The following is a 57,671-nucleotide window of genomic DNA, read 5'->3' on the forward strand; positions in this document are numbered from 1 at the left end:
CCACTTGGCGCATTGATGCTGTTGATGTCTGTGTTCGCTGTGGTTGGTTTGATTCGTGTTTACAGTAAACATGATCCATCAAATGAAATGCCATTGGCTGTTTAATAAACTGTAATGAAGAAAAAGCAGACAGGTCACCGCCTCTCTGCTTTTTTTATTTTAGACGTAATGCTGAATTCGACAATTCAATACAGTCCCATCAAAGTCAGTCAATCTTCATCCATCCTTCCGGTGCGCTTAACCCCCAACGAGACATTTCTCCCTGATGGTAAATAGCACGCCCTTGCTGGCCGATTTGGATAGGAATGCGGCTTGCATCTTCATTATTATTTAAAATGCGTAACACCGTTTTGCCCGCCATTTCGCCTTGATCACGACCCGCTAACACAACACCCCCAGCCGCTTTGCCCGCACCGATCGAAAAATCCCAAAAACCAAATAAAGGAACCTCTGTATGTTGGTTTGTCCACGTTAATACAGTATCCGCTGGCACATTATTTTCGCTCTCATCGACCAAGGTTTGGTAAAGCCCCACGACTATGGCGCCAAATCCTTGCTCTTTAGCTGTGCTTATTCTTGTCTGCCATTCTTTCTCTATCGCCACTGAAGCTATCTCTGTCGCAATGCCTAAATTCTTTTCAATCATACTCGCTTGGGTTTGCATAAATTCCAACGCAATACTCGCCGTACTACCCGAATCAAATAACACCAATACTTTACGCTTATCTTTATCGAGCATCCGGCCAATTTCTCCCATGGTTTTCACATAGAGGGGGCGCTCTAAAATACCGGTCACTTTGGCTTGCCCTTGGTATTGAGCCATGAATTTTCGTGGGTTTGAATTAATCCCCAGAAACACGATTGAGATTGGCTCGTTGTAGAGTTTCGGCAGCATATAAACCAACGCATTGTCGTCACCTAAAACCACCACCTGTGGTTTCAGTTGCTGATATTGGCTAAAGGCTTGTTCGGCGATTTGTGAATAACGGCTCGCTGGTACCCGTTTGGTGTCCATCTCAAAGATATGCAGTTCATGCGCAGGCGTTAACGACTGCTTAAGGGCGGATACATAGCTAGCGTCCCATTCATAACCTTGCTCGTAGCTCTCTATTAAGAGTACTTTTCCCGCCATCACGGGCGCACTTATCACACACAATATCCATATCCAACGCATGAACTCCCTCCAATGTTTTGGCTATTTTTTTATAGTGTAGTCAATAAGATGTTATCCACACTTCCCATGTGACATCTATACTCAAATTATCACTCAAAAAAATGAGAAGCAGGATGAACAAAAGCCGAACATTTAATGAAAGCATTGATAACCCACTATCGAGTCGTATTGGTCGCAGGATCATTTTTTTCCTTGTCATTTTAAGTGGTGCTGTCACCCTGATGACAACGTTAGCACAAACATATTTCGACTATGACAGAGAGTTCGATGATGTGGCTCAGCGTCATCACGAAATAGAATTCGTTCATGCCGAACTGCTTGCCGCTTCTTTATGGAATTATGATCTCGTGACGCTTCAACAGCGCTTAGATGGCTTAGTGAACTTACCTAAAATTGATTATTTGGAAATCACGTCTGGCGGTTATCAATTCAGTGCCGGAGAAAAAGTGATGGAGCAATTAGTCGCACACCGTTATCCCATGCTTTATATCAACCCAAAAACGGAAGCCAAAGAGCAGATTGGTGAGATCTACGTTGAGTCTAATGCTCAAGAAATCTACAACTACTTAATCAAGCAGTTTCTACTGATATTGGTCGTGAACGCGATTAAGACTGCCTTTATTTGTTACGCTATTTTGATGATTTTCCATGAGAGTGTAAACCGACGTGTCTTCGCTATTGCTCAATACTTACGCAAATACAACCCTCGCCATCCCCCAAAACCACTAAGACTTCCTCATAAGAAATGGATTATGGGGCATAACGATGAACTCACTTGGCTGGCCGATGAGACCAATAAAATTACCGGAAATGTAACTACGTTGTACAGTAATATAAAACTTGAACAAGAACGATTAGCCGATTTTACGGACGTCTCATCCGACTGGTTATGGGAGACGGATAGTACTGACAGGTTGATTTACACTTCCGAACCCATGCGTCAAGCTTTAGAGATCAGTGAAAATAGCAAGCCACTACTTTCAGAGATTGACTCACTGCGAGATATGAAAAAATTACTCCAATCCATTACTAAACACTGCTCGTTTTCAATGTGTGAAGAGACAATTATCATCAATGATTGTAAGCACTATTTGATGTTTCAAGCAGTAGCACGATATGAGAAGGATATGTTTCTCGGGTTACGGGGCACAGCCATTAATATTACCGAGCTAAAACTGGCGCAGCTTGAACTACAAAAACTCAACCAAAACTTAGAGCGTCAAGTCGCCAAGCGAACCTGCGATCTGGAAAACAGTATTGAGCAACTAAAAGCCACGCAAACACAGTTGATTGAATCTGAGAAATTAGCGGCTTTAGGTGGTTTAGTTGCAGGGGTGGCGCATGAAGTCAACACGCCATTAGGTATCGCGGTGACCGCAAGTTCGGTAATCATTGAGGTAACACAAGAGCTAAATAGCGCCTTCGCCAACCAAACGCTCACAAGTCAGCAGTTTTCTGAATTGATGCAGAGAATGAATGAAACCAATACGATGCTTGAAAGCAACTTAAATCGTGCTGCCAAACTGATCCGAGACTTTAAACAAACAGCGGTCGATCAGGTATCTGAGAGTCGTAGTCAATTCTCAATCCACCAAGTATTAAGCGCGCTTATCGCTAGTCTTCATCCCGAGACCAGGAAAATCCCTGTTATACCCGTACTAGAGGGCGATGAAGGACTAACCATGAACAGCTTACCTGGAGTATTGACTCAAATAGTCTCTAATCTAGTGATGAATAGCGTCAACCACGCTTTTAGTGATGAGCAAAACCCCATCATAACCATTGCGTTCAAACAGGAAGGAGAAAATATCCTCTTAGAATATAAAGATAATGGCTGTGGCGTCGAACCAAAACTGCACCATAAAATCTTTGAACCCTTTTTTACCAGCAAAAGAGGCCGTGGCGGATCAGGGCTTGGCTTGAATCTTGTCTTTAATCTAGCGACTCAAAAATTACAAGGAAAACTAGATTTTAGTTCTAATGTTGGCCAAGGTGTTCATTACGTTTTTACTCTCCCTAAGGCCCTTGAACTTGTTAATGATGATGCTGCAATAAATGATGCAGTAATAATAAACAGAAAGTAATAATAGATAGAAAGTAAGAGGGTCAAGGTTGCCAATCATCGTAAGGACGGTGAATAGCATCATAGAGTATTTTCAACTCTCCACTTTCCTCTAGTTGAGAGAGTATTCGCGTTAAGTATTGATCAACCTCATCGCCTTTAGAGCCGTGAGCAATGACAAATACATCCTTGAAATCGGCAAAGTGTTGGCGTGAAACATTCTCTAAACCTAAACTTTTCAGCGCAATATCCGCTTCTTCTTGTGCCCAGACAAATCCATCAATACGTCCAGCGGCTACTTTAAGTAGTGAAGCATTGATGCTATTTGAGCGCGCAACTTCAAAAGGTATATAGCTAGGAACGGCCTCAACGTAGTATTTATCAGGCTGGCTCCAAAGCTGTTCTGACGTGATTCGATTGGCTTTATTTGTATAAAGAACATGTGCCACTAAACCGAACGACTTCGTACTAAAACGAAATGGTAACTTTCCTTCAGGATCATCAACATAAATCGCGGGTAAGGCAAAGTCAGCTTGCTTATTAACGACCCCATGTACAGCTCGATGCAAAGGGAAAACTTCAATATGGATCTCTGTATCAAGGTCGACCTTATCCATGTACCTCACTAATTCGACAAATGGCCCCGAACCATCCGCATTAATCAGTCCAGGGAGTTCACCAAGGTGTGCGACCATTTGTTTAGGTTCATTAAGTTTGGGATTTGAAGGATCAATTTGTGCTTGTACAAAAGGAATCTGAACGATGGCTAAGCTAGACGTACACAAGCCAACAATCGTCTTTAATTGGTTGCTTTTCACTCTATCCTACTCCCTGAAAACGGATTTATTTTTCGGTTCCAAAAAAGATTCTAGTCTGGAAACTGTTCACGAATAGTGATGAAATCATCCCAATGCGCCAGCATCAGATCGACCAACATCGGATCAAAATGTTTTCCTTTTTGCGCGACAATTTCTTGTTTGATTGTCTCTTCCGGCCAAGCATCTTTATAACTGCGTTTAGAACCAAGAGCATCAAACACATCAGCTAATGCTGTGATTCTGCCACTGATAGGAATGCCTTCACCGGCTAATTGGTTTGGGTAACCGCTTCCATCCCATTTTTCATGGTGAGAACCGGCAATCTCTTTCGCTTTGATAATTAAACTGCGTTTTGAACGACTTAAGATATCAACACCGTATTCAACGTGTTTTTGCATGATCGCCCATTCTTGAGCGTCCAATTTCCCTGGTTTATGAAGAATACTGTCAGGGATCGCCACTTTACCTACATCATGTAGGGGTGACGCATTTTTAATCATATAAATATCCTGCTCAGGTAAGGTCATTAATGTGGCTAATTTTTCACAGATCAGAGAAACCCGCTGTACGTGAGCCCCTGTTTCTTTGCTTCTGGCTTCGACGGCATTGGCTAAGTTATAAACAAGCTCCCTCGATGTTTCGCGTAAATCAAGCTGTAAATTTAAGTTTTCAAAAGTTAACCCTATGTTATACATATAGATTTCAAGCAAACGTTCGTCATTTTCAGATAAGCGCTCAAGCAAATTAATATAGAGTAAATTTTCTACACCACGACTGTCTGTCATATAAAGTACAGAGGCATCATCGTAGCTATGAGACATTTTGCTTTGCAGTGCAAGCTGGCAGCGCTTAGCCACTTCCGAAGGTAAGCGCGAAAAATCACAGTCAGAATAAAAATCGACAAATCCTCCAATAGCCGCCAACGTTAAAGCACACGAACCTTCGCCTTCAGATTTAGGCTGAACGATACAATAAAATGCCGATGCATGGAGTTTAAGTAAAGAAGTGAGCTGGCTCAGTACCGATTCAGCATAGGTTTGTAAGGTTGTGGTATTTTGTACCTTCGCTGAGGCTTCAATCACGCGTTTAAGCCCCTCTTTTTGCTCTTCTATCAAACAGAGATCCCGATAAGATCGCAACATCGAATAGAGCAGGGTTCTGAGTTTTTGTGTGGTAAGTTCTGTTTTCTCTTTATAGTCATCGATTTCATACTCTTGGATGACCGTATCTTCAGGGGCTTGTCCTGCTTGACCCGTGCGCAGCACTAAACGAATAATTTTATTCCTACACTCTTCACGAATATATTTTACCAATTCCAAGCCTGCATTTTCGGTCTCCATGACAACATCGACTAATGCCAACGCAATATCTTGCTTTGTTCTGATGAGCTCTTTGGCTTCAATGCCAGACATGGCGGACAAGAGCTCTAGCGGTCGTCCTTGAAATGAAAAACCTCTTAGTGCTAAACGAGTGATCTGGTGCATCTGCTCATCATCATCCACCAGCAGTACTCGCCATGGCTTATTTTCAACACTAAGTTCATGACTATCCTCACTCTTTGGTTGAGCCTCTTGTCGAAAATCCGCAAACAGATCCATCGCTTATCTCTCTATATTGACAATATTCCTACTCTTATAGGTTTAGCACATAACCGTTTTGTTGGTGGTTAGAATCTAATTAATGTGATGAATAAATTGATTTTTACAAACCATATCCTCAATGATATTGATATTTCAATCACCTTCATAAGCCGTGCTCGAGGTGCAATAATTTCATCGTGTTTAGTAGATAAGAAAGTTTATGAATGAAGAGTGCCATTTACCAATGCCGTGGAATTAATCATTTCGTTTTTTACGAAATTCTCGTGGTGTGCAATGGCTCCATACCTTAAAACGAGTACTAAAGTTTGCTGGGTTAGGATAGCCGACAATGTCACCGACATGTTGGATTGGCCAGTCGGTAGAAACAAGCAAACGAGCGGCGTACTCCATACGCATTCGCGTTAAGTGGGCTTTAGGACTGTGGCCAAAGTGCTGCTGACATAAACGATGTAAATGAGCTTGCGAGCAAGGAAATAATGCGGCGAGATTTTCTATTGTCCAATCTTTATGCAGCTGGCTCTGGACACGCTGAAAGACGCGATTTAAACGCAACAAAGTACGCGAGAGCGGCAGTTCAATCGGTGCTCGGAGCATGATTTCTATCTGTTCAACAATGCGTTGCCCGACCTGCTCACCAAGCTCAGCAGGCAATGTTAAGGTTCGCAGCAGCGCTTGAATACTCGCATACATGACCGCAGCGATAGGCGTTAATGTGTAATGTATTTCTTCTTTTACTGTGTTTTTCCAATGACGCTGTGGTGCAAGAAAGATCCACACCACTTGCCACTCTTCTTCTTCAATTCCAAAACCATTTTCGACACCCGCTGGTACCACAATTAATGAGCTCGGTTCCAGTAAGTAACGGTCAATTCCACTCGTTAGCCAACCTTTGCCCTTCACTGTGTACAACAGCATATGCACGCTCTGATTTTTCCGATAAACAGAAAACATTTCGCGGCAGGTTGCAATTCCGCATTGCACAATGCCGCTTTGCTCCAATGCTAAAACGCGACTTTGGTCAATAAATTCTTGATGTGTTTTATCTGAGATGGAATATCGTTCTTGCTTGTCTGACATATGAGAGTTTGGCAAAAGTTATAGAGGTATTGAGAGAATACAAAAATTACGATTCGATTTACACTTGCCGCATATCAAAATGAGGTAATGCACCATGTTAATGACTCCCTTTCATCAGCTAGACCGTCAATTTTGGCGCAAATTGATCGATATTGGTGTACCAGTATCCCTCCAGTCAATGCTGTTTTCACTGTTAGGTGTAGTGGATATTTTTATGGTCAGCCAATTAGGTGAATCCGCTACGGCGGCCGTTGGTGTTGGCAACCGAATATTTTTCTTTAATCTCATCGTTATTGTTGGCGCTAGCGGTGCAGTAAGCGTGTTAGCTTCGCAATATTTTGGTGCAGGTAACATCGAGGGTATAAAACGGACATTGGCTCAGTCTTGGATAGTGGCTCTGCTGTTTACGCTCCCCTTTATGCTGCTCTATTTGTGGATACCTCAGTCTGTTGTTTCTTTAGTGGCCAATGATGCTCAATACGTCACACTAGCCACGGATTATTTATGGATCACAGCACTTAGCTTATTTTGTACCGCATTAGTAGTGCCACTAGAGAGCGCTCTACGTTCTGTCGGCGTGGCAAAGTTGCCAACTCAAGTAAGCATTCTGGCCATCATTATTAACGCTGTCTTAAACGCTTTACTCATTTTTGGCCTGTTCGGCTTTCCAGAATTAGGGGTTGTGGGTGCAGCGATTGGCACAAGCATCTCACGCGGCTGTCAAACCATGCTGCTTTTTTGGCAAGTAAAGCGGCATTACGCTCATCTATTGCCCAATCGCGAAAACTGGCAGCAAGCAAAAATGAAACACCATAGACAGCGCTATTTTAAAGTTGCAAGGCCAATGATTATTCACGATTCAGCATGGGCGGCTGGCATTTTGATTTACAACGTTATTGTCGGCCAGTTGGGCGTTTCTGAACTTGCGATTATCTCACTGCTTTCCCCCATTGAAAGTGTACTCATTTCCGCCTTTCTTGGATTTGCCGTGGCCGCCTCTATCTTGCTTGGACATGAAATTGGTGCACAGCGTTACGAACGTGCCGCGCAGACTTCTTGGTGGTATGTACTTACTAGCTGCGGGCTGGCGTTGCTGCTGGCATTGTTCTGCTTTTTGGCTGAACCTTGGATTTACGCTTTGATCGAAAAAAGTCCACTGCATGATATACAAATGGCCGTGAATGTTTGCTTAGTAATGGCGTTTGGGATGGTACTACGGGTATTTAATATGGTCGGTATCGGTGGCGTGTTAAAAAGTGGCGGCGATATTAACTACAGTATCTTCATTGACTTATTTGGCCAATGGGCGATTGGCATTCCGTTGGCTTATTACACAGGGTTGGTTCTTGGCTGGCCTTTGCATTGGGTTATGATGGTTATTATGCTTGAAGAGGCCGTCAAAATTATCCTTACAACACAACGGATCCATTCCAAACGTTGGATCAAGAACTTGGTCAACGAGACAGAGCCTTCAACGCTCCAAGCATAGTTAAACTGAGTATAACTCTATGCTTGGAGCGAACGTAACCAACACAGTTGCTGATTAAGTAGGAAATGTCTTAGCGTTACGCCTTATATTTGAACTGAGCAATCTCACTATTTAGTGTCTCTGCTTGCCCAGAAAGGTCGGTAAGCACCCCATCAACATCATTCACCTGCCCAGAAACCGACAGTGAAGCATCGGCAATCGAAGTAATACTGCTGCTGATTTCATCCGTTACTGATTTTTGCTCTTCTGTCGCGGCAGCAATTTGCACATTCATGTCATTCAGTTCGGTTAACATTGACATGATTTGAGCAAGCATATCCGTATTCAAATGGCAGGTTTCAACCCCTTTCACCACGGTTTTATTGGCCTTTTCAATTCCCTGCGACACACTGTTTATTTCATGTTGTAGCGAATCGATTTTTTTACGGATCTCTTCAGTAGAAGTCTGCGTGCGCCCTGCTAATGATCGCACTTCATCGGCAACGACCGCAAAACCACGCCCCTGCTCACCAGCACGTGCTGCTTCAATCGCCGCATTAAGGGCCAGTAAGTTGGTCTGCTCGGCGATACCTTGGATAACATCAAGCACTTCAGCAATAGAATTACTTTCACTATGGAGCCGCTCAATAGCTTCCACCGCCATCCTCATCTCATCGCTCAACAAACTGATTTCATTTCCCAACGCTTCCCCGACGTCGACACTTTGTGACCCTGTATCATTAGCTGATTTCACATAATCGGCAGCTCGGCTAGCAAACTGCGCTACCTCGCCAATTGAAGCACTCATTTGATTTACCGCCGCCGCGACCGATTCTGTTCTCATACTCTGCTCGGCAACGGCGCCTCGCGTACTCTCCATATTGGAAGACATACGATGAGTGCTGCCGTTGAGTGACTCCGTCGCCCGCGCAAACTGCTCAATGGTTTTCTGTAAGCTGCTAAATAGCTGGTTAAAGGCGACCGCAACTTCCGCCATTTCATCCTTACCCTTTTCACTTAAACGCGAGGTTAAATCATTCTCCTGATTAATCCGATGTAGCTCTAACGACGCACTGCGGATAGGTTTGGATATACCACTTCCTACGATGTAAGAAATAAAGAGTGAAAGCACCACAAGAACAGCAATACTAATAAACACCGTCTGCAATACTGAACGCTCTAAAGTCGAGACATCTCGTAACGCCTCAGATTGATCGATTTCAGTTAATATGGCCCATTTTTGTCCCAAAACATCCAGAGGTGCGTAGGCCGAAAGTACTTCAACATTGCGATAGTCTTTGATGGTTTCTAGGCCTTGTCCACCCGCCAATGCCTGTCGTACCGCGTCGGTCTTGATGCGTGATAACGCCGGTGAGCTTCATCATAGCTGCTGCCCAATGAATCAAAATCCAAGTGATGTTTGGATCCAAGCTCGTTAGGGTTTACGCCGATGTAGCGAGCCTGCAGTGCTTTTCCCTGCTCTGAAAGCTGTGCAAACGCACCAAGTTCATTTGGCTGACTGCCACTGTTTTCCTGACGGTAAGTACGACCAAACTGATCACGATAATACCGTCCTAGCGCATCCATATCTTGGGGCGTTATACGGTGGGCAGGATAACGAGAGAACGAACGAGTAAAAGAATCCATTGCTTCTTGAGTCGATACCTCGGAAGACAAGGTCTCAATTTGCAGACGGATCTGTTTGAAATAGTTAGTTATTTCACTCTTTTTGATTTCGCGTACGGAGGTAAGTTGATTTGCGGCTCGGTCATAAAGTGCTTGGCTTGAGAGCTCTGATGCTCGCCACCCAACAAAACCACCGCTGATTACCACGCCAACTGAACACAAGATAGTACATGCCGCAATGATTTTCGTTGATATTTTCATAGTCAAACCCTACGCATAGAAATGAACAACTTTTTGTAAAGCCATCGTCGCCCCCAGCCACTGGGTTTATATGAAATTTGTATTATGAGCTTTTCAAAGTGTAGGTCACGGTTTGGCTTTTGCGTAGAAAAACGACCGGATACATCCAAACAACTTGTTGAAGTTACAGGTAGGCGGTAAGTGAGCTCATCCCCATGAGCACAAGTAAACTCTATGCTGGGGTGAGCAAACGTAGCCAGCACTGCTGCAACTTCAAGTGCACAACGACGGGAAAATAACCATCAGGTCGAGATCTAAAACTAAAACATTGATAGTATTAGTTTTAATCGATTAATCCATCACATTTTGCGGCGCAGATAAAATCATTTTTGTGCAATCCTTTGATGGAATGGCTCCACCAAGTCACGGTCACTTTGCCCCACTCTAATAACAAACTGGGGTGGTGGAATTCCGCTTCAGCTAATTGAGCAACTTGGTTAGAAAATGCCCACGCCAACTTGAAGTTTTTGAACACATACACTTTTTCCAACTGGGGGATGCCACCACGTACAACAATAGACCACCCTTCAAGTTCAGTGAGCAGTTGCTGCTGCTCGGGGATCGATAATGCTAGCGCATCAAGGCTACAAGCTTCACAACGTAATTCTTCAAGCATGGGTCTCTTCCTTGGGTTGAAATAAGGGGGCCAACAAGCCTGCCTGCATGGCACTTTCTACCTGCTGTACAAGATTTTCTTGGCTCAAATGGTACAGATCTCGTAGATCATCCAACACATAGTAAATGGGTTGCATGATATCAATACGATATGGCGTTCTCAGCACTTGTTGGATGTCAAATTTTTCACGTATGGTCGTTTGATTATCAAGGCTATACACGGTTTCAGCGGGGGAGGATAAAATACCTCCGCCATAAATTTTTACACCGTCACTTTCTTGCACTAAACCAAATTCGACCGTAAACCAATAGAGCCGCGCCAAATAAGCTCTCTGTTTTGGGCTCGCGTTAGCCCCAAGCTTGCCGTAAACCTGAGTAAATGATGCAAAATCAGGATGAGTAAGCATCGCGCAATGACCAAAAATCTCATGAAAAAAATCCGGTTCTTGCAAATAGTCAAACTCTTCACGGCTACGCAAAAACGTGGCAACTGGAAATTTTTTCTCTGCCAATAAGGCGAAAAATCGATCGAAATTAATTAAAGCGGGCACCGGCTCGACTTGCCATCCGGTTTCACGTTGCAAAATACGGTTGATATCGGGCAACTGAGGAACCTGATCTTTAGAGAGTTGCAGCATCGCTAACCCATCCAAATAGGCTTGGCATGCTCGCTGCTCAACGACTGTCTCTTGACGTGCGATCAGATCATACCAAATCCGATCCTCTTCGTTACTCCAGTCAATGAAACCTTTGCTATTTAATGGCTTAGAATGATACTGCGTCATACCACAACCTTTTAACAAACCGATTGCATTAAGCCTATCGCCTCGTGAAAAGTCTGCCAATCTTAGGCTCGACATCTGACGACGCTCACGCGTAACAAATATTTTACATTTATGGTTTTTTTACTTAGATATCAGGGATATGATTATGGCCAACCCGTTTGACTTTACGGCGTTCGCCGACAACACTAAACAGTGCCAACAGATCAGAAAATAAACGGATATATACCCACTTGTAGGGTTGTAGGGAACGCGATTATGTTTGAAGAAAATTTGACGCCGCACACACCGCTTTGGGTCCCTAGCCAAGACCGCATCAAAGCGTCCAATTTAAACCAGTTTATTGAGCACATTAATATGCAAGGTGAGGCGATAGAAAGCTACTCACAACTGCATCTCTGGTCCGTTGCCGAGAGAAAACAATTTTGGTTAGAAGTGTGGCAATTTTGCGATGTGATCGGCTTTCGTGGTAACTGCATTTACGGTGAGGGGATTGCGAGATGGGACGACTTCACCGCCGCCAGAGACACAATTTGGTTTCCCCAAGCACAATTGAACTACGCGGAAAATCTGCTCTCTTATGCGTTTCAACAACCGGAAGGCATTGCCGTTTGGTTTAAAAATGAAAATGGGCAAAACAAGAAGCTAACATGGCAGCAACTCAGTGATCAGGTTTCTATTATCCAGCAGTGGTTAAAACAAAATGGAGTTGAAAAAGGTGATGTTGTCGCCGGTTACTTACCCTATATGACCGAAACTTTAGTGGCTATGTTAGCGACTACTAGCTTAGGAGCCGTTTGGACATCAACCTCTCCTGATTTCGGTGTCGACAGCGTAGTAGAACGTTTCGGCCAAGTACAACCCAAAATTTTATTCTGCTGCAATGGGTATACGTTTAATGGCAAAACCCATCTCATGGAAGAAAAAAACGGTCAGATTGCCGATGCTATTTCGAGCCTACACAACATTTGTCAGATCGAATATTTACAGCAACGCTCACTCACGGCTGATTTTAACGACGCTTTTTCTGATTGGAATGCGATTCTCGCAAGTTACCTTCCACGTGGGCTACGCTATGAACGCATTGGCTTCAATGACCCACTGTTTATCTTGTACTCATCAGGTACGACAGGTAAACCCAAATGCATCGCCCATTCGGTTGGCGGTACGATTTTAAATCATCTCAAAGAGCATCAATTACACTGTGATATTCAACCGGGCGATCGTGTGTTTTATTACACCACTTGTGGGTGGATGATGTGGAACTGGCATGTTTCGGCGCTCGCTAGCGGTGCTACGTTAGTTATTTATGATGGTAGCCCAATGTATCCGCAACCGGGTGTATTGTGGGATTTGGCAGAAGAAGCCAACATCACTTTGTTCGGTACATCGGCCAAATATTTAGAGGCACTGCAAAAAACCGCGTATTCACCGAGCGATTACTACCATCTCTCCTCACTGAAAACATTATGTTCAACAGGTTCGGTTTTGTACCCAAAACAGTTTGATTATGTATACGCCAACATAAAAGCGGACTTACACCTCGCCTCTATCTCGGGTGGAACCGATATTTGTGGCTGCTTCGTGCTTGGCAACCCCATATCGCCGGTGTATCGAGGAGAATGCCAAGGCGCAGGCTTAGGACTTGATGTCGCCGTATTTAACGACCTTGGCCAACCCGTGATACAACAACGGGGAGAGTTAGTCTGCTGCAACAGTTTCCCTAATCAACCCATCGGGTTTTGGCATGACGATGGCCAACGTTATCACAATGCGTATTGGAGCAAGTTCTCTGGTGTATGGCACCACGGTGATGAAGTTGAGTGGACCGACAATGGGGGAATACGTTTTTATGGGCGCAGTGACACCACCTTAAATCCCGGAGGCGTGCGTATCGGCACGGCGGAAATTTATCAGCAAGTGAATAGCTTGCCTGAAATACAAGATTCGGTCGCAGTGGGTCAGAAAATCGATAATGATGAGCAGATCATCCTTTTTGTACAACTGGCTCCACATTGCGAACTCAACACCCTACTGGTGAACACCATCAAACAGCGCCTAAGAGAAAACTGCTCCCCTCGTCATGTTCCTGCGCAGATCCATTCCATCAGTGATGTCCCGCGCACCAAATCAGGAAAACTAGTAGAACTCGCGGTGAAGCAAGTACTGCATGGCGAGACAGTCAAAAACTTAGGTGCAATTGCCAATCCTCATGTATTAGAAGAAATCCACGCGCTGTTTACATAAACATTATTCTTGAAATAAAGGCGATGGAAGTTGATGTAGGCACAGCGGTAAATATTTCGGCAGCCTGTCAAATAACCCGCATCTTTTCGTGTAATTTGTCAGTATGTCAGTGATATGCTTTTGAAAAAGTTTGGAGGAACCGCCTTTATTTATGGATTATATTCACCTTTCAAGAATCAGTTTAAAACACCTAACAGCGCTACACGTCATGCTCAGTACCCGCAGCGTCACGCAAACAGCGGCCCAGCTCTGCATTAGCCCTTCAAGCATCAGTAAAAACTTGTCGCAATTGCGCATTCTCTTGGAAGATGAACTATTTTATCGTGACGGTACACATTTGATACCTACCCCTTTCGCGCTACAAATGGGCCCCACTGTCCATTCAATCCTCTCTAGCATGAATGGATTGCTGCATCACTCAAATTTCGAACCTCAACATTATCAGGGGAAATACCGCCTTGCGATGCGAGAAAGTGCCTTTGAGTTGTTTGCTCCTATTTTGACAAACGTAATAAAAAATCATGCACCGCAAGCTTCCTTTACTATCTACTCGAAAGATCACTATGGCTTCGACGCCCTGCAAAGCGGGCTGATTGATTTCGTCATTTTACCACACGATATCAGCCAGCCCCCAACGCGAGATAAAGAACTCGTGTGGGAAGTGATTGCTCACGATGAAATGGTCTGCTTAATGCGTAGTGATCATGCTTTAGCCAATGAAGTACTCACTATCGATCACTACCTTGCTCAATCGCATATCGGCATTATGGATAAAGAGCTGGCTGAACCTTTTTTTGAACAGAGTTTGGCTCAATCTCATCGAGCTCGTCATGTTCCGGTTGTTGTTGCTGACTTTGGTGCGGCCGCCATCTTATGCAAGCATACTGACTCTCTCTTTACTTGCTCCAAACGCTGGGCGGAACAAGCGATGCAAGCTAGGGAGTTGCTCATCAAACCGTTACCTTTCAATTATGGGAAAGTGGCTTACAGCTTAGTGTGGAACAAGCCCAGTATGAACGACCAAGCTTTGAAATGGTTGTGTGATCAACTCAAAAAACCACACAGATGTTTGTGAATCAACATTGAAAATTTAGCTCAATGCTCAAAATAAAGTAGCTCAATGCTTAAAATAAAGAAGGCCAGCACTATTTTGCGCTGGCCTTCTTTATTTATCTTCTGATGTGCTTTTATTTTTGCTTAACCCTAGCCATGAGTTATCAGTCAACAAACAGAATTATTCGTGATCAATGCCTTATAGTCTTCTAGGGAGTGACTATCATGACACTTATCAACAAGCTAGAGCTTACGCAAGTTGGTCATTATAGAACAGTGAAATAATGTAAATAAGCCATTCTCAATCTGGAAAACCATCGACTTTATGATGTTATTTCCTACCAATGCCCATCACTACTGGCGCTAGACCTTTTGAATTTTTAATCTCAAACGCAACTGCGGTTTCCACTTGGCTAAAACCTGCGCTTTTCAGTTGTGTCTCAATTTGGTTTTGGCTAAGACCATAGTCAGGATCATCTTCTTCAACCAACCAGTCCCAATGAATAAAAACGCCATGCTCATCTAATAGAGAATGAATGATGGTAAATACTTCATTAAGATTCGGCACAAACGCGCACACAGATGACGCCACAACAAGATCGAATTGTTTGCGAAAGGCCGGATGTTGCGCGACTAGACCACGGGTCAGAAAATCCACCACGGGTTCAACGTTGGCCAACTCTTTTTTATCCAACTCTTCAATCATGGCTTCAGAGCCATCGAGCGCGACAATATCTCTGGCATGGCGAGACATCATTTGGCTCAGCAAACCCGTACCACACCCGAAATCAAGAACATGTTTACCTTCGAGAGTGACCCGTTTCTGCAATTGCTGAAACACATTTTGAGCAAAAAGCGTTGTGGATTCGTCCTGCTCCCACTGAGCCGCACACTCATCCCATTCGTTCGCCATCATGGCCTCCGTGTTACTTCTTGTATTGGGGAAATTTTCCCAAGAATAAACCAAAACTGTGTTACGTTCATAGAGTTACAGCTCAATCTTGACTAAGAAATGATGAACTGGCTTTGATTGGCGAGAAAACCGTCAGTTGGTAGAAGAACATCAGATAGGCAGGGGTACTAAAATTGTTTATGATCAACCCATTATTGTGCCTTAGAGAACGTTATGAACCTTTCTCAAATTGAAGCATTTTTCTCTGTCGCGGACACTGGCTCAGTCTCCGAAGCGGCGCGACAATTAGAATGTAACCGAACCAAACTCAGTATGGCGATTAAAGCGTTGGAGAAAGAGCTCGATACCGCTCTTTTTGTGCGCACCGGCAACAACCTGACTTTATCTGAAGCGGGGAAAGCAATTTATAAAGATTGTGAAAGTGTTTTGGTGACCATTGCGCGAATAAAACACACCTGTACGCAAATATCACGGGGCTTCAACGCCGAGATGTGGATTGCCCGTGATGATTCTCTTCCTGATGCCTTGTGGCAAGATTTTGCACACCAGCTGAATAATCGTTTTCCCGCGACCTCGTTTAACCTTGTATTGGCTTCAAGCGGCGACTTAGCCAACTTGATTGCCACTCATCAAGTCGATTTTGCTTTTGGCGTCGATTATGAAAGAATCAACGACCCGCGGATCACTTATCAACCTTTGGGTAAAATCCGGATGATGTCGGTGTGCAAAAGTGACCACCCGCTAACTAAAATTTCGCGAGTCACCGACGAAGAACTGCGCAGAGCAATGCAAGCCGTGATGGTCTATTTAAACGAAAAAGATAACCCCGAATTACAACCTTTCTCTCGTCGCTACATTGGCTTCTCCAGTTTCGATTACATGCTCAATACTATCTTGACTGAGAATGCATGGGGCGTATTGCCAGAACCTTTAATTCGCCACTTCCTACGTGAACAAAAACTAACGGTGATTAAGCACACCTACGGTCTCACTCAAGAAGATTACTGCATGTTTACGGCCACGGGCATGGCCGAACACCCTGGCATGAACTGGTTAGCCGATAAGTTGCGTGACTATTTGTTTGATTTTTAATTTTCGTTGTTTAGTTTCCAAGATGCCCACATTTCAAACAATCTAAAGCGAAGACAGTCAGCGTCAATTATCCTGACAGGAAAATAAACTCATAACCAATTGTTTTAATTAAAAATAAACTTAATTCCCAATATTCAAGCCAACGACCAATGCACTTAGAGATTGTCAAAACCGTGCTTTAAGCCAAAATAACAGCATGTTTTCAACAGGTAGTCTTTTATGTGTGCTCGAACAAGAAATAATGAAAATCGCATTTTGACGATTTCGGCCCTTTTAGCTTCTGGCTTTGCTGGTGGCGGACTTGTGGTTGGTATGCTTGTCGGTTCACTGGTTATCGTGTTTGACGGTGTGTATTCACTGGTTAGTTTGCTGTTAACATTATTGTCGCTGGTGGCGTCACGCTACATTCGTAAACCTTCTGACTCGACTTTTCCCTTTGGACGCGCGGTGCTAGAACCTGCGGTTATTGCTATCAAAGCCAGCGTTATTTTGTTAGTCGTGAGTTATTCGTTGTACTCGGCTGTCATGGCATTGTTTAGCGGTGGTCGAGAAGTGGATGCTTCTATCGCCACTGTTTTTGGCACAGTGAACGTGATTGGTTGTGCGATTGCGTGGTGGTTCATGGTCAACAAGAGTAAACGTTACTCTTCTGGTTTGATTGACGCTGAAGTAAAACAGTGGCAAATGGACACGCTATTAAGCGTCGCGGTAACGGTCGGTTTCATTGCCGCTTGGTTGATGACCTTGTCTCCTTGGGCAAAATATGCCGTCTATGCAGACCCAATCATGATGCTATTAATGTCGTTTTACTTTATCAAAGTGCCTTATGACATGCTTAAATCGGCAACACGTGAATTGTTGATGATGTCACCAAGCAAAGAGATTTGTAAAACCGTGGATCAAGGTGTCATTGCCGTAGGTGAAGAATCAGAGCAAGATATTGAGTTAACTGCGGTGACTAAAGTCGGTCATGAGCTGTGGGTCAATGTCGACATTCGTCCTGATGAGAATGAAATGATTGCACTTGAAGATATCGAAAGTACTCGTCGCTCGCTACATAAGCGTTTATCAAAGCTGCCATTCGTACTGCAATTAACCATGAACGTAGCTCGTTAATCAGTCTCAATTAAACGGAAAAAGCCCTCTCGTTCCCGAGAGGGCTTTTTTTATACATAGCAAAGCTGTTGCGATGTCAGGTCAGGCTATTGGCATTTTCTCTTGCACCGTCGATTGACGTTCTCTGGTCGCCCACCAACAAATTAAAGAACCCATCGTTACCATAATCACACCTTGCCAAAAGCTTAGCCCAAGCGCTACACCTAAGATTAGCGATGAAAGCAAGGTTGAAATCACTGGCGTGAAATAAGAAAGAGTCGCCAATAGAACCATATTGCCACGCAAGATTGCCACATTCCAAAGTGCATAACCGCTGCCCATCACCACACCCGTTAACGCTAAATTCAAGATTGCTGGAACGGTAAACACTAAAGTGCTTTCGCTGCTAAGAAAATACTTAATCCAGAGGGCGATAGCAGTAGCCATAAAGAACAGGATAATGGCATTTTGTCCATTGGCTAATTGTTTGGTGATATTGCAATAAACAGCCCAAATAATCGCCCCGCCAAACGCCATGCTATAGGTTAAGGGATTAGTCGCAATATTGGCTGATATTTGCATCACCGAAAACCCACTATCACCAGTAATGGTCCAAGCAACCCCGACAAATGCGAGCGCAACGCTTGGATACACAAGAATATGGACGGGTTTACGGCTGAGAAATACCGCAAACAACACCGTCAAGGCTGGCCACAAATAATTAATCACCGCCATCTCGAGCGCTTGATGGCGATCATTGGCCATACCTAACGCTAATGCTAAGCAGATTTCGTAGCTCACAAAAAGCGCGCCACCGATCAGAACATAACGCAGAGAAAAGTGTTTGAATTTAGGCACACCCATGACAAGCATCAGAAATACTGAGCTCACAGTGTAAATCAGCGCCGCCCCACCAATTGGGCTAAATTGCTCGGTGACCGTTCTGATTAGCCCCATGAGACAGCTCCACAGCAAGATAGCCGCAACACCAAATAATGTATGTTTATGCTGCTTCAATGATGCCCTTCCTTAACTGAACTATGCAGGTCAGATGTTCCATTCATTTCTTTTAATGAACGGAGCACTCTCGCTGGTGTGCCTCCGACTAGGCTATCAGCTGGCACATCCTGATTGACCACTGAATTTGCCGCGACAACCGAACGGGCACCAATCGTGACTCCTTGATTAATCACAACGTTGCCACCAATCCATACGTCATCTTCAACCGTAATCGGCTTACAAAATGTTTCCCACAAGCGGCGGCTGCGATAATCCAAAGCATGCGCTGGTGTATAAAACTGGGTGTTAGGGCCAATCAAAACATGATTACCAATCGTGATTTTAGCGCCATCAAGCATAGTGACATTCATGTTGATAAAGGTTTCATCACCAATGGAAATTGTTTCACCGAATTCACAATAGAAAGGAGGCTGCACCACACTTTGTTGGCCAATTTGACGATATAGCTGAGTTTGCAATTGATGGCGGGCTGTAGCATCGGCGCATTGGTTGATCTGCAACAGTAAATGTCCTGCTTTGCTACGAATGGCTTCCATTTCTGGGTCTGCACCGTCAAACACCATACCATTCATCATTTTTTCCATTTCGGTCATGAGCCGTTCCTCCTTATGCATCTAGTTTATTTAGACTACTTGGATAAACAAAAGAAAAAAGAGAAAAGCTCACTGTTTCACTTTCCTCTTTAATTTCAACCAACCTGTAACGCACAGGAAAAGGCAAGATCAGAGCATATTGCTTTTTCCTAGTTTTATTGATTGACTGGCTTAAACAATCGCCCAACTGTGAGTCATTGTGACACCATTGCCTAACATTAAGCAGACAGAACAGTACTTTTCTAATGAATCGGTCGTCACTTTTTCAACGACACTAGGGTCAAGATCAACGCCTGATACGTCGAAATGGATATTGACTAGCGTAAAAATCCGCGGTGCGGTTTCACGGCGCTCAGCCGTCAATTTGGCGTTACATGCAGTGACCTGTTGATTGGCCGATTTTAAGCCATCAACCACATCCACAGAGCTACAACCTCCCGCGGCCATAAGAACCATCTCCATCGGGCTAGGCGCGGTTGCACCACCACTGCCATCCATCACCACCGAATGACCAGATTGGGATTGGCCCAAGAACTTGAAATTTTCGACCCACTTTACTTCAGCTTGCATTATTTTTGCTCTCTTCTCTGTGCGATGAAACTACAGGTTATCGGTTGGAAAAATCACGCCCGTTTGGCGGCGTATTTCTGTCAATAATTTGGAAACGGTGAGTGAGCGTAATTTGCATTGCTCATCTATTGTCTTGTTCTGTATCTGATCTGCAAATTTTTGTGCTTCGTAAAACATGCGGTTGGCGTGTTGCTCAATACTCAGATCTTGGGTTTGACCACCACGGTTAATTCTCGTGATGCGGTTGCAGGTAGAGATCATCTCAACGTGCAGTGCGGCCTCTTCACCTTGAATTTCGCTCGGCAAATAGGAGTCACTGGTTTTTGAATGCATTAATAGCACATCAAAACCGTCATATCCTAAGATCACACTGCCGTTACCATCAACCCCCGTCTCCAGTAAATGCGCTTGGGCTTGTACCGATTTAGGCTCACCAAACAGTTCAATGGCTGAGCCCAAACAGTAATAACCAATATCCATGATCGAACCATTGGAGAACTCGGGCAAAAAGGTATTGGGCATCTCACCCTTGAGATATTTAGGGTAACGAGAGGAATACTGGCAGTAGCTGAGCACCGCTTTACGGATAGCGCCAATCTGCGATAGCTCTTGTTTGAGAACGGAAAAATTGGGCAAATGTGGGGTTATAAAGGCCTCGAATAATACTACGCCATGCTGTTTGGCAACTTGATACATCTGCTGTGCTAATGAGAAATCAGAAGCCAGCGGCTTCTCACAGATAACATGTTTGCCCGCTTGCATCATTTGAATCGACTGTGGACCATGCAGTACATTCGGGCTGGCGATGTACACGGCATCCACATTGTCACTCTCACCTAGGCTCTTAAGGTCAGTAAACAAAGCAGGAGCATCGTATTTTTCGGCAAATTGTTTCGCCCTGTCCAGCGAACGGGAATAAACCGCTACTAGCTGAAATTCCCCCGTTTTTAATGCCCCTTCGATAAATTGGTCAGTAATCCAGTTGGTTCCAATAACGGCTAAGCGAATCATCATCATATCCTTTCATTATTTTCACCTATTATCTGGAGTTACTCCGCAGGAAGCAATGTTAACCTCACCACTTATTATTTTCAGGTGGCCATTATTTTTAGGTAACCAAAATAAAGAAAACCCCACTAAGGTCTCACTTAGTGGGGTTCCAGTTCTTACTCGCAGCAATCCAGCTACTGATAAGTGCTCCCTGCATCAATTCCTTGATAGTCTGCTGATTCCCTCAGCGCATTCCCTTTCATCGCCTTCCTAGCGGTGTCCTTAACTCCGTCGTCCCGACAGATTTGTGCACTTTTCCTTTGCACCGTCCATTAACTTTCCTTGATAACCATCCTAGTTATTCAGCATCCAGCTAATGTCCTTCGCTATCCTTGCCGATCATTCTTCCTGAATTATCGAATCTTCGTCCTGAAGATGACCTATCCTTGGGTCTTTCCTGTTCCGTGTCCGCTTCCTGCTGACAACTTCAGATTACGGATTTCACTTTTTTCAGCAATCCCCCACCTGTTGTTTTTTCTCTACCAGAAAGACACAAAATGACAATTATCATTTAAATTCAAATAATTACAAAAATTCAATCTCTTTTTATTGCATAGCAAAACGTTAAAGTCTCACGATACGTGTAAGAGATCTCTCACAAACTTAATCCTATAATGGCCTATCACCTCGGCTAAGATGCTCGCACGAAATGAGATAGAGCTCTCACTCTAATACTGATTGGCACGGCTGAATTCTGTTTAGAAATGAGAATTGCTCTAGACTAAGTGTGAGAAAACTAGGATATTAATGTCGATCTTAATCACATATCTCCCTCGCTACTGAGGAAATGCAAGAAAATCGTCAGAGGAACAACACATGATTTCGAAATGGGCACAGCGCTTTTACCAAATGGCAGAACTTGTTGGCTCTTGGAGTAAAGATCCCTCCACGCAAGTCGGCGCAGTGATCACTAAGCAAAATCGCATCGTTTCGGTTGGATTTAACGGTTACCCACATGGTATTTCAGACAGTGCAGGCACCGATGATCGTGATATGAAATACCTCAAAACACTGCATGCTGAGGAAAATGCTATCCTATTCGCCAAGCGTGATTTGGATGGTTGCGAAATTTATGTGACACATTTTCCTTGCCCAAACTGTGCAGCAAAAATCATTCAAACTGGGATTTCCGCAGTGCACTGCCCAGAGCAAACAGAAGACTTCTTATCCCGTTGGGGTGATAAGATCAAAGTCAGCCAAGATATGTTTTTACAAGCGGGTGTTAAAGTAAACTGGCTACCGCTTAGTGATTTGAAATAATTAATCAATGGTCAAAAAAACCGCCCTGCCAAATTGGAAGGGCGGTTTTTTCTTTTAACGAGTTAGCGTGACAACTTTTACTGAAGCTGAATTTTCTTAATCATCCCAGCTTCAGCATGGCCGGGTATATTGCAGGAAAACTCAACATTATTATCACCATGGAAGTGCCATAACAGTTGTTTCGCTTTACCCGGTGCCACGGTGACGGCATTGCCGCCATCGTGTTTATGATTGCCCATTTGGCGCATCATTTCTCGGTGTTTTAGCTGCTCGGCGGCTGAACCAATCGAAAATTCGTGGTCAATTTTGCCCGTGTTCATGACAACAAATTGCACCACGTCATTCGGTTCGATGTTGACCTCTTTTTTGAAGGTGATTTTCATGTCATCCGAGAGTAAAACATGCACCACTTTATCGGGTTTTGCTCCTTTAGCAGGCATGCCGACTTCTGACATGTCATCCATCGCCATGTTCATCGTGTCTGTTTGCTTCATCACCATGCTGCCATGATCCATTTTGCTATGGTCCATTTCAGCCATGACAGAAGAGGTGAATAACGCTAGTGAAAGTGTGATTAGTGTTTTTTTCATTTTGATTTTCCTTAAATTCATCCAGTTACTATTTATTTTCCGATTAGTGCTTAGCTTTTACTTTGCCAGCTGCACGCTATTTGAGTGTTGCGATTTCACGGTTTTTCCATAACTTGAATACCGCAGGTAGAACCAATAATGTGAGCAATAGTGCTGAAGCCATGCCTCCAATCATGGGGGCGGCAATGCGCTGCATTACCTCCGAACCAGTTCCCGTGCCATACATAATCGGGATCAGGCCAATAATAACTGTCAGTACCGTCATCATGACTGGGCGCACGCGCTGTCCTGCTCCTTCGCCAATAGCATTGATGAGATCTTGGCTGTCAATGACCGCACCATTTTCTTGCGCATCAATTTTTTTGTAGTGCCAAGCTTGGTTTAAATAAACGAGCATGATCACGCCAATTTCTACCGCAACACCTGAAAGTGCAATAAAGCCCACCCCCACGGCGATTGAAAAGTTGTAGCCAAGGTAGTGCATCAACCACACGCCACCCACCATCGCCAGCGGCAATGTCGCCATAATGATCAACACTTCTCCGATTCGACGGAAACTGAAATAGAGTAGCAACATGATGATTGCGATCGTGATCGGTGCGACAACACTTAAGCGCGCTTTGGCTCGCTCTATGTATTCATATTGACCAGACCACACGAGAGAATATCCCGCTGGCAGCTGTAATTGCTCCGCTACCGCTTGTTGCGCCTCTGCCACATATGAACCGAGATCGCGTCCATCAATATCGACAAAGACCCAGCCGTTTGGCCGTGCGTTTTCGGTTTTGATCATCGGCGGGCCGTCTTCGTAGCGAATATCAGCCACATCGGCCAAGGCCAAACGTGCACCGTTTTGAGTCACCAAAGGTAAGTTTTGCAGCTTCACTACCGAATCACGGTAATCTTGCGGGTAACGTACATTGATCGGGTAACGCTCTAACCCCTCAATGGTTTCCCCTACATTCATACCCCCCACTGCGGTTGAAACCACTTGTTGCACATCTTTAATGCTTAGCCCATAGCGCGCCGCTTGTAACCGATTGATGTCTATCGTTACATAACGTCCACCAGCCACACGTTCAGCATAAACCGATGCCGTGCCTTGAACGCGGTTAAGGATAGGTTCAAGTTGCGCACCGATGGTTTCAATCTGTTTGAGATCGGGACCCGCTATCTTGATACCAATCGGCGTTTTGATCCCTGTAGCTAACATATCGATGCGTGTTTTGATTGGCATCACCCACGCGTTGGTTAACCCCGGAAATTGCACTAAGCTGTCAAACTCCTTGCGTAGCAATTCTGTGGTTACGCCTTCACGCCATTGATCGCGAGGTTTAAGTTGGATCACCGTTTCAATCATGGTTAAGGGCGCGGGATCGGTTGCGGTTTCTGCACGCCCCATTTTGCCCCACACGGTTTTGACCTCTGGTACGGTTTTGATGAGTTTATTGGTTTGCTGCAATAGCTCACGCGCCTTACCAATCGAGATCCCCGGATAGGTTGTCGGCATGTACATGAGATCGCCTTCATCTAATGGCGGAATAAACTCACTGCCTAATTTGCTCATTGGGTAATAAGCGGAAGCCATTAATGCCAAAGCCAATACAATCATGCTTTTGGGATAACGCAAACTCAGGTTGAGTAGCGGACGATAAAGTGCTACAAGCCCCTTATTAACTGGATTTTTATGCTCGGAAATAATATTGCCACGCACAAAATAGCCCATAAGAACAGGGACGAGCGTGATCGCTAAACCTGCCGCAGCGGCCATGGCATAGGTTTTAGTGAACGCCAATGGCGAGAACATCTTACCTTCTTGGCCTTCGAGTGCGAAGACGGGCACAAAACTTAACGTAATGATAAGTAGTGAGAAAAATAGTGGCGCACCGACTTCTTCAGCGGCTTTGCCAATCACCTGCCAGCGATTTTTGTCGGTCAGTGGGGTGCGTTCAATATGTTTATGCACATTTTCGATCATCACAATCGCCCCGTCGACCATAGCACCGATAGCAATGGCGATCCCCCCAAGTGACATGATGTTGGCATTGATACCTTGCCAGTGCATCACAATAAAAGCCGATAGAATGCCCACGGACAAACTCAAAGCAATCACTAATGATGAGCGGATATGGAATAAAAACAGCGCACACACGACCGCAACGACAATGAACTCTTCTGCTAGCTTATGCCAAAGGTTTTCAACGGCTTGATTGATCAAGGTTGAACGATCATAAGTGGCAACAATTTCGACACCTTCCGGTAAGCTGCGTTGGAGATCAGTCAATTTCGCTTTGACGTCATCAATCACTTGGCTAGCATTTTCGCCAAAACGCATCACGATCACGCCTCCAACCGCTTCTCCTTCACCGTTAAACTCAGAAATACCACGACGTATTTGTGGGCCAAGGTTAATATCCGCCACATCACCTAACAATAATGGCGTTCCTTTGTCGGTCACTTTCAGTGGTAGCGCTTTAATGTCATCAATACTGGTCAGATAGCCACTGGTGCGTACCATGTGTTCGGCTTCCGCAACCTCAATCACTGACGCTCCCGACTCTTGGTTACCATTTTGGATCGCCGCATTGATTTGTTGCAAAGTCAGGTTATAAGCGCGTAGCTTTGCCGGATCAATTTGCACTTGATATTGCTTAACCATGCCACCAACGGTAGCCACTTCGGAGACGCCATTCACCGTTTGCAGCTCGTACTTCAAAAACCAATCTTGCAAACTGCGTAGCTGCGCAAGATCGTGTTGGCCAGTTTTATCTTGCAGTACATAACTGTAGATCCAGCCAACCCCCGTCGCATCCGGCCCCAAGGTTGGTTTGGCATTGGGTGGCAGTTTTGGCGTCACTTGGCTTAGATATTCCAATACCCGCGAGCGAGCCCAATACATATCGGTTTTATCATCAAAGATGATGTAGACGTAGGAATCACCGAAGAATGAATAGCCACGGACCGTTTCTGCCCCCGGAACGGCAAGCATCGCCGTTGTGAGCGGGTAAGTGACCTGATCTGCCACTACCTGCGGCGCTTGGCCGGGATAGCTGGTTTTGATGATCACTTGCACATCTGAGAGATCCGGTAAAGCATCAACAGGTGTGTTCTTTACACTGTAAAGTCCGCCCAAAGTGAGAAACAGAGCCGCCACCAACACCAAAAAACGGTTATTGATCGACCAACGAATAATCGCACCAATCATTGTTGACCTCCTAACGTTTCTGCGGCGGTAATGTTCGTCTCACTACTTGCCTGCTCACTCGCTTCCAGTGCTTTTAGTACATATTCGTCACCCTGCTTTGCCACTAGAAATCGAACCCTTTGCCCTTCAGCAAATAAGCTGAGATCAAACTCCTCCTCAACCGTGAAGTTCATCTGCCCCGCTTGCCAGCCCCATTTGCTTACCGGTTTATAGTTAAGTGTGAGCATCCCAAAATCAGCCATAAGCGTACTGATGTCTCCCGTTAACCAAGCTTCATTGGCAGCTTCCACCCCATTAATACGTGATAAATCAGCGCTTTGGCTCGACTCTGAATCCAACAGAAAATGTGCCGACGTGACGACCGTGTCTTGCTCCGTTAACCCTTGTAAAACTTCAAGGCGCTCGCCTGCTTCGCGGCCAACTTCAACCCTTGCTGAACGGTATTTGCCATTTCCTTCAGCAAGTACGACGCGCGTCATGCCGCCCGAATGGATAACTGCTGATTTAGGAATGGTGAGCACCGCTTGTTGCGATACGGGCTGCAAAGCGATATTGGCGAACATGTTAGGCTTCAACTCGCCCTTCGGATTGAGAAATTTCAAACGCATACGCAGCGTTCGGGTTTTCGGATCCAAAATGGGATAGACGTAATCTATCTTCCCTTGCCACTCCTTGCCGGGAATAGCATCCAGTGTCATTAACGCTAAACTACCCGACGTAATCCAATGTGCTTGGCGCTCGAATACCTCAGCATCGACCCACACTTCGTTTAAAGGACCTGCGCTTATCACCGCTTGCGCTGGCGATAAGTATCCCCCTTCGCGAATATTCAAACTCGCAATCACCCCATCAGCAATGGCTTTGACCTCTATCGATTGAGTGGCTTTGCCTCGAGCGATAATCTGTCTGATCTGTGCACGATCAACCCCTAGTGAAACCAAACGCTCGGTTGCGCCTTTCAGTAAACTTTCACGGCTGGCTCGATGAGCATTTAACAGCTCCTCCTGCGCTTTAACCAGCTCCGGTGAGTAGAGCGTAAATAAGACATCGCCTTTACGAACCTGCTCTCCAACCACATTAATGTTCAGTTTTTCAACCCAACCGGCAACGCGAACATTCGTTTGCCACAATAAACTGTCATCAAATGCAATGTAGCCCACTGTCTCAATACGTGGAGATAACTGCGCAAACACCACGGGTTCCGTTTTCACACCCAAGTTATTTTCGACCGCAGCACTGATGGTCACCGTGCCATTCTTCTCTTGTGCTTGCGTCGGCGATTCGGTGTACACAGGGATGAGGTCCATCCCCATCGGTGACTTGCCCGGTTTATCACGTTTATAGTTTGGGTCCATCGGCGCAACCCAATACAGCGGTTCAGACATCGCATTGGTTGAGTTCATTGCCTCCATACCATGACCAGACAGGTATTGATTGATACTAAACCCCAGTAATCCACCTATCGCTAAGGAAAGTACGGCTATGTTTAATGATTTCATTGAGTTATCCTACTTTTCTACCGGCGTAAGTGTTTCTAAAGAGGGAAGTTTTTCTACAGACGTAAATATTTCTACAGACGTAAGTGAAGGCGCACTAACTTGAAAATCGAACCCATTTAATAGATAAGCGAGGTTACTTTTGGTTAGATTTAAATCGGTCATTAGGCGCATTTGTTCTAATTGCAGCGCTAGTTCATCGCTGGCGGCACTGACGACATCATTAAACTGGGAGGTATTGTTTTCGTAGCCTCTCTCAACCGCTTGAGTGCGAGCTTTCGCTTGCGTTAATAAGGTGGTTTGATAGCGCGCTAAACGCTGTTCGAGGTTCATTTTATCAACCAATAAGGCATTCACTTTGGCGTTCATCTGCGCCAATAGAACATCACGCTGTGATTTAGCCGCGCCCACTTGATATTGCGCCGCAGCGTGGTTTCTACCTTGGCGGTTCCCCGTAAACAGCGGGATATCCATGGTGAGATAAGCACTGACCATATCGGCTGCGGGTCCGCCTTGCATACTGCTTGCCTGACGATAGGCGTACATCACTTCCACACCAAACTGAGGTTGATAGGCCGTTTGTGCTATTTCGACTTGCGTTTGGTTGGTGTGAATTGTCGCTTCTGCCATGCCGACCATCGGGTGCGTGACCAACAAAGCGTAGTGAGTGGTGCTGTCGTTAACCGTAACCAATTGCGCATCTAAACGGGACCAGTTCACTGACTCTTCAGCGGCTAACATAGGCTGTTCAACCAACCAAGCGCTACCTAACCATTCGGATAATTGCGACACAATGCGTTGCTGCATTTGTTGATTGGCTTGTAATTTTTCGTCCAATTTGGAAACTTGTAACTGCGCTTGCAGCAGATCTTGCGCTTCGCTTTTACCTAATGAATAGTTCGTTTCAATAAAACCAGCCAGCTCACGCATTAAGGTTTGGTTTGCCCGCACAATACGTTCAGCGCGTTGTTGGTAGCCTAACTCTAACCATAATTGAGTCATGCTGTTTGCCACTTCCAACTCACGTAAATTAACCTGAAGCGCAACGCCAGTGGCTTGTTGCTTTGCTTTTTTCGCTTGTAATGCCAAGCTTGAACCCCGTTCAAACTGCTGCATTAAGCCCACAGAAATGTTAGTCATAGGATCTTCATCAAACTTAAAACTATCAGTGGGCAAACCACCAAAGCCAACTTTGATCTTAGGATCCATCAGGGTTGAGCTGGCCATTCCAGTTTCTTGTATTGCTTGAGACTGAGCAAAATATTGCTTGCGGACGGCATCATTCGATAATGCAGCGTCAATCAGCTGAGCTAATTGTTTTGCATGCGAATCTGGCTGAGCCATCGCGGCTTGTGGGGCTGCATTCACCATCAAGGGGAATGACAAAACGCCCACTATACTGATCGACCAAGCGATCACAGAGAGTTTAAGGTTCACAATAAAATTCCATCTTTCATGCATCGCAAAAGGTTGAGATGCAACAGAGAGTCACGAACCTAGTTAAAGGCCGCACAAACACGCCATAGGCGTAATGAAAGAGAAATTAAACGATAGGGGGACGGTAAAGTGAGCGGGCGACCATCACAATGCCACGCGTTGCTTCTGCATTGATCAACAATAAAACCGCGTGAGGTGTGAAGGGTTGGTGTTCAGTGATAAAGAAAGCTAACGTGGTCATGCACATGACGCTACAACAGGAATCAACACCTTGGTCGCTGTGATCGATACAATCGTTACTCATCGCTGATGACGTCATGTCACTTGCATCGGAATCATGGTGAGCGGCGCTCATATTTGAGCAGTGTTGCGGCGGGTTTGCATCGTCAGTCACTGAATGGGATACAACCGAAGTCGGTGACATTGTGATCGCCATTAAAGGTGCACTAGACACTAAGCTTGAAGCAAGCAGCGTCATCATCACCAACATGGAAACCCAAATTGTATGCAGCGAAAGTTGCATATCCAATATCACTATCTGACTGAAAACTCTCACAGACTAAAGCTTGCCCTAGGGGTAAGGTCAATTAATTTAAATTTCGAAAATCGATAAAAATAGCGATTAGGCTATCTTCTCAAGAGTTCGCCACTTGCAGATCGCTAAAAATATCAAAAAGTTGCTTGGATTTATAAGGTTTGGGCAAATACGCATCCATGCCCGCGTCAAAGCAGCTTTTAATATCCTCCTCCAAAACGCTGGCGGTTAAGGCGATAATAGGCAATTTTTCAACGCCTTGCTCTTTTTCCCATTCGCGGATTTTCTTCGTCGCGGTTAAGCCATCCATCACTGGCATCATGCAGTCCATTAACACCGCAGCAAAATGTCCCCCTTGGGTGATGGCATCTACCGCTTCTTGCCCGTTGTTGGCCACCACATAACCAATCCCTGCTTTTTCAAGGAAGAAGCTGGCGATTTTTTGGTTCATCAAATTGTCTTCAACGATCAAAATACGCTTATGATTGCACTCTAAGTAGTCTAACTGACTCTCCTCGACTGGCGTTAAATCCGTCTCTGTATCGGCCACTAATGCTTTGAGGGCACGTTCAAAACGCGTCCCTAAAAAAGGCAACGTGATACTTGCCTGCGCAAGATGAATTGCGTCTTTGTTGACGAACAAGTGATGCTGCAGAACCACTATTTTTGCACTTGAAAAATGCTCACGCAGCGCAATGAGATCCGATTGCACGCTGTGGCTTAAGCTTTGGCAATATAAAATACATACGGCGCTAAGCCCACTCTTGACTGCTTGTTCAACATCACGCGCTTCATTGAGTTGAATCCCCCATTGAACGCATTCACGCCGAATAGCGGATGAGTAGTTAGACATATTGGTAATTAACAACGCCTGCGTGGCAAGAGGCTCAACTTGCGGCTGATCTTCGGCAACCTCAATCGGGACGACAAATTCAAAGCAGCTACCTAAGCCTTTAGTGGACTGTACATGAATGTCACCCTGCATCAGATCGACTAATTGACGGCAGATAGCCAACCCTAACCCAGTCCCGCCAAAACGACGGGTAATACTGCTATCTTCTTGAATAAATGGATCAAAAATCGTATTCAACATCTCTTTATCGATGCCACTTCCCGTATCGGATACAGCAAAACGTATCGAGGTTATATCGCCCGTTTCTAAGGTTAAACCCGTGTTGACATAACCATCTTTGGTAAATTTCACCGCATTGGACAACAAGTTCATCAGGACCTGCTTCAGACGATATTCATCCGCGACGATAAAACGAGGTAATGCAGGGTCGAGATAAATATTAAGCTCGATATGCTGGCTCAACGCTTTCGCGTTCACCAAGTTCACCGTGTCGTATACCAATTCAGCGAGTTCAAAGCGATGCGGAGCAAGCTCCAAGTTGCCTGATTCAATTTTAGATAAATCGAGAATATCGTTAATCAAGATCAGCAACGCTTGCGAAGAGGTATCAATATCGGCCAGGATTTCACGCTCATTCCCCGTAAACTCGCTGCGTGACAATATTTCAGTCATACCGATAATGCCATTAAGAGGCGTTCGGATCTCATGCGACATATTGGCTAAGAACGCGCTTTTGGCTCGATTAGCGGCAATTGCCGCTTCCTTTGTTTCCACCAAAGCACTCTCGTACTGTTGCTGTTTCTCAATAATATGGTTGAGATTGATTGTAAAACGGGAAAACTCATCTTTGCCATCAATCGGGATCTGTTCAATGCCGTTCTGCTTTTCACGCAATCGACTCATGGTATTGATGATCCGCTTGAGCTTTGACGAGATGCGAGATGAGGTACTTGCTCCTAGCACAAACAGCAGCGCCAACACGGCTAACAGCGATGCCGATATACTTAACATACCCATTTTTTCTTGCTGGAGACGCACATTCAGTTGAGCCGATAAGTGTTGGTTGACACTTTGCACCAGTTTATCTATCGCCAAGTAACGCTCTTCCACATTTTTGACATAAGAAGCTAATGCTTGAGGATCGGCTTCATTACTAACGATTTTTTCGCGAATCAAGGCGGCTTGGCGAAATTCAGGTTGCGTAAACAACTGCACCAGTTGTTCGAGTTGAGCGCCGTTATCAATGATACGTTCGAAGTATTGTTGCTGGCGCTCAACAGCTTGAAAGTATTCTGTTTGTCGAGATTGAAACACCTCTTGATCCATGGTTAATTCTTTGATTAACCACGCCTCTTTTTGCACCCAAAATGCCAACCAATGCAGGTCGCTATACACCAGATCCAAGGTATGAATATCAACAGGCGCAAGAAAACTGTTGGTTTTTTGCAGCTCGGCCATCACTTCATACAAAAGATTAAATACTTGGCGGCCTAATTCTAGGGTCTCGCTTTGTGAGGCCGACGGCAACTCATCCAACAAATGGTGAAGGTCAAGCACACGGTTTTCTATCAATGTACGGTTGCTTTTACTCCCAAAATGACTATTTGTAGAACCTGTATCCAGCACAATTTTATCCAGCGATTCTGCTAGCTCCTGCTTGAGCTGCGGCCGAGAGTCCTCGCTATTTTCGCTGCGCAGCTGCGCACTGAGCAAGGTATAAAAAAGGGCTGAACTGGTGGTGACCTGATTGATTGCTCCAATCTTTTGGTTCAACACATGGTATGTGTCTAAACGGCTTTCAAATGGGAGGAATAGACGCCATGCCACAGCCAGAATAACCAGTGTTGGAATGAGGCAGAGTAAGAACAAGCGTGCCTTAATTGAGAAGTGGGTAAGTATTACCATTATTATCATCCTTGGAAGTAATACATCCTAGCCAATGGTTAAATAGTAGACGTTATTTTATGCGTCTGCGCTCTTATTAAGATAAAACCAGCGCGGTAACTAAAGCGTTGCGCGTCACGATTCATCCAATAAGCGTAATGGTGAATTAGCCGAAAACTCACCACATTTTAAGATAACAATTTGAATCTAATCTCATTTTTATGAAAAAGAAAAACCATTCCACATCAAATATTTGAAGAAGACCATTATCATCACAAAATAAGTCGCGACTTTAGAATTTGTCAATATCTCTAACCACCGCCAAAAACCACTCAATACGCTGATTTTTACCTAGTTTTCAGTAAAAAATGTCGTCATTATTTTTGCTAGCAGAATAACCATTCCACATTTACAATCCGGCCACATAAAAACAACAATAAACATCGACTTGTATCTCAGCACAGATGACCGTGCAAGATACGCGTTCACCAGCCCTACACTGTGAACATTACTGCTTAACATAACGTGAAAGGTCCCAAGTCAATATGAGCCCAGAGAAACATCTCTCAGACTGGCAAGCCAGCCAAACGATTGCTGAATCTATGTCTCCCCTCATCGGTCAGCTTTATCGCCAACAAGGTGTTGAAGTGGTTTTATTTGGAAAAACACTCATCAACGCCACCACCATTGATATCATCAAAGCACATCGAGTTGTCCGTCGCTACACGGGCGAGGCGCTTTCAACCCAGCAAACGATGCCGATTTTACAAAAGTTGACCACGCTTGCTCTGTCGCCATGTCGTATCGACATTGGCCAACTTGCTCATCAATTTTGGCAACAACATGGTGATGAACATGGCCTTGAGGATTACCTGCTAACGGCGCTTAATGGTGCGTTGAATGGTGAAACACTCAGTGAGCCTAAGGATGTGGTGCTGTACGGTTTTGGTCGTATTGGTCGCTTGCTGACTCGTCTTTTGATAGAAAAAAGTGGCCCGGGCTATCCACTGCGCTTGCGAGCGATTGTCGTTCGTGGGGGTAAAGCAGGAGATTTAGAAAAACGGGCAAGCTTGCTACGCCGTGACTCAGTTCATGGCCAGTTTAACGGCAGCATCATCATCGATGAGGCTCGCAAGGCCATTATTGCCAACGGCAATTATATCCAAATCATCTACGCCAATAAGCCACAAGAGGTTGATTATTCACACTATGGTATTCATAACGCGTTAGTGGTCGACAATACTGGTGTTTGGCGTGATAGCGAAGGGCTTAGTCAACACTTGAACTGTCAAGGGGCAAGCAAGGTGCTGCTGACAGCACCCGGCAAAGGTGAGATTAAAAATATCGTGTTCGGCGTAAACCACGCTGATATTCAGCCCGAAGACACCATTATCTCAGCCGCCAGTTGCACCACCAACGCTATCACACCGGTATTGAAAGCAATTCATGATCAATATGGCGTACTTTCTGGCCATATCGAAACGGTGCACTCTTTTACTAATGATCAAAACCTTATCGACAATTTCCATTCAGGTGAACGACGTGGCCGCAGCGCATCGCTCAACATGGTGTTAACCTCAACGGGTGCCGCCAAAGCGGTTGCCAAAGCGTTACCTGAACTCGCTGGTAAGTTAACCGGTAATGCGATTCGTGTCCCCACGCCAAACGTGTCGATGGCCGTGGCTAACCTCAACTTAGCCAATGCAGTGAATAAGCAAGATCTCAACGCATATCTACGTGAAATGGCGCTTAACTCGCCACTTTCAGCGCAAATTGATTACACCGACTCAACAGAAATTGTCTCCAGTGATTTGGTTGGCTCTCGCCATGCTGGTGTGGTTGATGGCGCAGCGACGATCGCTCAAGACAACCGCTGCGTGCTCTACATTTGGTATGACAATGAATTTGGCTACAGCGGCCAAGTTGTACATTGTATGGAGCAGATGATGGGCGTTCGTTACCGAACTTTCCCAGCTATAGCCCAGTAAACGGCTTAATATTGTTTTTATCTCCACAACATAATAATAGTGAGTGTTTATCTCACCTCCCCCTGCTTGCCGCCTTTTGATATAAGGCGGCTTTTTTATGAAGTGATCAGTTCAATGAGATTTCAACGTCCGAAACTAATCTGCTCGAACACGCTAAGGCATAGCCTTGTTCACGCAGCGCCTTCTGGTCATTCAAAGCCTAAGGTTGCAAAATATTTATCAAGTTTCGATGAGTAATGCTGGTGCAGTTGGTCCGATATAAATTTCTTTCACACCCAATGCGAGTAGCGTCAGATCGATAACAATCGCCTTTTGTTCAAACCAAGAAAGAACTAATGTCAGTGGGAGTTCATTCATACCACGAACAAAGACACCAAAATGACTCAAAATTTGAACTATCTGTCAGAGTCCCAATATTATTGGGGGAATGAACGTCGTCCATACCACTCCAAAAAATTAGAGACACAACATTCATGTTGGATTCATCTTGGCTGCGTTAACCTAGCTTCAATTCAGAAAGAGGTACAGGTTATGAATAGATTTATTGTGACTACATTTGCGCTGGTTGTAGGGTTTTTCGCGTTGATGCTGAGTTTGCTGCTCGCCATTCCTCTCGCTATTGCAGCGATCATCACTGGCAAACGTATAGAAAAGCAGCTCAAGCGCCACACCTTTACGTCAAAAAGCGGCTACGTTATTGAAGGTGAATATGAAGAAAAAACTCAAGCACACTATCGATGAACAACCCTATTCGCCCTCTTTCATTGGCACGGCGAAACTCATTAGAAGCGGGAGGCATTTCCTCCCGTTTTTTGGTATTAGCTAAAGAGTCATGACGACACGGATGGCAAGCGCAATCAGTACTACGCCCGACAAACGGTCAATCAATACGGCACGCGCGCGCAGTTTATCGAGTAATATCGGGCTAGAAAGAATTAAGGTGATGAACGTATACCAAAGTCCATCCACTAAAAATGGTGTTAACACAATAATAGCTTTGCTACTCAGTTCGTTGCCGATGGCGACAAATTGACTGAATAACGCGATGAAAAATAGCGCAATTTTAGGACTAAGCAGAGAAATCAATAATCCCTCTTTAGCCGACTGCCACACACTGACTGTCTCACCCGATTCTAATTTAGCCGCCACGCCCCCTTTTGAACGTAATGCATTGATACCCAAATAGGCCAAATACAACGCGCCTGCATAGCCTACTGTCTTAAACAGTAAGGGGGATTGATGCAGTACAACCGCTAAGCCAATTAAGGTAATGAAGGCATAGACACCAATACCAAATGCGTGCGCCCACGCCGTTGCAAACCCATTTTTACGCCCACCAGCGAGGCTATGTTTGGCCACCATCGCTAGGCTTGGCCCTGGCGACATCGCGCCTAAAATACAAATGGTAAATAGTGATAACCAAACGGTGAATGTCATGGATTTCTCGCTGTTGTTTCGGTGATTTAAGGTAATGACGATAACGAAATGACTCGCATAACGCTACCTGAATGTGGCACTGCCCAAACGGCCTGATGTTGCAGGTTAGCCGTTGCACCCAATGGGCATAGGCAAACTGAGATAGATGCATATTATTTCGCTTCAGCGTATGCTAACCGCCAGAACGATATTTGGGAACGGAAGCCGTGAATAAGTTAAAACAAGAGATCACCTTGCTGTCTGGTATTGGACAACTTTCCACCACTTTAATGGGAACAGGGTTATTTATGATCCCAGCGATTGCCGCTGGTATTGCAGGTGAGCTCTCACTGTGGGCATGGCTACTGCTGTTTGTGGCGATTTGCCCGATTGCACTGACGTTTGCCGCTCTGGGTAAGCGTTACCCTAACGCCGGCGGAACCGCCTACTTTGTCCGCCAAGCTTTTAACGCTAAGTTGGAACGCTCGGTTGCTTGGCTTTTTGTCAGCGTGATCCCTGTCGGCGTTCCGGCCGCTGTCGCATTGGCGGCAGGCTTTGCTCAACAACTCCTCCCTGCGCCACTCAACTCGGCGATGATGGCGCAAGTATTAACCGTACTGTTGCTGATTGCGGTCAATTTGGCGGGCACCAAATCTTCCGGGCAGTTACAAACCGTTATTGCGCTGAGCATTTTCGTATTAGTTGGTGCTTTTTTCTGGATAGGCGATGTTGGCGCTGCAGATTTAGCCATGCCCGCACTCAGCACGGACAGTATTTGGCCGATTGGCGCCGCACTCGGAGTGATGTTCTGGTGTTTCGTCGGGATTGAAGCGTTCGCTCATATGGGAGAAGAGTTTAAAAACCCACAGCGCGATTTTCCGATCGCGATCATTGTCGGCTGCTTTGTGGCAGGAATCACCTATTGGGCATGCTCGGTGGTCATCCTTAAATTTGGTGCGTATGGCAGCGCAGAATTTGATAGCACCTCCATTCCTTGGCTGAGCGAACAAATTTTTGGTAGCAGTTTGGCAACGGTGATAAGCCTTATCGGCTTTTTTGCATGCTTTGCGAGCATCAATTTATACACGCAAAGCTTATCTCGCATGGTGTGGGCACAAGCAAGGCAATATCGACCAGAAAGCGCAATCGCCAGAATTTCAATCCGCGGCGTCCCAGCCAATGCAACCATTGCTGTTGGAGTTGTATTAATGGCTTCTTGCCTGCTTGGTGAATGGTCTGGTCTTAATCTGGAATTTTTCCTAAAACTTGCGAATGGAATCTTTGTCTTGGTTTATCTGTTAGCGATGTTCGCCGCTTATAAATTGCTCAGTGGCATCAACAAACTGTTGGCGGCGATTTCGTTGATCCTCTGCACTGCGGTATTTATCTGCTTAGGCTGGTCAATGCTGTATGCTCTGACTATCTTCATTTTGCTCTCTTTACCTTGGCAACGTTTGGCAAGAAAAAGTCAGTCGAAGCAAGAGCTTTAACTTATCGCTTACCTTGCGGTATTGCCGTGACCACTTAAGTGGGCATCATTCTGCAAATAAAAATTTTGCCGAAATAAAAGGCTCTCAATATAGAGAGCCTAAAAAATAGCAAGGAGAGGATATTAAATTTAAGTGCGGATGTGCTTAATCGCGCTGTTTAACTCATCGACATTACGTTGCAAATCAACAACGACAGGCCCGAGTTGATTGATGGCAACGTTCATATCACCCGAAAGGGCTTTAATGTTACTAAGATTGCTGGAAATTTCGTCGCTCACAGCCAATTGCTCTTCTGTCGCAGCCGATATCGACGTATTCAATTTATGGATCTCAATCGCCGATCCTTGGATGGTACCAAGCGCTTCGTTCGCCACCGACATATTAGAGCGCGTTGACTGCATTTTATCAGCACTCACCCGGATCGTTTTGGTCGATTGTTCTGCTTTCTCTTGCAGCATCGAAATCATGCTTTCGATCTCACCCGTCGATTGTTGAGTTCGTTGGGCAAGTGAGCGTACTTCATCCGCTACCACCGCAAAACCGCGACCTTGCTCACCCGCACGAGCAGCCTCTATCGCCGCGTTCAACGCCAGTAGGTTGGTTTGTTCAGCAATCGCTTTAATCACATCAAGCACATTACCAACGTTATTAGACTCATTCGCAAGTTGCTGGATGATCTCGGATGTTTTGGTAAATTCACCCTCTAATTCACCGAATTCATGGGTCGTTTTATCAAAGACCTGTTTACTGGTACTGGCTTCTTTTTCCGCGCTGCCCGCATACTCTTCTGCCATGGTGGTGCTTTCCGCCACGCTAGAGAGCGCCGATGTCATCTCTTCCATCGCCGTCGCCGCCATTTCAAGTTCTTGATTTTGCTGATTCGCCACTTTGACGTTTTGTTTGGTGACATCGCTTATCGTTTCAGAGATGGCCGAAATGGTGTGGTTTACCTGGTTTATTTTGCTAATGGTGGTGGCATAACTACCAAGCACCTTATTAATGGTGCCGCCGATTATACCCAGTTCGTTGTGACTGTTATCGTCAACTCGCAAAGTCAAATCAGAATTTTTGTCTACTTGTTGTAGCAATTTAGCCATGGTATCAATCGGCTTCACTACTTTTCGGTTAACAATGGCATACCCAATAATGGCAATAATAAAAACACTAATTAAGGAGATATTTCCAACCAATACCGTACTTTTTACTTTCTGCGCCGCATCCATGAATTGTTTATTGGTTCGATTTTCTAATTCAATAAAGAACTTATCGATCGGAGCCATGATTTTGGCTTTCTCTTGATGGTATTCATTACTGTGTAAGAGAGAAATCGCCATATTACGGTCTGGCTCTTTTCTAACGGTGTAGTTGCCATTGCTATCAGGATAAAGCCCCTTAACCGCATTCATCGCTTTGACTTCCATGTTCACTAAGCCATCTGAATTAGCTTGAGCTTCTTTGAGCAAACTAAACTCTTGCTGAGTAAAACCAAGATCCGTCATCATTTGGTTGAGAGAGATATTCTTACCGTCTGCTTTAGGCTTTTGTCCATATTGCAGCACAAGGTCCCAATATATCGTGTGGTAGTTCTGCGGGCGAGGTTTCTTACCATTACGAATATCAAGAATATCCATGTACATTTTTTCGTATTTTTCATCGCCACTGACCACATAAGTCCGGCCTAACCGAGTTAAGTCATCAGAGCTTTGACGAAGCTCATCGGCCGCTTGGTAAGATTGATAACGAACTTGAGCCATATTATCAACTTGTTGCATCAGCCCATTGAGCTGCAATACCGTCACAACACTAATGACAATACCAATACCGATGACAGCAAACACGAGCTTCATGGTGTTGTTGATATTCATAAAAGTATCCTTCTTCATTTATCAACGAAATTATTTCTGTTTATTCATTATTATTATTGCTTTTAGCATAGGATGAGAATGGCCAAAATGTCGAATTTTACGCCACAATTATTGCATCAATTTTAAGCACCATCATACTTCAACTTATTTTTTCAGTCGGTACTGGCAACTGAGCCAATACCTCTTTAGCCGCTTCAAAATCAAAATCTTCAATCGCATGCATCAAACTTTTCTTTTGCTCGTCAGACCATAAATTGCATTGTTTAATTTGGTGGATCATATGAATCGCATCAGCATCGTAGTTTTCAACACATTGCACTAATTGTTGGTAGAGCAACGCAATATCACGGTGCTCTTGCTGCGGATGTAATTGTGTCTGCTCCCAATCTCTTAGCTCATCCAACAAAGTAGACATCAACTTTGATACCGTGTTGAGATCTTGAATGGCGGGTTTCGTATGTCGCTGCACAACCCCTTCCATCTCGTTGGCTAGCTGCGCAATAGGCTCAATCCCTAGATTAGCCGCTGAACCTTTTAGGGTGTGCATCACTCGCTCTGCCTCTTCCCACAGCCCCTTATCAATCAATTTAGGGAATGCGGCTATTTCTTGCTGCTGGCTGGCAAGGAAGTGATCCAATATTTCAAAGTATCGCTGCGCATTGCCACCAATTCGGAAAATCGCTTGCTCCACATCAATACCCGTCAATTCTGGGTAGCCAGTGCTCGGTTTCACTTGATTCGGTAATACCGTAGAGGGTACTGGCGTGGTTTCATCCGCCTTTAAATATTTGCGTAGTACGTGGTACAAGCGCTGTACATCAATTGGCTTCGCCACATGATCATTCATACCTGCATTTAAACAGTGCTCGACATCTGAAGACATCGCATTGGCGGTCATTGCAACAATCGGTAGCGTTTTCCACTCCTCATGTTGGCGGATCTCTTTCGTCGCACTGATACCATCCATAATGGGCATCTGCATATCCATCAGCACTAAATCAAAAGCTTCTTGCTGCAATTTCGTCAAAGCTTCTTGTCCATTATTAGCAAGAACAATGCTCAATTGAGTACTTTCTAACAGGCCGAAAGCCACCTCCTGGTTCACTTCGTTATCTTCTACCAAAAGCACTTTTTGCCCAATAAATGTTGGCCTTGTATCATGATCAAGATACTCATGGCTCTGCCTTAATTGCTCGATGCCGTAGCTGTCCATAATGGCATCAAGGAGATTTGATGGGTTCACAGGTTTCACAATCAAGGCATCGACTAATTTACTGTTTTCTCCCACCAAGGAGATTTCTCGGCCGTAAGCCGTGACGAGGAATCGTTTGGTGTTATCAAAAACACCCAATGGTTTCATTCTCTGCAGCAACTCTATGCCATTCATACCCGGCATATTCCAATCAATAAACAGCATATCAAAATGCGTATTGCGGATTTCATCGAGCGCCTCAAAACCGTTACTGACTGACTTCGCTTCAAAATGCATCGCATTGAGCAAGGTCATTAAAATATTGCGTGCCGAGTCATTATCATCGACTACCAACGCACGTTTGCCTGCTAGAGCGCTGAGTGGCTTAGCGATATCGCGCATTTTGGCTTCTTGCAGCCCACACTCAACCGTGAATTCAAAGGTGGATCCTGACCCTTCTTCACTGTGAACTTGAATGTCGCCACCCATCAATCCGACTAGCTGTTTACTGATGCTAAGCCCCAAGCCCGTGCCTCCATATTGGCGAGTAATGCTATTATCAGCTTGAGAAAATGCAGAGAATAGAGTGGCTACGTTAGATTCAGCAATGCCAATACCTGTATCAGAAACGGTAAACGTCAAGGTCACGTTGGCGTCGTTTTGCCCCACGACTCGTGCCGAAACGATGATCTCCCCTCGTTCGGTAAATTTCACCGCATTGCCACATAAGTTAACGAGGACTTGCCCCAAACGCAGCGGGTCGCCCACCAAGCCCACTGGAATATGTGGATCGATATCTAATAAAAACTCGATGTTTTTCTCTTGGGCTTTTAGCGAAATCAAGGTGGTGAGGTTATCCAATACCTCATCAAGGCTAAAATCAATGTGCTCAACATTCAGCTTGCCCGCCTCTATTTTGGAAAAATCCAAAATGTCGTTAATGATGCCAAGCAAGTTTTTCGCCGATTCATTAATCCGTGAAATGTATTTTTGTTGCGTAGGATTGAGCTCGGTATTGAGTGCTAGATGGGCCATGCCCAAAATGGCATTCATTGGTGTACGGATCTCGTGGCTCATGTTCGCAAGGAAATCGCCTTTGGCTTGGCTCATGGCATCCGCGGTCTCTTTAGCTTCTCTTAATTGCTCTTCCATCTGCTTGCGATCGGTTAAATCAAGCAAAATTCCGACAATTCCAGAGACTTCACCGCGATTATTTTGGAAAGAAGCTTCGTATACCAACATCTCTCTTTTGTGGTGTGAAGCGTCATAGAGAGACAATTCGTAATCTTGCGAAGACTGCTCCTCTCCAAGCCTTTTATGTACTTGGGAAAAAATGGTCGCCGTTTCATTTTGAAAGATATCTTGCGGCGATTTACCGATAATTTGCTCGGCCGACAGGCCAACTAAATCCATAAACTTAGCGTTAATGGTGAGATACGTACCAGAGGCCGACAAGCAATACATGGGGTTCGGCGTCGCATCGAGGATCTCTTGATTCAGTTGAGATTGTTCGAGTACTTTCTGCTCGGCTCGTCGCTGAATTTCAATGTTTTGGCTCAATTGAATACTGACCGATAAGTCATCCAACATTTGCGATAACCACTGGAATTGCAAACTCGACAACGACCCGATAGTACCCAGCTCTAGTAAAGCGACAGGATGCTGATTGACGTGCAGCGGCAAATAATACACTTCGTTAATGACTAACTTGCCACCGTTAAATTCAATGTGACAGTTGCCATCGAGTGCTTTCATCGCATAGGGCTGACCGCTGAGCAACACGCTGAGCTGCGTCGATGATGGATCGGTGTATTCTCTGGCCGAATGCTCACCATAACCCACCCCAGCCACTCGTTTTAATACGCCCTCTTGATAGATGTACATGCCAACCATTTCCAAAGGAAATTGATGCAGTAAGAATTGCGTAACTTCATTACACAAACGGTCCGTAGAATCGTTTTTGCGCAGGATGATATTGAAATCTTTAAGCAAGGTATTTTGGCTAAGCTGCTCAGCGATATGATGAAACACCACATTCAAACTGTCGATAAAATGTTGCAGCTCTGCATAGGCGGTTTGAGTGATCGTAAAAGCGTAATCTTCCCGTTTGACTTGAGTCACAACCGTTTTGAGTAGCTGACTTAACGGATTGATGTAAAGACGCCACAGCAGAACAAAGGAGGCGATGATCACGCTGAGTAAAGTTAATACTAACGCCAAGTTTATCCATTCATAACGCAGCGCTTCGCTATCGGCACGTTGAATGTTTTGCTCCATGCGTTGCATGATCGATTGATGTGCAGAACCAATCGCCTGCATAATTTTCGCCTTTTCCGCGAAGTATTGGTCACCATAGAGAATAGCCCGAGCCAATTCCAGATCCGGCTCACCTGTGTCGACAAATTCGCCTTGGCTATTCTTTTTCCATCCTTTGATGGCCATGAAGGCTTCTCTTTCGAGTGACACCAGTGAATCAGACAAAGTAAGCGCATTTTTGAGCTCTAAAAACTCCACCGATTCAATGCCCGAAAGACGCATTCTATCGAGTAACGAAGGGTTGTCTGGTGCACCACCCAGTGAACGGGCAAGCAGTTTGTTTTGTGCAACGACATCCCAAAATTCGTACTCATTCCCTTTCGGTAAAGGCACAGAACCATTTCTGACGCTCAGCACATAGTTAAAAAGGTTGAGCCACTTTTCATCGCCCGTCGAAGCGTAGGCCCGGGCAAATTTGGTTAAGTGATCTGAACTCTGCTTCAACTCTTGTGACAGACGATAGAAACGGTAAAGTTCGTCGTTCAGTTGTCGGCTCTCAGTTCTCAGAGCGGCCACTTTGTCTGTGACACTAAACATCGCAATGGAACATAATCCCATAGCAATAAATAAGACGGTGAATAAAGTTCGGATGGATCGCATGTGAAGCGCCTTCTTAATAATTTTCTCACTCTACTAACGCTGAGATTAGCTATAGTTATTGATAAGTTTAGACTTAAACCCAACCTTCGCCGCTCAATTGCTATTTTTTATTAGGAAAGACTCATGCCCATCGAAAACTTGGACAATTGTACCGTGTTAATCGTCGATGATTCGCCAGATAACCTTGCATTTATGTCACAGGGGTTGGCTAACCGATATCATGTCAAGGCCGCTAAATCAGGCCCGATGGCGCTCAGTATCTTAGACAAGTTTTCTATTGACCTAGTGTTGCTCGATATTGTTATGCCGGAAATGTCAGGTTTTGAAGTCATACAAAAGATCATGGCAAACCCTAACACCCAAGACATCCCTGTGATTTTTCTGACCGCAAAAGATAACCCTGAAGATCAAAAACTGGGGTTTGAGTTAGGTGCGGTTGACTATGTATACAAACCCGTAAGCGTACCGTTGCTAAGAGCCAGAGTAGATACTCACCTGCAAAACAAAATTTCAAAAGACATACTGAAGAACCAAAATGGCTACTTGGAAAAAGAGGTGATCAAACGTTCAAATGAATTGGATAAAATGCAAGACGCGGTCGTGTATGCTCTCGCCAGCCTCGCTGAAACCAGAGACCCGGATACGGGTAACCATATCCTGCGAACACAACATTACGTCAAAGCGTTAGCCGAACAACTGGCTAAGTTGCCAAAATATCAACAAAAGCTAACGCCGAATGTTATTAATACCTACTTTAAAGCCGCCCCTTTACACGATATTGGTAAAGTGGGCATCGCCGATAACATACTATTAAAACCAGGAAAACTGGACAGTGATGAGTTTGAGATCATGAAAGGCCATGCCAGCTTAGGGCTACGTGCGCTAGAAAAAGCGGAAAAGATGTCAGGCGCGAAAAATGACCTTATCGATATGGCGAAAGAGATCGCCCATGGGCACCATGAAAAATGGGATGGCTCTGGCTATCCTAACGGTTTACAAGGTGATGCTATACCACTCAGCGCACGGTTAATGGCTGTCGCTGATGTTTATGACGCTCTGATTTGCCGACGCATCTATAAGGAGCCGATGCCTCACGCTGATGCGAAAGGGATTATTTTGGACGGAAGAGGAAGCCATTTTGACCCAGAAGTCATTGATGCCTTCTTGGCAATAGAAGAGCGCTTTATTTCGATTGCCCACGAATACGCCGACGATTGATATCTTGGTAAGCAACGTATTATTAAACAAAAAGATAAACGTATGAAGGTAACCTTTCGCCCCGCAAGTGACAGCGATTATCAATTTGCTTTTGATCTAAAAAAAGTCGCAGAAATGGATGCTATTACGGCGATATTTGGCTGGGATGAAGAGTTGCAGCAAGTGCTGCATCGCCAAGAATGGCATTCTGGTCTACCAACGATCATCTGCGCTGATGGCCAACCGATTGGCACTTATTTACTGCAGAGCAAGCATGAAACGCTCTACTTCTCACGCTTTTTTATTCTGCCAGATTTTCAAAATAGAGGGGTGGGTAGCCAAGTGTTACAACTGGTCGTCAACCAAGCCAATCTGACTCAATACCCATGTAAGCTCTGTTATTTGCAAGGTAGCCCGGTCGGTGCTTTGTATCAGCGATTTGGGTTTACGCACTACCAAATGGACGATGAGTTTTCTCATATGCATTTCATTCCAACGCCCAAAGGCCAATAGCTCAGTACCCTTTGTGCTATCTTAAATTAAGGTTAGCGATCGGCAAACAGCTTACGCGGCGAGAAAATAAGCTTCATCATTAACGCCAACCCACCTGTAGCACAACAAAATGGTTACATTTGTTTATTCATATTCATTACTTATTGAATAAAATGCGTGAGCAATCTCTGATTAATGTCGTTTCATTTATAGGGTAAATGGTTGTGTGAACAAGGTTTCATCTTTTTTTAACGTTACGTTAGACAATATTTTCATTAACACCTTTGGATAGGAAACAGATATGTTGTATTTGGAATTTTTATTCCTGCTATTAATGCTCTATATAGGCTCACGCTACGGTGGTATTGGCCTTGGTGTGGTTTCTGGTATTGGCTTGGTCATTGAAGTTTTTGTCTTCAAAATGCCACCCACATCACCACCGATCACCGTCATGTTGATCATTCTTGCCGTTGTCACCTGTGCTTCAATACTCGAAGCGGCTGGCGGATTGAAATACATGCTGCAAGTGGCAGAACGTTTACTGCGTAAGAACCCGAAAAATGTCACTTTGATTGCACCGTTCGTCACTTACGCAATGACGTTTATGCTGGGTACTGGCCATGCGGTATATTCCATCATGCCGATCATTGGTGATGTGGCATTGAAAAATGGGATCCGTCCTGAACGTCCAATGGCTGCGTCTTCTGTTGCTTCGCAAATCGCGATTACCGCTTCCCCAATCTCAGCGGCCGTTGTCTACTACCTTGCTCAATTGTCGAATATTCAACACGAGATCACCTTACTCTCTATTTTGCTGGTCACTGTACCTGCGACCTTATTCGGTACGCTGTTGATGTCTTTGTACAGCTTGCGCCGCGGGAAAGAACTAGATGATGATCCTGAGTATCAAGAACGTCTGCAAGATCCAGTGTGGAAAGAGAAAATCCTAAACACAACCGCGACAACGCTGAATGAAACGTTACCCGCGGCAGCGCGTAATTCTGTGTTGATTTTCATTGGTGCGATATTAACCATAGTCGTGCTAGCGATGGTGCCAGAAACACGCACTATTGTTGAAGGCAGTAAACCGATCAGTATGGCGGTGGTTATTCAGATGATGATGCTCTGCTTTGGCGGTATCATTTTACTGGCAACCAAAACCGACCCACGAGATGTACCAAACGGTGTGGTATTCAAATCAGGTATGGTAGCGGCAATTGCCATCTTCGGTATAGCTTGGATGTCGGATACCTATTTCCAATACGCGATGCCGCAGTTTAAATCAGGCATTGTTGAGATGGTTACCGACCATCACTGGACCTTCGCGCTTGCACTATTCATTGTTTCTGTTGTGGTGAACTCACAAGCCGCAGTAGCGGTGATGATGTTACCTGTAGGCCTCGGGCTAGGTTTAGAACCTGCGCTACTGGTGGGATTAATGCCCGCACTGTACGGATACTTCTTCATTCCAAACTATCCGTCAGATATTGCAACGGTCAACTTTGATACCACAGGAACCACCAAAATCGGTAAGTATTACTTCAACCACTCGTTCATGTCCGTCGGTTTAATTGGCGTCGTGAGTGCGTGCTGTTTAGGTTATGTGCTGAGCCAAATCATCATTGGTTAACCCACTGTAAATGCCCCAGACTGATACAGCGCTGGGGTGTGTTTACTGCTAAATAAAAAAGTGCACCCAACTGAGCCTGAAGCCGTTGGGTGCACTTTTTCTTTATTTAACTGCCCTTTTCTTTATTTAAACGTCATGCTTGATAATGTTGTTGTCCAATAAGAAGCCAACAATGTCAATCGACGCCATGCCATCAAAATTGAATTGGCTGGCAAGATCTTGCACCACAATGGTTTGATGTACGTTATTGTCCGTCAGAATTTCCAATTCCACATCCGTCGTGTTGGTCATCACTTTCGCTTCTATCTGATGAGATGTGTGTAGCGAAACGAGCAGTTGATCCATGGGTAAATGTAAATCGGCCACAACATCAGTGAGATCGATCACATCACCTTCACCAGCGTTGAAATCAGTGATAGTGTCGGTTTGCTCATCAACAGTATCGAGCGTCCATTTAAATATGTCAGCGCCACTTCCCCCGGTTAAGATGTCGGCACCAAGCCCGCCAATCAAGGTATCATTTCCGCCACCACCCACTAAGGAATCATCACCATCGCCACCTTCAAGGTGATCATGACCACTGCCTCCTAGCAACTGCGCCCCAACATTACCGGCGAGCAATTGCGCATCATCCCCGTTCGTTGATTGATCAATCGTGCTGCCGTCAGGCAATACTTCAATCGCAATATCAATTGATGCAGAAGCTGCACGGCTACCATCCGTTTCTGTTGAGATAGCCGCTACCGACAGAGTGTGTTGCCCTAAATCGAGCCCGCTAACCTGTAATCCGTCGATAGCATCAGCGGAAACAATCCACACTCCGTTTTGCTCAGTCACGCTGCCCGAGCTACTGGAAAGCGTAGCGCCACTTGGCAGACTGTCGATCTCCAATGACAACACTTCATGGCTATCCGTTAATGCCGCGATTACCCCCAGCAATGCAATACCTTGAGCGCTGATACTTTGGCTAACATACGTCTGCTTCATATAATTAAAGCTCGGATCAAGGGTTAATATCGGCGTATTGGCTTTGGGCGTCACCGCAATACTGACGGTTTCTGTCTCTTCTAACGCCATACCAGAAACATTGTCGGCATAAACACCACCATCATTGGCCTTAATTGTCAGATCAATATGGTCACTACCAATCGCGGTGGCATCAACAAAAACGCCACTGGCGGGATCGCTGCTATTAAGTAGTGCGTTGATATCCGATAACGTGCCTTGTAGGACGAGTTCTCCAGCCAAATTGGTGCTCTGCGTGACAGAACTTAACGCGGGGATCACGGCACTGAGCAAACCTTCGCTCACGCTCAAAATCACCGTCATGGGGTCGTTGGCATGTGAGCCTGCATAATCGACATCACTCACACTCAAGCCGGTAACTTTTTGCCCCGCCTCTTCATTAATCGTTGTGGTGACCGTAGCACTATCAATGGTGGGCGCATCATTGACCGCCTGAACATCAACTGAAACAGTAAACTCACGCGCAGGCCCCAAATGTTCAGTACCGTCCAGCCCTGTATCGACCGACTGTACTTTAATCGTCAGATCTCCCGCCCAAGTGTCCTTATGCCAATCACCAGAATTAAAAATCAGTTTATCTAAGCTTTGCGCATCGGCATTCAACAGCCATACTCCACCACCGATGTAAGTCCCCAGCGTGCCATCAGGCAATGCAATACTTGCTCCATCTGGCACCCCGGAAACTTCAATTCTCAACGTTTCTGGTGAGTTTTCACTATGGTTCGTACCAGCTGCAATGGAATCGGCTTTATCGATAATTTGCGCGTTGATATCAATTTCAATGTCAACGCCTTCATCGCCAGCGCCGTTAGTCACTGGTTCAACATCCACCACATCCCCAACGGGCGCAATATCCAATCTAAAGCTGCCGTTATGCTCTACAGGCACACCAAGCAAGGATTCTTGGGTAAAGACCTTGATGCCGATTTCCACTTCGCCACTAAAGTTCTTCGCAGGTTTCATCGCAATATCGGATAAATTGATCGAGGTTTGTGCTGGGTTGTTAATCTGAATGCTCCACTCACCACCACCATTATTTTTCACGGTATAGTCAGAAGAGAGAGAACTCACGACAAAATCCGTCGGCACCCCAGTAAGCTTGATCGACACAAATACCTCAGAGCCATCTGTATCGGTCAGATCAACGGTAAATTCAGAACCCGGTTTAGAAAGGACAATCCACTCATCTTCCAGACCGCTCACTTCAATATTGCTGCTACCACCACTGGAAATAATGACGTCGTCTACCACTGGCGTCACATCAAAACTTACTTGTGTGGTAAATGGTTTATCAGCATCAGTATTAGCCACACCCAACGCATTGGCATTGGTATCATCAAATTGCGTGATATCAGTCACTTTCCCCGCCACGGTAATGTTGACGGTATTATCATCATCGCCAGTCGGATAATTGGGTGCGGGTTTGAAATAAACATTGTCTAATGCCGCAGGTAGCTGAGGCTGACTAAAAGTGATACTGGTACCGAGATCATTGCCTTGCGCATCAACAAAGGTTCCGATATTGGTTCCTTGTAGGGTTAAGGTGACTTCGCTCAGCACCTCTTGTCCTTCCGTAGCGCTATTGCGAATATCAGCAAGGTCAATGTCGAGCGAAAGATGAATAATACCATCTTCATACCCGGTGCCGTCATTGGTCGGAACGTCGGACGAGCTTGAAGTCGGCTGATGATTTGCATCTAACCCAAGCGAACCTTCTACAGTCAATGTCGCTTTAGGGGTAATGTCATCATCTTGCGGTTGATGCGTTCCGGGAACATCGGCCACAGGAGAAACTGCCACTGGGATTTGCGTACTGAAGGTTTTTTCATCACCAGAAGCCGTGTCTGTCGTCACAAAAGTAATCGGCAAATTAAAGTCGCCCGCGTAATCTTCAGGTAGATGCAGATGCAGATTTTCTAACCCTGAAATCGAGCCATCGGTATTCACGGTACCTTTGTATACATACAAGCCATCAACGAAATCAAAATGACCACCAGATAAACTTGCGCCAACTGGCAGCACACTTTGCGCGATGACAATACTGAGCTCATCTTCTACACCATCAAAACCTGAAGCGCTCACCATCAATTTATCTTGAATTTGCTGACCTAAGTTAATGGCGTTATCTTCGACGCCTAATACAATATCATCCGCATTGCCAACTAAAGTAATGTCAGCCGCTACCGTGTTGTTGCCCGTAGCCGTGAGCGGAAATTGTAAGGTGAGCTCTGATTGCACTTGTTGAACCACTTTGGCTTCAGAGCTATCTTCCCCTTGGTCATACACTTGGGCAAAAATGGTCACAGTGATGTCGTTATAACCATCACCATCAGGATCGTTACCACTACTCAATGTCAGGCCATTCGGCGCTTTTACACTGAAATTCTGCTCATCAACAATGGTCCATGAGCCATCCCCATTATTAATTGCACCAGTAATCAGTAGTTGATCAAGTACCTGTGGCGTAATATTGCTAAAACGCACCACCAGTTGGTCGACCACTTCTAATGATTGGTAACCTTCTGTCGATTGAGTGTCTGCATTATCAAAGCGTATAACGTTCGCATTAGGCTCGCCGCCGGCCGCATCATTAATAGTAAAGTAAATAGCACCAGAGGCATCTGCGACAGCTTTATTTGTGACTACGCCGTTGTCTTCAACACGCAGTTGTCCATCAGCTTCAACTATCGGCCTTACCGTAACATCAACAGAGCCATGAATGACTTTCGAAGCAATACCTTCGCCAGAATTGATTGCATCGACGTATTCGCTGTCTTGCTCTTTAACCACAATCTCAGTGCTCAAGGTAAAATCAGTACTGGAGTGCTCTGGTGGCCGAACTTGAACGTAACCAGTTGTCAGCACTTGCGCTGAGAAATCTTGCTCGCTCTGTCCCAGTGCGGGGGTCAAAATGAGCTTGCCGTCACTGTCTAAGGCCGTGACAACACCATCGACGTAAATAGTACTACCAGCTGGGAAGCCAGAAAGTGTAACAGAGGCAAAATATTCATCAGCATCAAGATGTTGTTCCTCTTCTGGCTGCCAATGAATATTAATGCGGCTGTCCTCGTTACCAAGCGAGTGTGATTGATAGTTGTCAACAACATCAATCACCGGTGCCACTTTAATGCGAATTTCCGACTCAATTTGACGCGTATGTCCATCATTTTCAGTAACGATGGTGGTCATTTTGATGTTGATGTTTTCGGTCGATGAATGAGATGGCTCAACTCGAATACCTGAATCAACCTGCGCTGAAGTTAGATTCGCCTGATAAATAGGTTGCTGCGCAGTATCGTAACCAACAAATACCAAGTTAATCACGCTACCAACACTGTCATACAGTTTGACACCATCTGGAATGTTCGACAGCAAAACGGTGATCGACTCAGAGCTGTCCGCTGGATTATCCGCAAGCTCACCGGATAACACACTAAAGCCAAAGCCAACGGATTGATTTTCATCAATCGTCGTTTCAATCACTTGCAGACCATTTTCACTAAATTCATTCCAAGTGTTAGTACTGTTTGAGTGAAAATCAATGGTTGGAATATCTGCTACGCCCTTAACTGAAACATTAACCGTCTTAGCACCTAACGAGATTTCATCTGTCACCGCACCCGTAGAAAGATTGACCATATCTTTAATAATCCCTTCAACAGAGAAGGTAAAATCAGCGTTGCTATGCAATGGGGGTAGCACTTCAACTTGGTCAAGATATTGTTCAGGAACTTCATAATAAGTATGACCATTGGCATCGGTTATTTGTGATATTTCGCTGGCTCCGGCTCCCAACCAAATCAGTGTGACACCTGTTTCTGAAAAATCAGAAAGACGCACATAGAGTGTTTCTGAACCATCAGAATCAACGGATCCCGCCATCGTAATGACTTCACTTAATAACAAGGGATCGTGATCTGTGGTGGGGTCAACGGTATTTTGCGTAGCGGCATTATCTTCAAAAACATTGACTCGATTGACAGAGAAGCTGCCCATGTCGGCAACAGGGCTAACATCTATCACGATTTCTTTCGTTTCTGATCGGGCGCTCTCTTTACCAACGTGAGCGTTAGTTTGCTCGGTCGTGATCGCTGTAATATCAAGTTTGATCTGACCACTGAAATTATCATTAGGGTCAACTTGTACTTGGTTAATGTTACTCGCGCTAACAAGATAATAGTGACCTGAAGCATCCGAGCTCATTCCAACCGGCGTACCATCTGCGTAGACTAGTTGCGCCTCACCTTCACCTTGAGTAAAGCGGATCTCATACAGGATTATTTCGGGGGTACTGTTATCTTGTGTCTGCGCTAAAACATCGAGAGTAATATTGTCACTATCTTCTACTGCATCATAATGAAATTGGCTGCTTGAGGTCCAAGTCGCAATATCGGCCACACTTTCCACCTCAATGCGCAATTTCCCGTTCACATTATGATCGTGCAGGCCATTATTCAAAACCTGCACAGTAATATTGAGTTGGAAGCCACCATTAGCGCTGGCATAGTGACGGTCAGGCACAAAATACAAGTTTTCAATCTTAGCAACACTGCCTGTTAAGCTTTGCTCCACCGCGTCTGCGGGCAAAACAAATCGTCCACTGACTAGCTCTAATTTGACATAAACATCCGAACTATTGAGATAGTAAAAATCGCCATGCGCGTTGCTGGCCGTGATTTTTACATCACCAATCGATTCATTGCGATCCAAATCATAAAGATTGATCTGCAAATCCACTTTAAGCGGTGAAGTATTTAAGCCGGATTGGTTATCTTGGCTATTAGTGATTTGATTGGGGTCGTTAAACAAAATAGTGACACCATCGCGTCCAGCATCTTCAGCGCCAATAACATTAGCAACTGTGATAGTGGCATTTCTATCAAGAATATTGATGTTCAACTGTTCGGTTGAGGCATCACCATCAAAATCTTGTGCAGTGACATCGACAGTAAATGAAATGGTCGGATCATCACCATGTTCAAGGCTAGCAACTGGTTTAAATGTCGCGTTACCGTTAGGCGTTATCGTCAGTGTGCCTAAATCACGCTCAACACCATTTTTTATTTCGACAACCGTGACCGTTTTTGTGATGCCGTTAAGTTCAATTTCATTAGCTAAGCTTGCGCCATTGCCATCCCTAAATTGAATATCACGACCCGCTTCATCAATGGCCACAAATTTAGTGATCGCACCATGATCTGCACCTTGAGTATCCGGTGAGGTATTGTTGTCTTGGCTAAATAAATTGACTGTTTTTATCGCCGTATTTTCAACACTAGTGATGCTTTTATCATGCAAAGTTGGAATATCATCAACAATCGATATTGGCAAACTCGCTGAGGCTGAAACATCGCCATCTCTATCAGTTGCGGTAATCGGAAGATCTAAAATATAACTATTTTCACCATTACCCGTCGGGTGGTCGATGGCTTTAAGCAGTTCAAATTGGTAACTATCGGCCGAGCCATTTAACGTGAGACGAAAAACCACATCCGTCGTATTCTTAATCACCGCCTCATAAACAGTGACACCATTACTGCTTGAAATTTGGATGATCTCTATCTCTTGACCACCAGACGTTAAATTCTCGACAGGCGTGGTGAGATCAGACACTTGATAACTGACAATACCATCGGCCCCGTCAATCACATCAAAGTGCCCAGCAATAACGGTGCTGTCTGAACGATCAGAACCGATCGTGGCTAAGTCATCTTCATCCACGCTCTGTTCGCTACCGGTGCGAATGCCGACAATCGTTGGCTTGTCATCCACAATAGTGACAGGCAGTAGAATGTCAGAGGCGTCGCCATCATAGTCCGTCGCCACCACTTTGAAATTCACCAGTCGCTCATCGCTGCCTGCGGCGTGATCAATCGGACCTTGCAAAGTAAAACGGTAACTGCCATCCGCATTGAGCACTAAGCTAAACACCGCATTGCCACTGGGTGTGGTGCTGGCTTGGTAGTGGTAGTTACCATTGACATCGATTGTCGCCGCGCCCAAGATCACCGCTTCGCCTTGCGAGGTTAAGCCCGCAAGCGGGTTACTGCTGGTATCCAACTGATAGCTCACCACCTTATCGGCGCTTTGAGTGGTAAACATTCCCTCAGCGAACAGCGGCTCTTTGCTACTGTCTGAGCCTGACGTTAAATCGTCTTCGTCAACGCTGAGCGCTTGCACGCCGGTGATGATTGGCTGATCATCATGGATGGTGACGGGCAGCAGAATGTTGGCGCTGTCGCCATCATAATCGGTTGTCACTACCTTGAAATTTACCAGCAGCTCATCGCTCCCCTGCGAATGGTCAATCGGACCTTGCAGGGTAAAACGATAGCTACCATCCGCATTGAGCACCAAACTAAACACTGCATTGCCGCTCGGTGCAGCGCTAGCTTGATAGTGGTAGTTGCCGTCGGCATCGATTGTCGCCGCGCCCAAACTCACCGCTTCACCTTGCGAAGTTAGACCTGCAAGCGGGTTACTGCTGGTATCCAACTGATAGCTCACCACCTTATCCGCGCTTTGAGTAGTAAAAACTCCCTCGGCAAACAACGGCTCTTTGCTGCTGTCTGAGCCTGACGCTAAATCGTCTTCGTCAACGCTGAGCGCTTGCACACCCGCGATGATTGGCTGATCATCATGAATGGTGACAGGCAGCAGAATGTTGGCGCTGTCGCCATCATAGTCGGTTGCAACCACCTTGAAATTCACCAGTAGCTCATCGCTCCCCTGCGCATGGTCAATTGGCCCTTGTAGGGTAAAACGATAACTGCCATCTGCGTTAAGCACTAAGCTAAATACCGTCTGACCGCTTGGGGTAGTACTTGCTTGATAGAGGTAGTTACCGTTGGCGTCAACTGTCGCCGCGCCCAATACCACACTTTCACCTTGCGAGGTTAACCCAGCGATGGGGTTGATGCTGGTATCAAGCTGATAACTCACTACCGTATCGGCCCCTTGGGTAGTGGTGAAATAGCCTTCGGCGAACAACGGCTCTTTGCTGCTGTCTGAGCCTGACGCTAAATCGTCTTCGTCAACGCTGAGCGCATCCACACCAATGATTTCAGGTTTATCGTCAATAATGTTGATTGGTAAACGCACACTTTCAGAGCTATCACCATCATAATCGGTTGCCAATACCGAAAGGTTGAGTAATAACTCATCACTATTGGCTGGATGATCCAGCGCGCCTTGTAACGTAAACTGGTAACGACCGTCTGGGTTTAATATCAACTCAAAAATAGGCTGGCCATTGGCGCTCGCCTGATAGGTATAAACCCCGTTCAATGACGAGGAAGAGGCCAATTGTACCGCGACACCAGCCGAGGTTAACCCCGCCAACGGATTAGCACTTAAATCCAACTGATAGCTTTCAATTTGATCAGAACCCAATTGAGTATCAAACTGTCCTGAAACGGTAATCGTCTGTGAAGCACTGGCATCCGAACCGATATTTGCCAAATTATCCTCATAAACGGACGTCGACGGTTCATCGGACATAACAGGGTTATTACCATCACCAATACTGATTGCGATAGAAATCGGCGAGCGAATAGGATTTCCACCCGCATCAGAACCGGTTACATCAAATTGAATCGCAATTTGATCATTGGCAAAAGAAACTAAGCCACCTCCCACGGAGGGAACATGGTCAATCGGTTGACTAATGGTCGTCACTATCTCTAAGTTGATGTCTTTACCGACAGACGTCGCCACTAAATCAATCCGTAGCACTTCACTGCCGTCAAGTTCACCGACAATATGGTTAGCCGTAGCATCATAACGAAAGCTTACCGCTCGCCCAGCCGAAGTAATATCGCTATTCAGCTCTGACAATAGCGCAGCTAATGAAAGGGATTCAGGGACAAAAGAGGCGGCATCCAGTGGCAGATCTCCCGCCACGATTAAAACATTTGCCGTCACTGATTGTGGATACGAACTTAGTGAGAGCGAACCTTCAACTAATGCCGCTGATAATGATTCACCCCCAGCGGTAAAACGCAACGGACTCAAATTCGTTTCAGTCAATGATTGCTGAGCATCACGCCCTGCAGTTTCGAAAAACGTACTCGCCAATACTTCTGCAAAATTGTAATCAATGGTGATGAAGCCAGCATTTGCAGAGCCTTCACCACCTGCTCCGGCGGCGGTTGCTTCAAGTATTTGGGTCGGGTCTTGGCCATCTAAAATGGCTTGTTGGATGGCAGCAATATTATCTGCGTCAAAACTCACCTCGTCTAATAAGCTCAGATCAGCGTTGATCTCGCCTTCAATCGGAAATTGAACTAAGTCAACTGAGCTCTCAGAATCTGGTGACGCATTGCTAAAACAAGTAATACAATTCTGATCGACTACGGTCGCTTGGCCATTAAGCAGTATCGTCACCGACGAATGATTCACTGTGATTAAGATTTCATCTTTATTTAATTGATCACCCGCGCTTACTTTACGCGCATTACCTTTGGCATCCGCTGCGATAACATCACCAACCACTTCTTGTACTGACGCAGGCTGAACAACCACTTGTAAATCCATAAGGCCCCCAAATACTTCTCGACGATGAGATAGATGAAAAAACGATCAGTAAACTAATTGTTAGTTTAGTCGCAATTGATTATGCAATTTTATATTTCTGTAGATTACATTTTAATCTAATTGTGCGTTAAAGGCTCACCAGCGTCAAAATGGAGTCGCGCTAGGCACTAATCCCATAAAAAAACACTATCGACTTGTATATTAAGAAAATTATGAAATTGGAAATGAGCAACAAAGCCTTTGAAAAACAGATAACTGCTCTTTCATCTCACTTTTGAGACAAGACTCTAGGTTACGTTTAGAAATTAATTACTTATAGTAATCAACATAAAAGCAATACTGATTTTTACTGGTAATAACCTATGAGCACTGTCTGTAATGCAAAACAATGACAGTTCACCGAGCAAATTTAGCGTTGCAAAAGAGATACTTTCGGCAAAGATAAACGCATTTATTCCTATTCTGGGTATTTTCTTGTTTGTGTTTACTTTCGCGATAGTTAAAAACTTTTATGACACTAACCGGCAGGCAACCCGCTTCGGTGAACAAGCCATTACACAACTGGAACATCACATCAATCAAACGTCGGATGAACTGAACCAGTTAAGTAAAAACATTTCAAAGCACTGCCAAAGAGAAGACATCATTGCTCTGAGGAGCTATGTATTTCGCTCAAAAATGGTCAAAGAAGTGGGCATGTACAACGCTCACGGGACTATTTTTTGCACCAGCAATGAAGGCCATACCACCATTCATTTATACAAACATATTCTTGACAGGCTTAAACAATCTCCAACGAATACGACCATTTCATTAACAAAATCTCGCAGTAAAGAGCAAACATTTTTTGTCTATGCTTCACAGCCAGATATGAGCGGCCTCAATGCACTGATGCCTCCAGAACAGTTTATGAACCTAGTCGCTCCTAAACTTGCCAAATGGCACTACGGCTATCAGGTCAACGTGTTAAGCCAAAGTATTCGCAGTGATCAGGAAGAGATCGATTCTGCTCATACTAGCTTTCTCTTTAAATCCGAGCATTACCCACTCTCAATTCAGATCTACTTAAATAACGGATCTTATGCTTACCATTTTCTCGATAACTTATGGCTTGTCTTGCTTACAGCAAGTATTATCTCTTTGATTTATCTTGCTTATCACAACTATTACCTCAGCCGAAACACCTTAGAAGTCTCTTTGAGAGAGGCAATATCAAACCATCAGTTGGAACTCTATTTACAACCGATCGTCGATATTACCGAGAATAGAATTGTTGGTAGCGAAGCGCTACTGCGCTGGAATGAACCCTCTCAAGGCTATATTTCACCCACCATTTTTATCCCGTTGTCAGAGCGTATTGGCGTGATTCACCAAATCACCTACCGTGTGTTGAAATTGGTGACAGAATGTGTGGAGCAGCACAAACATGCGTTGCACGATCAATACATCAGCATCAACATCAGCCGGTTATTGATCATTGATAATTACTTTATGGATTACATGAAACG

General features: G+C 45.0%; 36 protein-coding genes and 2 pseudogenes (2 of these 38 cut by a window edge). 15 read left to right on the forward strand and 23 right to left on the reverse strand.

All coding sequences use genetic code 11. The features are described from left to right. On the forward strand, positions 1-105 hold the 3' portion of the coding sequence (emrD, locus tag AACR75_RS03105) for a multidrug efflux MFS transporter EmrD (protein ID WP_013868437.1). The gene continues 1,101 nt to the left of window position 1, outside the view; 105 of the gene's 1,206 nt are visible here — the last part of the coding sequence; its start codon lies off the left edge, out of view; it ends in the stop codon at positions 103-105. Between the two features lie 100 nt (positions 106-205). Here emrD and AACR75_RS03110 read toward each other — a convergent pair whose 3' ends face one another. Next, positions 206-1,174, reverse strand: a complete 969-nt coding sequence (locus AACR75_RS03110) for an ABC transporter substrate-binding protein (RefSeq protein WP_047688667.1) — start codon at positions 1,172-1,174, stop codon at positions 206-208. Between the two features lie 113 nt (positions 1,175-1,287). On the opposite strand from AACR75_RS03110, the gene AACR75_RS03115 reads away from it, so the two are divergent. Further along, on the forward strand, positions 1,288-3,258 hold the full coding sequence (locus AACR75_RS03115) for a sensor histidine kinase (protein ID WP_212752700.1): 1,971 nt from the start codon (positions 1,288-1,290) through the stop codon (positions 3,256-3,258). Between the two features lie 22 nt (positions 3,259-3,280). Here the strand turns inward: AACR75_RS03115 and AACR75_RS03120 are convergent, their stop codons facing one another. The 3 genes from AACR75_RS03120 to AACR75_RS03130 all read right to left on the reverse strand — a co-directional run bounded on the left by AACR75_RS03120 (position 3,281) and on the right by AACR75_RS03130 (position 6,732). After that, positions 3,281-4,054, reverse strand: a complete 774-nt coding sequence (locus tag AACR75_RS03120) for a transporter substrate-binding domain-containing protein (RefSeq protein ID WP_047688672.1) — start codon at positions 4,052-4,054, stop codon at positions 3,281-3,283. A 50-nt stretch (positions 4,055-4,104) separates the two neighbouring features. Continuing rightward, a complete protein-coding gene (locus AACR75_RS03125; protein WP_047688674.1) occupies positions 4,105-5,652 on the reverse strand; it encodes a DUF3369 domain-containing protein in 1,548 nt (515 codons plus the stop codon). A gap of 237 nt (positions 5,653-5,889) precedes the next feature. Beyond that, positions 5,890-6,732, reverse strand: a complete 843-nt coding sequence (locus AACR75_RS03130; RefSeq protein WP_026028903.1) for an AraC family transcriptional regulator — start codon at positions 6,730-6,732, stop codon at positions 5,890-5,892. Between the two features lie 94 nt (positions 6,733-6,826). Here AACR75_RS03130 and AACR75_RS03135 point away from each other — a divergent pair, with 94 nt between their 5' ends. Beyond that, positions 6,827-8,221, forward strand: coding sequence for an MATE family efflux transporter (locus AACR75_RS03135; protein ID WP_047688677.1), 1,395 nt, complete (start codon positions 6,827-6,829; stop codon positions 8,219-8,221). A gap of 76 nt (positions 8,222-8,297) precedes the next feature. On the opposite strand, the pseudogene AACR75_RS03140 reads toward AACR75_RS03135, so the two are convergent. The 3 genes and pseudogenes from AACR75_RS03140 to phhA form a co-directional block, all read right to left on the reverse strand. After that, positions 8,298-10,087, reverse strand: a pseudogene (locus AACR75_RS03140) (methyl-accepting chemotaxis protein). 322 nt (positions 10,088-10,409) lie between these two features. Beyond that, positions 10,410-10,742: a 4a-hydroxytetrahydrobiopterin dehydratase gene (locus AACR75_RS03145; RefSeq protein WP_047688679.1), complete on the reverse strand. Its 333-nt coding sequence runs from the start codon at positions 10,740-10,742 to the stop codon at positions 10,410-10,412. Further along, on the reverse strand, positions 10,735-11,526 hold the full coding sequence (gene phhA, locus AACR75_RS03150) for a phenylalanine 4-monooxygenase (RefSeq protein WP_047688682.1): 792 nt from the start codon (positions 11,524-11,526) through the stop codon (positions 10,735-10,737). Before phhA ends, AACR75_RS03145 begins: the two co-directional genes overlap by 8 nt. 270 nt (positions 11,527-11,796) lie before the next feature. Here phhA and AACR75_RS03155 point away from each other — a divergent pair, with 270 nt between their 5' ends. Both AACR75_RS03155 and AACR75_RS03160 read left to right on the forward strand, forming a co-directional pair. Beyond that, complete coding sequence (locus tag AACR75_RS03155; protein WP_047688839.1) at positions 11,797-13,770, forward strand: acetoacetate--CoA ligase; 1,974 nt, start codon at positions 11,797-11,799, stop codon at positions 13,768-13,770. A 151-nt stretch (positions 13,771-13,921) separates the two neighbouring features. Continuing rightward, a complete protein-coding gene (locus AACR75_RS03160; RefSeq protein ID WP_052190330.1) occupies positions 13,922-14,845 on the forward strand; it encodes a LysR family transcriptional regulator in 924 nt (307 codons plus the stop codon). Positions 14,846-15,154: 309 nt separating this feature from the next. Here AACR75_RS03160 and AACR75_RS03165 read toward each other — a convergent pair whose 3' ends face one another. Then, the gene (locus tag AACR75_RS03165) at positions 15,155-15,736 is read right to left on the reverse strand and encodes a class I SAM-dependent DNA methyltransferase (RefSeq protein WP_047688686.1); all 582 of its coding nucleotides are present in this window, start codon (positions 15,734-15,736) and stop codon (positions 15,155-15,157) included. Between the two features lie 213 nt (positions 15,737-15,949). On the opposite strand from AACR75_RS03165, the gene AACR75_RS03170 reads away from it, so the two are divergent. Then, a complete protein-coding gene (locus tag AACR75_RS03170) occupies positions 15,950-16,828 on the forward strand; it encodes a LysR family transcriptional regulator (RefSeq protein WP_010319645.1) in 879 nt (292 codons plus the stop codon). 219 nt (positions 16,829-17,047) lie between these two features. Continuing rightward, positions 17,048-17,944, forward strand: coding sequence for a cation diffusion facilitator family transporter (locus tag AACR75_RS03175; RefSeq protein WP_017043151.1), 897 nt, complete (start codon positions 17,048-17,050; stop codon positions 17,942-17,944). A gap of 81 nt (positions 17,945-18,025) precedes the next feature. Here the strand turns inward: AACR75_RS03175 and yddG are convergent, their stop codons facing one another. The 4 genes from yddG to AACR75_RS03195 all read right to left on the reverse strand — a co-directional run bounded on the left by yddG (position 18,026) and on the right by AACR75_RS03195 (position 21,123). Beyond that, positions 18,026-18,940, reverse strand: coding sequence for an aromatic amino acid DMT transporter YddG (gene yddG, locus AACR75_RS03180; RefSeq protein WP_047688687.1), 915 nt, complete (start codon positions 18,938-18,940; stop codon positions 18,026-18,028). Continuing rightward, on the reverse strand, positions 18,937-19,536 hold the full coding sequence (locus AACR75_RS03185) for a sugar O-acetyltransferase (protein ID WP_026028176.1): 600 nt from the start codon (positions 19,534-19,536) through the stop codon (positions 18,937-18,939). The genes yddG and AACR75_RS03185 overlap by 4 nt, the downstream gene beginning before the upstream one ends. 171 nt (positions 19,537-19,707) lie before the next feature. Further along, entirely contained in the window at positions 19,708-20,106 is a 399-nt protein-coding gene (locus AACR75_RS03190) for an OsmC family protein (protein ID WP_047688690.1), read from the reverse strand. A gap of 30 nt (positions 20,107-20,136) precedes the next feature. Beyond that, positions 20,137-21,123 carry a Gfo/Idh/MocA family protein gene (locus tag AACR75_RS03195; RefSeq protein ID WP_013868419.1) on the reverse strand — a complete coding sequence of 329 codons (987 nt, stop codon included), beginning with the start codon at positions 21,121-21,123 and terminating at the stop codon, positions 20,137-20,139. An 849-nt stretch (positions 21,124-21,972) separates the two neighbouring features. On the opposite strand from AACR75_RS03195, the gene AACR75_RS03200 reads away from it, so the two are divergent. Next, complete coding sequence (locus AACR75_RS03200) at positions 21,973-22,416, forward strand: dCMP deaminase family protein (RefSeq protein WP_010319355.1); 444 nt, start codon at positions 21,973-21,975, stop codon at positions 22,414-22,416. Between the two features lie 77 nt (positions 22,417-22,493). On the opposite strand, the gene copI is transcribed toward AACR75_RS03200, so the two are convergent. The 6 genes from copI to AACR75_RS03230 all read right to left on the reverse strand — a co-directional run bounded on the left by copI (position 22,494) and on the right by AACR75_RS03230 (position 32,446). Then, entirely contained in the window at positions 22,494-23,006 is a 513-nt protein-coding gene (gene copI, locus AACR75_RS03205) for a copper-resistant cuproprotein CopI (RefSeq protein ID WP_331415613.1), read from the reverse strand. A 76-nt stretch (positions 23,007-23,082) separates the two neighbouring features. Continuing rightward, complete coding sequence (locus AACR75_RS03210; RefSeq protein WP_047688695.1) at positions 23,083-26,211, reverse strand: efflux RND transporter permease subunit; 3,129 nt, start codon at positions 26,209-26,211, stop codon at positions 23,083-23,085. Continuing rightward, positions 26,208-27,710, reverse strand: coding sequence for an efflux RND transporter periplasmic adaptor subunit (locus tag AACR75_RS03215; protein ID WP_047688698.1), 1,503 nt, complete (start codon positions 27,708-27,710; stop codon positions 26,208-26,210). Before AACR75_RS03215 ends, AACR75_RS03210 begins: the two co-directional genes overlap by 4 nt. A gap of 9 nt (positions 27,711-27,719) precedes the next feature. After that, on the reverse strand, positions 27,720-29,168 hold the full coding sequence (locus AACR75_RS03220) for a TolC family protein (protein WP_047688701.1): 1,449 nt from the start codon (positions 29,166-29,168) through the stop codon (positions 27,720-27,722). A gap of 82 nt (positions 29,169-29,250) precedes the next feature. Beyond that, entirely contained in the window at positions 29,251-29,667 is a 417-nt protein-coding gene (locus tag AACR75_RS03225) for a hypothetical protein (protein WP_047688703.1), read from the reverse strand. Between the two features lie 112 nt (positions 29,668-29,779). Further along, the gene (locus AACR75_RS03230; protein WP_047688706.1) at positions 29,780-32,446 is read right to left on the reverse strand and encodes an ATP-binding protein; all 2,667 of its coding nucleotides are present in this window, start codon (positions 32,444-32,446) and stop codon (positions 29,780-29,782) included. 515 nt (positions 32,447-32,961) lie between these two features. On the opposite strand from AACR75_RS03230, the gene AACR75_RS03235 reads away from it, so the two are divergent. Next, complete coding sequence (locus AACR75_RS03235; protein ID WP_047688709.1) at positions 32,962-34,404, forward strand: glyceraldehyde-3-phosphate dehydrogenase; 1,443 nt, start codon at positions 32,962-32,964, stop codon at positions 34,402-34,404. A 225-nt stretch (positions 34,405-34,629) separates the two neighbouring features. Here the strand turns inward: AACR75_RS03235 and AACR75_RS03240 are convergent. After that, positions 34,630-34,764: pseudogene (locus AACR75_RS03240) on the reverse strand (hydroxylamine reductase); the annotation flags it as partial. Positions 34,765-34,935: 171 nt separating this feature from the next. On the opposite strand from AACR75_RS03240, the gene AACR75_RS03245 reads away from it, so the two are divergent. Then, positions 34,936-35,145 (forward strand): hypothetical protein, encoded by a 210-nt coding sequence (locus AACR75_RS03245; RefSeq protein WP_017045072.1) that lies wholly within the window; start codon positions 34,936-34,938, stop codon positions 35,143-35,145. Between the two features lie 81 nt (positions 35,146-35,226). On the opposite strand, the gene AACR75_RS03250 is transcribed toward AACR75_RS03245, so the two are convergent. Further along, a complete protein-coding gene (locus AACR75_RS03250) occupies positions 35,227-35,841 on the reverse strand; it encodes a LysE family translocator (protein ID WP_013868407.1) in 615 nt (204 codons plus the stop codon). A gap of 191 nt (positions 35,842-36,032) precedes the next feature. Between AACR75_RS03250 and yjeH the strand changes: the two genes are divergently transcribed. After that, positions 36,033-37,310 (forward strand): L-methionine/branched-chain amino acid transporter, encoded by a 1,278-nt coding sequence (gene yjeH / locus AACR75_RS03255; RefSeq protein ID WP_047688713.1) that lies wholly within the window; start codon positions 36,033-36,035, stop codon positions 37,308-37,310. A gap of 128 nt (positions 37,311-37,438) precedes the next feature. Here the strand turns inward: yjeH and AACR75_RS03260 are convergent, their stop codons facing one another. Beyond that, a complete protein-coding gene (locus AACR75_RS03260; protein WP_047688716.1) occupies positions 37,439-39,175 on the reverse strand; it encodes a methyl-accepting chemotaxis protein in 1,737 nt (578 codons plus the stop codon). A gap of 139 nt (positions 39,176-39,314) precedes the next feature. Next, complete coding sequence (locus AACR75_RS03265; protein ID WP_047688719.1) at positions 39,315-43,283, reverse strand: response regulator; 3,969 nt, start codon at positions 43,281-43,283, stop codon at positions 39,315-39,317. Between the two features lie 123 nt (positions 43,284-43,406). Here AACR75_RS03265 and AACR75_RS03270 point away from each other — a divergent pair, with 123 nt between their 5' ends. The 3 genes from AACR75_RS03270 to AACR75_RS03280 all read left to right on the forward strand — a co-directional run bounded on the left by AACR75_RS03270 (position 43,407) and on the right by AACR75_RS03280 (position 46,602). Then, positions 43,407-44,501 carry a response regulator gene (locus AACR75_RS03270; RefSeq protein ID WP_013868403.1) on the forward strand — a complete coding sequence of 365 codons (1,095 nt, stop codon included), beginning with the start codon at positions 43,407-43,409 and terminating at the stop codon, positions 44,499-44,501. Between the two features lie 42 nt (positions 44,502-44,543). Continuing rightward, positions 44,544-44,993 (forward strand): GNAT family N-acetyltransferase, encoded by a 450-nt coding sequence (locus AACR75_RS03275; RefSeq protein ID WP_047688721.1) that lies wholly within the window; start codon positions 44,544-44,546, stop codon positions 44,991-44,993. 280 nt (positions 44,994-45,273) lie between these two features. Continuing rightward, positions 45,274-46,602: an anaerobic C4-dicarboxylate transporter gene (locus AACR75_RS03280; protein ID WP_013868401.1), complete on the forward strand. Its 1,329-nt coding sequence runs from the start codon at positions 45,274-45,276 to the stop codon at positions 46,600-46,602. Between the two features lie 126 nt (positions 46,603-46,728). Here AACR75_RS03280 and AACR75_RS03285 read toward each other — a convergent pair whose 3' ends face one another. Then, positions 46,729-56,163, reverse strand: a complete 9,435-nt coding sequence (locus AACR75_RS03285; protein ID WP_047688723.1) for a retention module-containing protein — start codon at positions 56,161-56,163, stop codon at positions 46,729-46,731. Positions 56,164-56,541: 378 nt separating this feature from the next. On the opposite strand from AACR75_RS03285, the gene AACR75_RS03290 reads away from it, so the two are divergent. Further along, positions 56,542-57,671, forward strand: the 5' portion of a protein-coding gene (locus AACR75_RS03290; RefSeq protein ID WP_013868399.1) for an EAL domain-containing protein. The gene runs 454 nt beyond the window's last position; the window shows 1,130 of its 1,584 coding nt (coding positions 1-1,130); its start codon is at positions 56,542-56,544; its stop codon lies off the right edge, out of view.

The organism is Vibrio sp. ZOR0018, from assembly GCF_963865925.1.
Lineage (GTDB): Bacteria > Pseudomonadota > Gammaproteobacteria > Enterobacterales > Vibrionaceae > Vibrio > Vibrio anguillarum.

Excerpts from the sequence above, each read along its gene's own strand:
- AACR75_RS03270 (WP_013868403.1), top strand. The coding sequence starts at position 43,407 with ATGCCCATCGAAAACTTGGACAATTGTACCGTGTTAATCGTCGATGAT.
- AACR75_RS03115 (WP_212752700.1), top strand. The coding sequence starts at position 1,288 with ATGAACAAAAGCCGAACATTTAATGAAAGCATTGATAACCCACTATCG.
- AACR75_RS03165 (WP_047688686.1), bottom strand. The coding sequence starts at position 15,736 with ATGGCGAACGAATGGGATGAGTGTGCGGCTCAGTGGGAGCAGGACGAA.
- AACR75_RS03215 (WP_047688698.1), bottom strand. The coding sequence starts at position 27,710 with ATGAAATCATTAAACATAGCCGTACTTTCCTTAGCGATAGGTGGATTA.
- phhA (WP_047688682.1), bottom strand. The coding sequence starts at position 11,526 with ATGACGCAGTATCATTCTAAGCCATTAAATAGCAAAGGTTTCATTGAC.
- AACR75_RS03110 (WP_047688667.1), bottom strand. The coding sequence starts at position 1,174 with ATGCGTTGGATATGGATATTGTGTGTGATAAGTGCGCCCGTGATGGCG.
- AACR75_RS03170 (WP_010319645.1), top strand. The coding sequence starts at position 15,950 with ATGAACCTTTCTCAAATTGAAGCATTTTTCTCTGTCGCGGACACTGGC.
- AACR75_RS03235 (WP_047688709.1), top strand. The coding sequence starts at position 32,962 with ATGAGCCCAGAGAAACATCTCTCAGACTGGCAAGCCAGCCAAACGATT.
- AACR75_RS03265 (WP_047688719.1), bottom strand. The coding sequence starts at position 43,283 with ATGCGATCCATCCGAACTTTATTCACCGTCTTATTTATTGCTATGGGA.
- AACR75_RS03135 (WP_047688677.1), top strand. The coding sequence starts at position 6,827 with ATGTTAATGACTCCCTTTCATCAGCTAGACCGTCAATTTTGGCGCAAA.
- AACR75_RS03145 (WP_047688679.1), bottom strand. The coding sequence starts at position 10,742 with ATGCTTGAAGAATTACGTTGTGAAGCTTGTAGCCTTGATGCGCTAGCA.
- AACR75_RS03250 (WP_013868407.1), bottom strand. The coding sequence starts at position 35,841 with ATGACATTCACCGTTTGGTTATCACTATTTACCATTTGTATTTTAGGC.
- AACR75_RS03260 (WP_047688716.1), bottom strand. The coding sequence starts at position 39,175 with ATGAATATCAACAACACCATGAAGCTCGTGTTTGCTGTCATCGGTATT.
- AACR75_RS03175 (WP_017043151.1), top strand. The coding sequence starts at position 17,048 with ATGTGTGCTCGAACAAGAAATAATGAAAATCGCATTTTGACGATTTCG.
- AACR75_RS03225 (WP_047688703.1), bottom strand. The coding sequence starts at position 29,667 with ATGCAACTTTCGCTGCATACAATTTGGGTTTCCATGTTGGTGATGATG.
- AACR75_RS03195 (WP_013868419.1), bottom strand. The coding sequence starts at position 21,123 with ATGATGATGATTCGCTTAGCCGTTATTGGAACCAACTGGATTACTGAC.
- AACR75_RS03200 (WP_010319355.1), top strand. The coding sequence starts at position 21,973 with ATGATTTCGAAATGGGCACAGCGCTTTTACCAAATGGCAGAACTTGTT.
- AACR75_RS03125 (WP_047688674.1), bottom strand. The coding sequence starts at position 5,652 with ATGGATCTGTTTGCGGATTTTCGACAAGAGGCTCAACCAAAGAGTGAG.
- AACR75_RS03275 (WP_047688721.1), top strand. The coding sequence starts at position 44,544 with ATGAAGGTAACCTTTCGCCCCGCAAGTGACAGCGATTATCAATTTGCT.
- AACR75_RS03210 (WP_047688695.1), bottom strand. The coding sequence starts at position 26,211 with ATGATTGGTGCGATTATTCGTTGGTCGATCAATAACCGTTTTTTGGTG.
- AACR75_RS03280 (WP_013868401.1), top strand. The coding sequence starts at position 45,274 with ATGTTGTATTTGGAATTTTTATTCCTGCTATTAATGCTCTATATAGGC.
- copI (WP_331415613.1), bottom strand. The coding sequence starts at position 23,006 with ATGAAAAAAACACTAATCACACTTTCACTAGCGTTATTCACCTCTTCT.
- AACR75_RS03190 (WP_047688690.1), bottom strand. The coding sequence starts at position 20,106 with ATGCAAGCTGAAGTAAAGTGGGTCGAAAATTTCAAGTTCTTGGGCCAA.
- AACR75_RS03245 (WP_017045072.1), top strand. The coding sequence starts at position 34,936 with ATGAATAGATTTATTGTGACTACATTTGCGCTGGTTGTAGGGTTTTTC.
- AACR75_RS03230 (WP_047688706.1), bottom strand. The coding sequence starts at position 32,446 with ATGATAATAATGGTAATACTTACCCACTTCTCAATTAAGGCACGCTTG.
- AACR75_RS03130 (WP_026028903.1), bottom strand. The coding sequence starts at position 6,732 with ATGTCAGACAAGCAAGAACGATATTCCATCTCAGATAAAACACATCAA.
- AACR75_RS03285 (WP_047688723.1), bottom strand. The coding sequence starts at position 56,163 with ATGGATTTACAAGTGGTTGTTCAGCCTGCGTCAGTACAAGAAGTGGTT.
- AACR75_RS03185 (WP_026028176.1), bottom strand. The coding sequence starts at position 19,536 with ATGACCGAAATGGAAAAAATGATGAATGGTATGGTGTTTGACGGTGCA.
- AACR75_RS03160 (WP_052190330.1), top strand. The coding sequence starts at position 13,922 with ATGGATTATATTCACCTTTCAAGAATCAGTTTAAAACACCTAACAGCG.
- AACR75_RS03220 (WP_047688701.1), bottom strand. The coding sequence starts at position 29,168 with ATGCATGAAAGATGGAATTTTATTGTGAACCTTAAACTCTCTGTGATC.